Annotated in this window: 54 protein-coding genes and 1 tRNA gene (1 of these 55 only partly in view); 23 read left to right on the top strand and 32 right to left on the bottom strand. The window is 27.9% G+C overall.

Features of this window, described 5'->3' with window-relative positions; translation table 11 throughout:
* Nucleotides 1-3042: 3042 nt before the first annotated feature.
* The 11 genes from Q0T35_RS03380 to Q0T35_RS03330 all read right to left on the bottom strand — a co-directional run bounded on the left by Q0T35_RS03380 (nt 3043) and on the right by Q0T35_RS03330 (nt 12652).
* Nucleotides 3043-3591 carry a DUF4352 domain-containing protein gene (locus tag Q0T35_RS03380; protein WP_295840963.1) on the bottom strand — a complete coding sequence of 183 codons (549 nt, stop codon included), beginning with the start codon at nt 3589-3591 and terminating at the stop codon, nt 3043-3045.
* A 4-nt stretch (nt 3592-3595) separates the two neighbouring features.
* Nucleotides 3596-4066, bottom strand: a complete 471-nt coding sequence (locus tag Q0T35_RS03375; protein WP_295809232.1) for a hypothetical protein — start codon at nt 4064-4066, stop codon at nt 3596-3598.
* Nucleotides 4067-4507: 441 nt separating this feature from the next.
* Nucleotides 4508-4581, bottom strand: a tRNA-Met gene (locus Q0T35_RS03370).
* A gap of 76 nt (nt 4582-4657) precedes the next feature.
* Nucleotides 4658-5596 (bottom strand): citrulline utilization hydrolase CtlX, encoded by a 939-nt coding sequence (gene ctlX / locus Q0T35_RS03365; protein WP_295840962.1) that lies wholly within the window; start codon nt 5594-5596, stop codon nt 4658-4660.
* Nucleotides 5589-6509, bottom strand: coding sequence for an amidinotransferase (locus tag Q0T35_RS03360; protein WP_295840961.1), 921 nt, complete (start codon nt 6507-6509; stop codon nt 5589-5591). Before Q0T35_RS03360 ends, ctlX begins: the two co-directional genes overlap by 8 nt.
* Nucleotides 6510-6623: 114 nt before the next feature.
* The gene (locus Q0T35_RS03355) at nt 6624-7694 is read right to left on the bottom strand and encodes a glycosyltransferase (RefSeq protein ID WP_293918384.1); all 1071 of its coding nucleotides are present in this window, start codon (nt 7692-7694) and stop codon (nt 6624-6626) included.
* Nucleotides 7695-8243, bottom strand: a complete 549-nt coding sequence (locus Q0T35_RS03350; RefSeq protein WP_295840959.1) for a serine acetyltransferase — start codon at nt 8241-8243, stop codon at nt 7695-7697.
* Nucleotides 8244-8247: 4 nt separating this feature from the next.
* Nucleotides 8248-9423 (bottom strand): glycosyltransferase, encoded by a 1176-nt coding sequence (locus tag Q0T35_RS03345; protein WP_295840957.1) that lies wholly within the window; start codon nt 9421-9423, stop codon nt 8248-8250.
* On the bottom strand, nt 9399-10532 hold the full coding sequence (locus tag Q0T35_RS03340; RefSeq protein ID WP_295840956.1) for a glycosyltransferase: 1134 nt from the start codon (nt 10530-10532) through the stop codon (nt 9399-9401). The genes Q0T35_RS03345 and Q0T35_RS03340 overlap by 25 nt, the downstream gene beginning before the upstream one ends.
* Nucleotides 10533-10540: 8 nt before the next feature.
* Nucleotides 10541-11470 carry a glycosyltransferase family 2 protein gene (locus tag Q0T35_RS03335; protein WP_293918392.1) on the bottom strand — a complete coding sequence of 310 codons (930 nt, stop codon included), beginning with the start codon at nt 11468-11470 and terminating at the stop codon, nt 10541-10543.
* A gap of 15 nt (nt 11471-11485) precedes the next feature.
* Nucleotides 11486-12652: a glycosyltransferase gene (locus Q0T35_RS03330; protein WP_293918394.1), complete on the bottom strand. Its 1167-nt coding sequence runs from the start codon at nt 12650-12652 to the stop codon at nt 11486-11488.
* 317 nt (nt 12653-12969) lie between these two features.
* Here Q0T35_RS03330 and Q0T35_RS03325 point away from each other — a divergent pair, with 317 nt between their 5' ends.
* From Q0T35_RS03325 to Q0T35_RS03310, 4 genes are all read left to right on the top strand, one after another.
* Nucleotides 12970-15198, top strand: coding sequence for a patatin-like phospholipase family protein (locus Q0T35_RS03325; RefSeq protein WP_295840954.1), 2229 nt, complete (start codon nt 12970-12972; stop codon nt 15196-15198).
* A 239-nt stretch (nt 15199-15437) separates the two neighbouring features.
* The gene (gene ybeY / locus Q0T35_RS03320) at nt 15438-15854 is read left to right on the top strand and encodes an rRNA maturation RNase YbeY (RefSeq protein WP_293918398.1); all 417 of its coding nucleotides are present in this window, start codon (nt 15438-15440) and stop codon (nt 15852-15854) included.
* A 44-nt stretch (nt 15855-15898) separates the two neighbouring features.
* Nucleotides 15899-17767 carry a tRNA uridine-5-carboxymethylaminomethyl(34) synthesis enzyme MnmG gene (gene mnmG / locus Q0T35_RS03315; protein WP_295840953.1) on the top strand — a complete coding sequence of 623 codons (1869 nt, stop codon included), beginning with the start codon at nt 15899-15901 and terminating at the stop codon, nt 17765-17767.
* Between the two features lie 94 nt (nt 17768-17861).
* Nucleotides 17862-18674 carry a class I SAM-dependent methyltransferase gene (locus Q0T35_RS03310; protein WP_295809202.1) on the top strand — a complete coding sequence of 271 codons (813 nt, stop codon included), beginning with the start codon at nt 17862-17864 and terminating at the stop codon, nt 18672-18674.
* Nucleotides 18675-20200: 1526 nt separating this feature from the next.
* Here Q0T35_RS03310 and Q0T35_RS03305 read toward each other — a convergent pair.
* From Q0T35_RS03305 to Q0T35_RS03290, 4 genes are all read right to left on the bottom strand, one after another.
* Nucleotides 20201-21394: a phosphoglycerate kinase gene (locus Q0T35_RS03305; RefSeq protein WP_293917972.1), complete on the bottom strand. Its 1194-nt coding sequence runs from the start codon at nt 21392-21394 to the stop codon at nt 20201-20203.
* 1207 nt (nt 21395-22601) lie between these two features.
* A complete protein-coding gene (locus Q0T35_RS03300; RefSeq protein ID WP_295840952.1) occupies nt 22602-24425 on the bottom strand; it encodes a lysophospholipid acyltransferase family protein in 1824 nt (607 codons plus the stop codon).
* A 44-nt stretch (nt 24426-24469) separates the two neighbouring features.
* A complete protein-coding gene (locus Q0T35_RS03295; RefSeq protein ID WP_295840951.1) occupies nt 24470-25330 on the bottom strand; it encodes a hypothetical protein in 861 nt (286 codons plus the stop codon).
* Nucleotides 25331-25378: 48 nt separating this feature from the next.
* Nucleotides 25379-25657, bottom strand: coding sequence for a hypothetical protein (locus tag Q0T35_RS03290; protein WP_293917978.1), 279 nt, complete (start codon nt 25655-25657; stop codon nt 25379-25381).
* Nucleotides 25658-25911: 254 nt separating this feature from the next.
* Between Q0T35_RS03290 and fbp the strand changes: the two genes are divergently transcribed.
* Entirely contained in the window at nt 25912-26922 is a 1011-nt protein-coding gene (fbp, locus tag Q0T35_RS03285) for a class 1 fructose-bisphosphatase (RefSeq protein WP_295840950.1), read from the top strand.
* Complete coding sequence (locus Q0T35_RS03280; protein WP_295840949.1) at nt 26909-27379, top strand: GNAT family N-acetyltransferase; 471 nt, start codon at nt 26909-26911, stop codon at nt 27377-27379. The genes fbp and Q0T35_RS03280 overlap by 14 nt, the downstream gene beginning before the upstream one ends.
* A 71-nt stretch (nt 27380-27450) precedes the next feature.
* Here Q0T35_RS03280 and Q0T35_RS03275 read toward each other — a convergent pair whose 3' ends face one another.
* Nucleotides 27451-29997: a TonB-dependent receptor gene (locus Q0T35_RS03275; protein WP_295840948.1), complete on the bottom strand. Its 2547-nt coding sequence runs from the start codon at nt 29995-29997 to the stop codon at nt 27451-27453.
* A 424-nt stretch (nt 29998-30421) separates the two neighbouring features.
* Nucleotides 30422-30916 carry a metallophosphoesterase family protein gene (locus Q0T35_RS03270; protein WP_295840947.1) on the bottom strand — a complete coding sequence of 165 codons (495 nt, stop codon included), beginning with the start codon at nt 30914-30916 and terminating at the stop codon, nt 30422-30424.
* A 27-nt stretch (nt 30917-30943) separates the two neighbouring features.
* On the opposite strand from Q0T35_RS03270, the gene truA reads away from it, so the two are divergent.
* From truA to Q0T35_RS03250, 4 genes are all read left to right on the top strand, one after another.
* The gene (gene truA, locus Q0T35_RS03265) at nt 30944-31693 is read left to right on the top strand and encodes a tRNA pseudouridine(38-40) synthase TruA (RefSeq protein ID WP_293917988.1); all 750 of its coding nucleotides are present in this window, start codon (nt 30944-30946) and stop codon (nt 31691-31693) included.
* Nucleotides 31683-33452, top strand: a complete 1770-nt coding sequence (locus tag Q0T35_RS03260; protein WP_293917990.1) for an ABC transporter ATP-binding protein — start codon at nt 31683-31685, stop codon at nt 33450-33452. Before truA ends, Q0T35_RS03260 begins: the two co-directional genes overlap by 11 nt.
* 187 nt (nt 33453-33639) lie before the next feature.
* The gene (locus Q0T35_RS03255) at nt 33640-34458 is read left to right on the top strand and encodes a 2,3,4,5-tetrahydropyridine-2,6-dicarboxylate N-succinyltransferase (protein ID WP_293917992.1); all 819 of its coding nucleotides are present in this window, start codon (nt 33640-33642) and stop codon (nt 34456-34458) included.
* A gap of 14 nt (nt 34459-34472) precedes the next feature.
* Nucleotides 34473-35558 carry a glycosyltransferase family 9 protein gene (locus tag Q0T35_RS03250; RefSeq protein ID WP_295840946.1) on the top strand — a complete coding sequence of 362 codons (1086 nt, stop codon included), beginning with the start codon at nt 34473-34475 and terminating at the stop codon, nt 35556-35558.
* Here Q0T35_RS03250 and Q0T35_RS03245 read toward each other — a convergent pair.
* From Q0T35_RS03245 to Q0T35_RS03235, 3 genes are all read right to left on the bottom strand, one after another.
* Entirely contained in the window at nt 35532-35915 is a 384-nt protein-coding gene (locus Q0T35_RS03245; protein WP_295840945.1) for a DUF423 domain-containing protein, read from the bottom strand. The genes Q0T35_RS03250 and Q0T35_RS03245 overlap by 27 nt on opposite strands.
* A 37-nt stretch (nt 35916-35952) precedes the next feature.
* A complete protein-coding gene (gene nth / locus Q0T35_RS03240; protein WP_295840944.1) occupies nt 35953-36576 on the bottom strand; it encodes an endonuclease III in 624 nt (207 codons plus the stop codon).
* Between the two features lie 190 nt (nt 36577-36766).
* Entirely contained in the window at nt 36767-37636 is an 870-nt protein-coding gene (locus Q0T35_RS03235) for an AraC family transcriptional regulator (RefSeq protein ID WP_295840943.1), read from the bottom strand.
* Between the two features lie 171 nt (nt 37637-37807).
* On the opposite strand from Q0T35_RS03235, the gene hemA reads away from it, so the two are divergent.
* Together hemA and hemC are read left to right on the top strand one after the other, a co-directional pair.
* The gene (hemA, locus tag Q0T35_RS03230) at nt 37808-39061 is read left to right on the top strand and encodes a glutamyl-tRNA reductase (protein ID WP_295840942.1); all 1254 of its coding nucleotides are present in this window, start codon (nt 37808-37810) and stop codon (nt 39059-39061) included.
* 9 nt (nt 39062-39070) lie between these two features.
* Complete coding sequence (gene hemC, locus Q0T35_RS03225; protein ID WP_295840941.1) at nt 39071-39988, top strand: hydroxymethylbilane synthase; 918 nt, start codon at nt 39071-39073, stop codon at nt 39986-39988.
* A 12-nt stretch (nt 39989-40000) separates the two neighbouring features.
* Here the strand turns inward: hemC and ribH are convergent, their stop codons facing one another.
* From ribH to Q0T35_RS03200, 5 genes are all read right to left on the bottom strand, one after another.
* A complete protein-coding gene (gene ribH / locus Q0T35_RS03220; protein ID WP_295809157.1) occupies nt 40001-40483 on the bottom strand; it encodes a 6,7-dimethyl-8-ribityllumazine synthase in 483 nt (160 codons plus the stop codon).
* Nucleotides 40483-41190 (bottom strand): tetratricopeptide repeat protein, encoded by a 708-nt coding sequence (locus tag Q0T35_RS03215; protein ID WP_293916870.1) that lies wholly within the window; start codon nt 41188-41190, stop codon nt 40483-40485. Before Q0T35_RS03215 ends, ribH begins: the two co-directional genes overlap by 1 nt.
* A 38-nt stretch (nt 41191-41228) precedes the next feature.
* Nucleotides 41229-41891, bottom strand: coding sequence for a leucyl/phenylalanyl-tRNA--protein transferase (aat, locus tag Q0T35_RS03210; RefSeq protein ID WP_293916868.1), 663 nt, complete (start codon nt 41889-41891; stop codon nt 41229-41231).
* 278 nt (nt 41892-42169) lie between these two features.
* Complete coding sequence (locus Q0T35_RS03205) at nt 42170-42301, bottom strand: hypothetical protein (protein WP_293916867.1); 132 nt, start codon at nt 42299-42301, stop codon at nt 42170-42172.
* A 16-nt stretch (nt 42302-42317) separates the two neighbouring features.
* Entirely contained in the window at nt 42318-42722 is a 405-nt protein-coding gene (locus Q0T35_RS03200; RefSeq protein ID WP_295840940.1) for a helix-turn-helix transcriptional regulator, read from the bottom strand.
* Nucleotides 42723-43125: 403 nt separating this feature from the next.
* Between Q0T35_RS03200 and Q0T35_RS03195 the strand changes: the two genes are divergently transcribed.
* Together Q0T35_RS03195 and Q0T35_RS03190 are read left to right on the top strand one after the other, a co-directional pair.
* Entirely contained in the window at nt 43126-43371 is a 246-nt protein-coding gene (locus Q0T35_RS03195) for a hypothetical protein (protein ID WP_293916865.1), read from the top strand.
* 204 nt (nt 43372-43575) lie between these two features.
* Complete coding sequence (locus Q0T35_RS03190) at nt 43576-43815, top strand: hypothetical protein (RefSeq protein ID WP_293916864.1); 240 nt, start codon at nt 43576-43578, stop codon at nt 43813-43815.
* Nucleotides 43816-44113: 298 nt separating this feature from the next.
* On the opposite strand, the gene Q0T35_RS03185 is transcribed toward Q0T35_RS03190, so the two are convergent.
* Together Q0T35_RS03185 and Q0T35_RS03180 are read right to left on the bottom strand one after the other, a co-directional pair.
* On the bottom strand, nt 44114-44500 hold the full coding sequence (locus Q0T35_RS03185; protein WP_293916862.1) for a DUF3127 domain-containing protein: 387 nt from the start codon (nt 44498-44500) through the stop codon (nt 44114-44116).
* A 131-nt stretch (nt 44501-44631) separates the two neighbouring features.
* Entirely contained in the window at nt 44632-45468 is an 837-nt protein-coding gene (locus Q0T35_RS03180; RefSeq protein ID WP_293916860.1) for a flagellar motor protein MotB, read from the bottom strand.
* A 207-nt stretch (nt 45469-45675) separates the two neighbouring features.
* Here Q0T35_RS03180 and Q0T35_RS03175 point away from each other — a divergent pair, with 207 nt between their 5' ends.
* Nucleotides 45676-46443, top strand: coding sequence for an alpha/beta hydrolase (locus Q0T35_RS03175; protein ID WP_295840939.1), 768 nt, complete (start codon nt 45676-45678; stop codon nt 46441-46443).
* Between the two features lie 92 nt (nt 46444-46535).
* Nucleotides 46536-46865, top strand: a complete 330-nt coding sequence (locus tag Q0T35_RS03170; protein ID WP_293916857.1) for an iron-sulfur cluster assembly accessory protein — start codon at nt 46536-46538, stop codon at nt 46863-46865.
* 53 nt (nt 46866-46918) lie between these two features.
* On the opposite strand, the gene Q0T35_RS03165 is transcribed toward Q0T35_RS03170, so the two are convergent.
* Nucleotides 46919-47344 (bottom strand): hypothetical protein, encoded by a 426-nt coding sequence (locus Q0T35_RS03165; RefSeq protein ID WP_293916854.1) that lies wholly within the window; start codon nt 47342-47344, stop codon nt 46919-46921.
* A gap of 355 nt (nt 47345-47699) precedes the next feature.
* Between Q0T35_RS03165 and sufB the strand changes: the two genes are divergently transcribed.
* Complete coding sequence (sufB, locus tag Q0T35_RS03160) at nt 47700-49154, top strand: Fe-S cluster assembly protein SufB (RefSeq protein WP_293916852.1); 1455 nt, start codon at nt 47700-47702, stop codon at nt 49152-49154.
* Between the two features lie 74 nt (nt 49155-49228).
* Here the strand turns inward: sufB and Q0T35_RS03155 are convergent, their stop codons facing one another.
* The 3 genes from Q0T35_RS03155 to Q0T35_RS03145 are packed head-to-tail and all read right to left on the bottom strand — an operon-like array spanning nt 49229 to nt 51244.
* Nucleotides 49229-50137: a ferric siderophore ABC transporter substrate-binding protein gene (locus Q0T35_RS03155; protein ID WP_295840937.1), complete on the bottom strand. Its 909-nt coding sequence runs from the start codon at nt 50135-50137 to the stop codon at nt 49229-49231.
* A 3-nt stretch (nt 50138-50140) separates the two neighbouring features.
* Complete coding sequence (locus Q0T35_RS03150) at nt 50141-50545, bottom strand: biopolymer transporter ExbD (RefSeq protein ID WP_293916846.1); 405 nt, start codon at nt 50543-50545, stop codon at nt 50141-50143.
* Nucleotides 50546-50548: 3 nt separating this feature from the next.
* Nucleotides 50549-51244 (bottom strand): MotA/TolQ/ExbB proton channel family protein, encoded by a 696-nt coding sequence (locus Q0T35_RS03145; protein WP_295809141.1) that lies wholly within the window; start codon nt 51242-51244, stop codon nt 50549-50551.
* Between the two features lie 134 nt (nt 51245-51378).
* Between Q0T35_RS03145 and hisE the strand changes: the two genes are divergently transcribed.
* On the top strand, nt 51379-51948 hold the full coding sequence (gene hisE / locus Q0T35_RS03140) for a phosphoribosyl-ATP diphosphatase (protein ID WP_293916844.1): 570 nt from the start codon (nt 51379-51381) through the stop codon (nt 51946-51948).
* A 19-nt stretch (nt 51949-51967) separates the two neighbouring features.
* Here hisE and Q0T35_RS03135 read toward each other — a convergent pair whose 3' ends face one another.
* Nucleotides 51968-52387, bottom strand: coding sequence for a dCMP deaminase family protein (locus tag Q0T35_RS03135; protein WP_293916842.1), 420 nt, complete (start codon nt 52385-52387; stop codon nt 51968-51970).
* A 209-nt stretch (nt 52388-52596) separates the two neighbouring features.
* Here Q0T35_RS03135 and Q0T35_RS03130 point away from each other — a divergent pair, with 209 nt between their 5' ends.
* The 5 genes from Q0T35_RS03130 to Q0T35_RS03110 all read left to right on the top strand — a co-directional run.
* Nucleotides 52597-53925 (top strand): DUF937 domain-containing protein, encoded by a 1329-nt coding sequence (locus tag Q0T35_RS03130; protein WP_295840934.1) that lies wholly within the window; start codon nt 52597-52599, stop codon nt 53923-53925.
* Nucleotides 53926-54411: 486 nt separating this feature from the next.
* On the top strand, nt 54412-55605 hold the full coding sequence (gene trpB, locus Q0T35_RS03125) for a tryptophan synthase subunit beta (RefSeq protein WP_295840933.1): 1194 nt from the start codon (nt 54412-54414) through the stop codon (nt 55603-55605).
* Between the two features lie 3 nt (nt 55606-55608).
* Nucleotides 55609-57000: an anthranilate synthase component I family protein gene (locus Q0T35_RS03120; protein WP_295840932.1), complete on the top strand. Its 1392-nt coding sequence runs from the start codon at nt 55609-55611 to the stop codon at nt 56998-57000.
* Nucleotides 57001-57005: 5 nt separating this feature from the next.
* The gene (locus tag Q0T35_RS03115; RefSeq protein WP_293916837.1) at nt 57006-57545 is read left to right on the top strand and encodes a cysteine hydrolase family protein; all 540 of its coding nucleotides are present in this window, start codon (nt 57006-57008) and stop codon (nt 57543-57545) included.
* 11 nt (nt 57546-57556) lie between these two features.
* Nucleotides 57557-57671: the start of an aminodeoxychorismate/anthranilate synthase component II gene (locus Q0T35_RS03110; protein WP_293916835.1), read on the top strand. It continues 452 nt past the right edge of the window; 115 of the gene's 567 nt are visible here — the first part of the coding sequence; the start codon lies at nt 57557-57559; the stop codon falls past the right edge of the window.

The raw sequence follows: 57671 nt of genomic DNA, 5'->3' as shown, positions 1-57671 counted from the left end.
GGAATTGGATATAACTTTATAAAAATAAAATCTATTGCTATATCTTAATATATTTAACTTCATTAATTCTTTTTATAAAGTATGTGTTCATTAATTTATTATAATTTTCTAATACTTTTTTCATATGATAATTTATCTATTTTGAATATTCCTTTTTTAATTTTCGTCCTATCTTTTCTTGCTAAAAACGTCCATGGATAAAGATGATTATTCTATATTTAGAATACGATATATGGCTACTAAAGATATAGATGAGTATAAAATTTACACTCTTATTTAAAAAATTCAAATTTTCTAACACTTACTTTAATCTAATATGTTGAGGAGAAAAGCCATAACGTTTTTTAAAAGCGATAGAGAAATGAGAAACATTTTTGCTCCTAACTTCTGCACTAACATCTACAACTTTATTACCTATAGTCTTTATTAGATCATAGGCAACTTCTAATCTCTTCTTAATAAATCATTTTTATGGAGACAAATTACTTATTTTTTAAATCATGTTTAGTACGTCCGGTATAGTTTGCAAACCCTTTCATCGAAAATTCTTACACATAGTTATCATTTATAAACTCAAGAATATCTACTTCCCAAGGTTCAGTAAAATCGAACAGAGTTGATGTTAATTGTTAGTCAATATTTAATAATGAAATAATACCCTCTTGCATTTTGAGTTCCATAAATTCTTTGAGCAGTTCAACAGATTTATCAAAAAATGAATATATAGAATTGGAAGTACATTCTATTTCACGATTTTTGGACAGCTTTATAATGCTACAAGAAAATTTTGGTATATCATCTGTTAATATTTTATTCTGTTTTTAGTTTCTTGTATATATTATGGATACAATATTAACCCGTCTACTTTCCTTTTTATTTTTTAAAATTTGAGCCTATCAGATCCTCTGTATTAATAGATAATGAAGTGGCGTATATGTAATGACCTTTAACAAAAAAACTGAGTTAAAACACGGTATTCTAGACTTATTCCTATTAATGAAAGTTTCTATATTGGAAATAATCTCAAAGAAAACGGAAAGAAAGATTTCATATTAATCTTTCATGAACAGCAAATTCATATCATTCATTTTTTTTATATAAAAATCGCTACCCAAGAAGGAAGACTGATTTTGGAATTGAACTAAGAGAATATTTCAAATACTTAAAATTATTATGAAAAGAAAAGACAAATCTTCATTTACAGAAATGTAAGACAATATTTTACCTAAGAATATAAATATTGTAATCTATTTAATCATTGTATTTTGGAATTAATAAGACGAGGACTAAAGACGTCTCTAATACTTTTGAATTAAATAATAAATCAACTACCGAATTCCTACAAGCTTCCAAAAGCATTATTACTCATCATATTAAAAATTTAACTAAAGTAAAACTGATAAAGAAACTGGTTCGGGAATAATCATAACTAAAGATTATATGTCTTCCAATTTTAAAATTGACAAAAACATCGGAGGTTTTACTATTCTTGATTTTGATATTTGGGAAGAAATAAATAATAAATTCGGAAGACTTACTTTAGAACAATTTGCTGCTTAACATTTAATTTTTTCATCACTAATAACAAAATTGAGATATATCAGCAAATCTAGTATAAGCAGACTACTTATAATTAAAGCTAAATACTGTTAAAACTTCCATAAAAATATTAGAAAAAAGAAGTTAATGAAATGTTCATATAGAGGAATTCATTTTAAATTTGATATTTTACTCCTATCTGCGTCAATAATTTTAAACATTTAAAAAAGTCAAATATTTGAAAATGGGAGAAAATATGATCAAACAAGAAGTTCAAAAATTGTAGAAAATATAAAAGATCAATACAGAAAAGAAATTGGTTTTAAAGAAGATAAATTAGAATAGTATAAGCATGAATTTAAAAATAATTCTTTTATGCAAAAATATTAATACTAATAATTCAAAGTTTAATATGTAAAAATTAATATTCTGGTTTAAAGTTTAACAGTTTGTATTTAAAGATTTACTAACAGTATTAATATAATATAAGTTATAATATATATTTAAATACATTATATAGCTAAAAGTATCATATATATAAAATTTACATATAATTATAATAAATTTATCAACATCAATAATAACTCCAGTAAAAGAGGGAGCAAAATAAAAAGTTTTAATTAATTCTCTAAAGAATCTAAAGAGACATCATCAAATATATTCAGAAACGAATTTAATCATATAAAAAAACACTTTAGCTATAAATTCCTACGGATTGAAAAATTCAAAAATTTAAAACCTATTGCTAAAATTCTCTGTTCAGGAAATGAAGAGATGAGTGTAAAAACTAAAAAATTAATTAGCTTCCCATTGATAAAAAGGAGCGGTAGAATTAAGAGAATAATTATTTTTCCTTAAAAAAGAATAGATTGAAGATATTTTTACTAATGTCTTAAAGTAGGTATAAGTTGGAAAAACTATATTTCTGAATAATAAAATTCTTTAGATTATCTTATTAATTTATTATATAATAAAATATTGATATTAAGTAATTTTCTAATTTTTAGAGATGGTAGGAGTATCCCCCTACCATTAAAACATGATACACTTAAGTCTTCTCACCTGATAACAAATAGTCGTGAAACTAAATTTTAAAGATTTGAAAAAATGATATTTTTTACAACTATTTTTATTCTCTAAATTTTATGTCAGATTCGCATGTAGTGAAATACATATCTTATTTGCTTCATTTTTTCTTAGTGCAATAAATATGTAATCCGCAGAATTTTTCCAATCTGTAAAATACCTTTTATCGTTTTTTGCACTTCCAGTCCAAGTAGTAATTTTAACTATCCCGTCAGCCTCACTCTTATTACTAGTAATATAACATTTATAGTCTACCTTATTTCTATTATATGTTATATAAATAAATTTAGGAAAAACAAAAAATTTTATACAGTAAAAAATAATGATAAAAGAATAAATCTGTACATAATATTTATGTAATTAAACTCATAAGAAACACAAATATTTCTATTTGTATTTCTTACTCTTTCATTTTTTCTATTCAATAACTCCCAACTCAATCAAATCTTTCTTACCAGAACGTCCAGGTCTGTAATAAGCCTCTCCTTTAATTTCTGCTGGAATTTTATATACTAAATTAGTGGTTTTCGTAGTTAATGGATTAATCTGTCCAAGTAACCCCCAACCATCTGATAGTATGGTTTCTGAGTGATCAAAATTATATTCTTTTCCATTATAATTAATCAATACTTCTCCATCCATTAACATTCTACTTTCATCACTTATATTTTTGAAAGTTGTGTTTAAAATTAAATAACGGATTCCCTCTTCTTTTTTAAGTTCTGTAAATTGATTCCCAGTTTTTACCTTATCTTCTATACTTATTTTTTTCACTGTTACTTCAAAATACTCTGTCTGTAGAGGCTCTCCTATTTTTACCAAATTAGAAGAATTCTCTGTAATAGAAGTTTTAGAAGTTGAAGAAGATACAGAATCTTTTTTATCTTTCCCCAGACTTCCATAAGCAATAAATGCAAAGAATACAACGGTTAAAGCTGAAACTAAGTTTTTAAAATGTTTGTTCATAGTATTAAATTTTAAATTTATATATAATTGATTTTTTGAAAAATATAAAAGGAAGGAGAAACCCTAATAAATAAAATAACAAATCTATTATATCAAAAGTTCCATCAAGTAATTGAAATAATTGTAGTAATTCAGACCCGATTGCTATAAAAGGAATTATTATAAACCAAATTACATTTTCCACAGATATTATATTTTTCCAAGTGTAAAGTGTAAAACAGACATAAGAAAAAACATATAGCCCATCTGGCAGAGAAAATAATATCCAATCAGGGATATATCTGATAAAAGAAATGGAATATTCTCTTAATTCCTGTAAAAATTCTTGTATACCTACTAGTTCACTCCATGAAAAAATTCTTAAAGAAAAAGCCCTAAAAAATACATATATTAGACTGCCTATCAATAAACTACTGCTACCCCCAATTATTAGGTATTTTTTTTGTTTAGTAAAAGAATTATTGATTGTTTCCAAATAAAATTCTAATTTTAATTTATGCCTCCAATTCCAAAAAGCAGAATTAATTTAAACGATAAAAGCGTGGATATTGAACTTATTAACACAAGAGGTTCGCCTGAATCCATATACGCAATAAAAACATCCCACGCCATTTTGACGCAAATGTTAATATTTAGCTAGTGTGTGAAATATTTGAAAACTGGCGATTTTCTGGTTATCACTAAAGCTAACGCTTATATTTTTTTATTCTAAAATTTTTAATTTCATATAAATTCTGATATTTTAAAAAATCTACTTTACAAAAATAAAATATATTATTAATATAATATCAAAATAAAATTTATTTTAAATAAAATTTTTCTTTATATACATAATCATAATATTAATTTTTCCGAATTATTTTAACAAAAAAACCCATAAAACATTATTAATTAATGCATTATGGGTTAAATTTAGTAGCGAGGAGCAGACTTGAACTGCCGACCTTTGGGTTATGAATCCAACGCTCTAACCACCTGAGCTACCTCGCCGATTAATTCGAGGTGCAAATATAACGGGATTTCATTAAATTACAAAATATTTAATCTTAAAAGTTGATTTTTAACTTTATGCTTTAGGTAAAAATATTTCAGCTAACATACATCGTACACTTCCCCCTCCATATTTTTCAATAGTAGGTATGTTAAATACCAATATTTGAGTGTATTTGTTTATTACATTAATTTGACCAGCGTCTAATGATTGATAAGCCGTATTGGACATGACAAGAAATTTATCTTTTTTATCATTTTCCAGCTGTAAAGAATTGCCTAAAAAAAGATTCATTTGTTCTTCTGAAATGCTTATTACTTCTTTTTTCGTAGTATGTAAAAAATCTAATACTAATTTTCTTTCTTTAATGTTCTGAATGGAATCTTTACATATTATTGCGAAATCTTCAGTTACGCTCATCATCACATTGGTATGATAAACCGGATATCTTTTATCCTCTTTTACTTGAGTGGAATGAAAGACTATGGGTGAAAATTCCAAATCTTCACAAAATTCAATAAAAAGTTCTTCATCAGTTCTTTCTGAAATGGCAGCGTAAGCGATTTGATTACTACGGTCTAATACCATACTTCCGGTTCCTTCTAAAAAAATATTTTCTTCTTCCGCTTTACTGTAATCTATTATTTCATTTATAATAAATCCTTCTTGCTCTATACTATCCAAGATGTCTTCTCTCCTTTCAAACCTTCTATTCTTGGCATACATAGGATAGAGTATAACTTTACCATCAGAATGGAAAGAAATCCAGTTATTAGGAAAGATAGAATCTGGCTTATGAGGTTGATCGGTGTCTTTTATAACAATTACGTTAATTCCGAATTTTCTTAGTTTTTCAACCATATTCCTAAATTCTTCCAAGGCTCTTTCATGAACTGATTCCGCTGAAAGTGAATCGTTTTGTTGAAAAAAATTATTTACTGCTGTTTGCTGATTGAACCCAAATGCAACAGGTTCTATCATTAGCACAGTATCGGTTATTTGCTTACTAATCATTTTTTCGTATTAAAGGTAAGGTGGAACATCTTAGAAGGCCTCCCATTTTTGATACTTCATGATAAGGAACTGTTTCTACTTTAATATTCCAATCGTTTTCTAAAAAATTATTGAGCCTTACAAATTTCTCCTCAGATATAACTACATCGGGTGATATGGAAAATACATTTGTATTCATGTAATATAATTCTTCTTCTGTCACTTCAAAAACATTATTTGTGCCAAAAAAATCAAGTAGGAAGTGATAATCTTTTTCATTAACAAATCCTCCTTTATATAGAACAGCTTTATTATTTCCTAAGGGCATAAATGTACAGTCTAAATGTAGAATTCCTTTTCTAGGATTTTTATCATCTTTTTTTAACGGTAAATTTATAAATGTTTTTGACGGATATAATTCTTTTAAATAATCAAGAGCATATTTATTTGTTCTTGCTGTTTTTATACGGTCAAAATCATTTCCCTCATAAGCGCTACAAAAAATAACATCGTCATGAAGTATTATATCTCCCCCTTCTACATTTGCTTTTTTGGGGAGGTTATAAATATTTTGAAAATATATGGATTGAAATATTTCTTTATAAGCTTGTTGCTCTTCTGCTCTATCTGATATCATGTTGGAGACAATAATACTATCTTCTATGACAAAAGCTACATCTCTTGCAAAAACTTGATTATAATCCTTTAAAATTTCGGGAGATAAAACTTCAACATCATATTTTAAAAGAACTTTTTCAAATTCTTTCATTTCATGGATTACCGCTGCTTCTATCGGATAGGTATTATTTTTTACATTTTCATACGATTTCGCATCATAGGTTTCACTTAATTTAGGAGTTTTGCCCATCGAATAGGGCTGACCTAAAACAACAACTTTCAGCTTTGATGTTTCATTCTTTATATTTAGATGCATAACATTCATATAGTTAATTGATTAAAAAATCAAAATTAGTCCAAAATTACAGAAAATTTATTTTCTACATACTCATACTTTCCTTCAATTTTCAATAAAATGTTTTTATCTAATTTATTTGCTCTCAGTCTCAAAAATTTTTTCATATTGCTTTATAATATTGTCTTTTGAAAATCTGTTTTTGATTGAATTTTTAATATTATCTTTATTGTATTTCTGGCCTAGGGATTGTTTTATTTGTTTTGCAAAGCTTTCATGGTCTTCAATAGCTAAAATTTTTCCATTAATATCTTCTTCTATGATTTCATTTATTCCTCCTTTACAATTATTTGCTAAAGAAAATGTTCCGGTAGCTCCAGCTTCGAGCAATACATTTGGAAATCCTTCATATCTAGAGGAAAGGATAAATAAATCGGCATTTTTCAAATACGGATAAGGATTAGTAATTTTACCTAAAAAATTGACATTTTTTAATTGTAAATTTTCTTTTAATTGGAATAATTTATCTTTATCATTTCCTTCTCCTATTATATGTAAGAATATAGGATCATCTTTAAGATGCGAAAAAACTTTTAAAAGGTTATCAAAGCCTTTACGATAAGAAAGGTTTCCTATGGCTACTACATTTTTGTATTGATCAGAAAATGGAAAAATCATATTTCCAGTAGATTTTTCATTTATTAAATCAATATCAACGGGGTTGTTGATTTTTTTAATTTTACTTTCACGAATTTTAATATTTTTTACCAGATCATTTTTCATGTCATCACTCTGTGCGATGATGGTACGAAAATTATTATAAAAACGATAAAAAAATTTAATTTCCGGACGGATTACGTGTTGGGAAACTATATTTGTTTCCCTGGCAATAAAATGGATGTTTGGAAAAAAGGGAATTATTGGTGCTAAATATGCTGAAATTTCTCCCCATCCGCCAAAAACTATATCGGGTTTTAATTTTCTTAATACAGAGAGAATGGGAAAAAATGCATTTCTTATTCTTGTTGTTTTTATATCTATAATTTCAATATTTTTATCTAAAACCTCAAGATAATATCCTTCTTTTCTCATTAATAAGAGCTTAGGAATAAACTTATTTTTGTCTAAATTATTTATCAGTAAAGTTATAATCCTCTCTGCTCCTCCCATATTTAAATCCGGAAGTATAAATAGTATTGTTTTCATTTACACTTTATTATTTATATATCCTTCGGTAGCATTTTCATTAGACTTAATCTGTGCAATATTTCCTATAACAACTGAATTGTCCGGCACATCTTCAGTAACGTAAGCATTTGGGGCTATCAAAACATTATTTCCTATAGTAATTTTCCCAATTAATACAGCATTAGAACCAATCCATACCTCGTCTCCTATAATAGGAACACCTGCTTTTTTTCCTCTATTTGCTCTACCTATGGTAACTCCTGGAGCAATGTTACAGTTTTTACCAATCTTTACTTCGGGATTGATGATAACCGTACCCCAATGTCCTAGGTAAAAACCTTCACCTATTTGTGTTTCGGGGTATATTTGAAAGCCGTATTTGGTTTGATAATGATAAAGAATAATGCGATACAGCATTCCCAAAATTGAATTTTTTTTATATTTTGAAGCTTTTCTTAGAAAATATATATATCGAAAATTAGGATTTAGAAGTGATTTTCCTACAAATCTTCCCGGCCATCTCCCATGAATTCTGTAATAATCTTTTTGTATAAGTGTTTGTGACATTTTTTTATAAGCTATCTAAAATATTAGTTAATTTAGCTACTGCATTTCCTAAAGTAAAAGGCAATTCTTTGCTGTTCATCTCTTTAACATATCTTTCAGGAATATCTGAATGAGACAAAAATTCTTTCATTCCTTCATATATGCCTTCTTCGGAATTTTCAACAATTTTTCCAAATTTTCCATTTTCTAATATTTCGTTAACACCGGAAACATCTGTAGCTATTATTGGTTTTTTCAAGGTTAATGCTTCAAATAATACGGTAGGATATCCTTCATACCGTGAGGATAAAATGAAATAATCTGCATTTATAAAAAAAGGATACGGATTTTCCTGATATCCCGTCATAATAACGGTATCGTCAACTTTTAGGTCCTTTATAAGGCTAGTAATATTTTTAAAGTCATATCCGTCTCCCACTATATAAATTTTATGCTTAAATCCTTCTTTCAAAAGTTTTTTATGCATTTTAATGAGCCTATCAAACCCTTTTTGAGGAAAAACAGTTCCTACTGTAACAAAAGTCTTTACTTCTCTAGATTTAATGAAAGTAAAATTAATTTTTTCTTTTGATTTATTTATGATCTCTTCTGAATCTATGGGATTATAAATTCTAATTAATTTTTCTTTTTCTTCTTCTATTGTGGCTAATTTTTCAAACTCTGATTTTATTTTTTCTGATATAACCCAAATTTTATCCGACTTAAAAAATTTTTTTAGTTTACGGGTAGTGTATTCAGGAATGCTAAATAAATCGTTATGTACCCATACTATTTTCTTAGATGTTTTGACCGGACTTTTGAGAACTTCTTCCAAGAGCCTATGATTGGCTATTAGTTCTATATCATAATTTCGTTTTTTTAGAATAAACTTATAGAGTAGCTTAGGAAATAATTTTAATAATTCTTCATAAGATCTGCGATAAACTTTTACAGGTATTTCCCAGGGTTTATTTGTAGGAATCATATTTCCTTTATGAAGATGATAAATCTTGATCCAACTTGGTACCTCTTCTAAATATTTACCTGATTTAAGATTTAATAATAAATCTATTTCGTACTTATTTTCAGGTATATTTTTCAAAAAAGTTACTAATACTTTCTCTGCTCCTCCATGTCTTAAGGAACCGATTCTAATAAGTATTTTCTTTTTTTTATTTATTCTTTCAAGAGATTTTCCCATAAGTTTAAAAAATTATCTTTTTTCCACTTTTTAGATTCTTCGAAAGAAGATTTATTTAACTTTTTTAATAAATCTTCATCATCTACTAATATTTGGAATTTTTTTCTAAAATCTTTTTCATCATGATGTTTAACAAGAAAACCGTTTTTTTCGTTGATTATTGAGGAAGGACCGAATTCACAATCATAAGATAATAGAGCATTGCTACAAAACATAGATTCTACCAATACTAATCCAAATGCTTCTGTTTCCGAAGCTAATACCAATATTTTACTTTTTTTCATGTATTTACAAACTTCTTCTTTATTTTTATTACCGATAAGTACTATATTGTTAACTGAATTTTTATGTATAAATTCATCCAAATATTTTTTTTCGGGTCCATCTCCTATTATCACTAATTTCCATAAATTAGTATTTGATAAGCTAGAATACATTTCTACAATTTGTCTTATATTTTTTTCAGGATGTAATCTACCAACGAACAAAACTATATTTTCCTTTTTTTCTAAAGGTATGAAAGGCACACTTTCAAAAGGTTCCCCTATAATATTATGTATAAGTATACTATGGGGATTTATTCTTTTATAATGTTTTTCCGATTCTTTATTTATATAAATTATTCCTTTCAAATTTTTATAATAGGGACGCATAATTGTATACCAAAATAATCCTCCCATTCTGTAATTAACATGCTCCCATGCCCATGTTTTCTTATTTATTATTTTCATAGTGGACAACATGCTGGAAAGAGTATATCTACAAGAAATTATCGTATCATAGTTTTGATGATTTTTTATTAGCCATTTTTTTAACAATCGGTATACACCATATTGATAAATATAATTTTTTAAATTTTGTTTTTTGGGCAGCCATGAAAAGTATTTATTTATAAATACCATCGCTCGGAATGATTTTGTATTTCCAAAAGAATTTAAAATCATGGTCTTAATATTGGAATTTAGATCGTATATAAATTTTTCGTTACCATCAAGACATAAGACAGTTATATCAAATTTATTGCATAATTCATTCATTAAATTAGCCAAAACTGATTGAACTCCTCCCGGCTTACCAAGCGAATAAGTTATAAACAATAATTTTTTCATATATTTTATCAGCTATTTTTATTTTTTAAATAGTATATGTAGCTAAAAGGTAAAGCAAATACACTTATAATTTTAATTATAGGATTTTTTATGCTTGTTATATTGGATGTTAACGTTTTATTATTTAAAAAAGAATAAAATTGAAAACCTATTAAGTTTCTTACTAATGTTTTCGGATATGCAAATAGCTGATAGTTATAATTGTTTAGCATAGCTTTATAACCTTCTCTTAATCCAAAGATATTCTTACCTTTCCAACGGGTATTAGAAATAGATTTGGAATCATTATCATCTTTATGATATATACGAATTACTTTATTGATAAATTTTGTTTTTAATCCCTGGGAATCGTAAGTAGTAAAAAAAACGCTTTGTGGAATATATCCTTTGTTTTCATAAATGGAATAATCATATTTATCTAGCTCTTTTAGATAGCTTTTAGTTATAAAAATACCACTTTTATCTCCTCTTACTTTATATTTATAGCGCATTTCCAGAATGGAACCTGTAAAACCATCTCCCGGAAATAAATTTCCTACTAAATTACCTTCAGTATCTGCAGAATGACCAATAACGCCTATAAACTGATCTTGATTCTTAATTTTTGAAACTTCTTTGTATAAAATTTCGAATGAATCTTGTGGCCAACTATCATCTGAATCAATAATTACAAAATAAGGTGTTTTTACTTTTTTTATACCTTCAAAAACAGTAATGAATTTATGTCTGTTTTTACCTTGAAAATATTTTATTTCTATAAGATTTTCATTACTAAATTTATTCGCTAATTCTTGCGTATTGTCCGTAGATCCATCATCCATTATAATCCATACAAAATTTTTAAATACTTGTTTTTTAAGAGATTCATATAATCTATTTAAAGTATGTGCTCTATTATAAGTAGGTGTAATTACTGTTATTTTAGAATCTGTATTCATTAAATTCTTGTTATTTTACTCTAAAAGAAGATTTTCAATTTTTTTATATATTTTTTCTGGAGAAAAATTATCTTTACATTTTTTATTATTTTCAACAAAAAATTCTGATTTTTCCTGATCTTGCAACAAAGTTTTCATTCCATCATATAAGGCTTGTTCATTGTTACTAGGTATAAATATACCATTTTCCTGATCAACCATCATTTCTCTTATTCCTCCTACATCTGTCGTAATAATTGGTTTTGATAGTATAAGACTTTCTGCAATAACTAACGGATAGGCTTCTGAAAAAGAAGGAAGTATAAAATAATCTGCCTCTTTAATGAAAGGATATGGATTTTTATATTCTCCTAAAAAAATAAATGTTTCTTCTATATTAAGTTCTTTTATTCTATTTTTTAATTCATTTTTATATTCTCCGTCTCCTACTATATATATTTTATGATATAATCCATTATTTATAAGTTTTTTATGAGCTTCTATCAAAAGTTGGTAACCTTTTCCAGGTTTTATTCTTCCAACTGAAATAAATGATTTTATTGAATCGTTTTTACTGGAGCTGATGTTTACTTGTGCTTGATGTTTAGATTTGGCTATAATATTGTTAACATCAATAGGATTATAAATTACTTTGGCATTTTTTTCTATTTTTTGATTAAAGCTTTTTGCACTTTCCATGGTTTGACGTGAAACATAGACCATTGTATCAAATTTTAAAAATTTTGCAACAAAACTTTGTTTATCTCCATGTATGGTAATATTTTTTATATCACCATGCATCCACCCTATTTTTTTTGATTTTCGATTGGGACTATTCAACACATCATTATAATTATAATGAAAAAATCCTATTTCTACTTGATGTTCGTACAATTTTAGTTTTTTATATAATAAATGTGGAAATTGATTATAAAACTTTAACTTACAGGATCTTATTACTAATTGAATTTTTTTAAGTAATGAGTTTGAACTCATAAACTCTTTTCCTATTCCAATATATTGAACATTTATATCTTTTGAGATATCTTTTATTAATTTTCCTTGATAAAGATTTAATAATAAGGTTACTTCAAATTTATTTTTATCCAAATGATTTAAAATATTTAATAAAACTTTTTGGACACCTCCAGTTTCCATGGAACGAATTCTAAAAAGCACTTTAATTTTTTTATTTTCTTTCATTGAAAATTAATCCTGATTTTTAACTGCTTAAATTTTTTAAGTAATGTTTTTATAACAAATATAATTTATATTTTTAAATCAAAATTTACCCAATTTTTACATTTTTTAATTTTATTGTACTTATTTAATTCTTTTATTATAATCAAATGACCTCAATTATTCTTTAAAGTATTCTAATTTTAAACTTGTAAAATAGAATAATTATTTTATTATATTAAAATGGGACTTTTTTTTATGCTAGTCTTAAAAATAACATAAATCTATTATTATAACATTAATATTTATTTAAATTTTAGGTTTTTAATATATTTGCTATTATGAAATTTTATAAAAATTACTTACTATTTTATATTTTAATAATAGGAAATTTATTTTACGGCCGAAATAGTGATTCTACTTTTATTCCAATTTATGATACTATTAAAAAACCAAAAGTGGGATTGGTTTTAAGTGGTGGTGGTGCTAAAGGATTTGCTCATGTTGAAGTTATTGAAGCTATAGAAAAGGCAGGAATTAAAATTGACTATATAAGTGGTACCAGCATGGGTGCAATTGTTGGTTCTTTATATGCTGCTGGATATTCTCCCAAAGAAATGAAGAATATTATTAACAGCATTGACTTTAATGAACTTTTTTTACAAGATAGAAATCGAAATTTTATTCCTTTTTTTGATAAATCTTATAGGGAAAAATATATTCTAACCTTACCTATTTCTAATTTTAAGGTTGTTCTTCCCTCTGCATTAAGCAGAGGTCAGGGTCCTTTAATGTTATTAACCAATCTTCTTTACAATGTTCATGATGTACATGATTATTCTAAGCTTCCCATACCTTTTCTATGTATAGCAACTAATTTAGAAACCGGAGATGAAGAGCAATTAGAAAACGGTTTTCTACCATTAAGTGTGTTGGCCAGTGGAGCTTATCCTTCTCTTATTGAACCGGTTAAGATTGATGATAAAATTTTAATTGACGGAGGAATTGTTAATAATTTTCCTTCCAGAGCCTTACGAAATAAAGGAATGGACATTATTATCGGGGTTGATTTGGGTAGCGGATTACAAAAAGCTAATGAAATCAATTCCATACTCAATATAATTAATCAAATTATAAGTTATCGCATAAATATTAAAACAGATTTTGAAAGAAGTTACGTAGATTTATTAATTAAGCCCGATTTAAAAGATTATAATGTAACAGATTTTGACAAAAAAGATTCTATTTTTAATAAAGGAAAATTAGCTGGAGAAAAAGCTTTTCCAGAATTATTAAAAATTGCAAAAATTCAAGGTAAATCGAAGGATGTTAGGCCTAGAATAAATGAATTGCCTTCTGATAAAAATTTATTTATTACAAAGCTTTCCATTATTGGTGAATCTTCCAAAGATTCTATTTATATTAAGAGAAAATTAGGTTTAACTTTACCTCAAAATACATCTATTACTAAATTAGATAAAGGTATTTCTGCCTTATATTCTACAGGAAATTATAAAAGAGTTTATTATGAGCTTACTTCTGATAATTTCTTAGAAAGTCAACATGTAAATTTATATTTAGATAAAAAAGATAACAATTCAATTAGGTTCGGACTTCATTATGATGATGTTTATAAAACCTCTCTTTTAACAAACATCACTCTTAATAAACTACTCCTTGACAATTCAAATTTGTCCATAGATGTAATTTTTGGAAATAATTTCAGAGCTAATATCAATTATTTTATTGATAATGGAATTTTACCGAGCATTGGATCTAATACAACATTTAATTCGTTTAATTTTAATTATTCTGATATGAAAAAAAGCGAATACTCATTTAATCGTATTCGTTATTTCAATCAACAAATATATCTACAATCAACTTTAAAAGAAAAATACGCAATCGGTACAGGTATAGAGTATAATTTTATGCGTATCTCTCCTTTTTCATACAATTATAAAGATGATTCAAAAAGTTTCAAAAAGGATGAAAGCTTTTTCTATAATCCTTATTTTTATATAAAAGCAGATACTAGAGATAATTCAAATTTTCCATTTAAAGGTTTCAAATTAGACGCCTCTGCTAAATATATATTCTATTCAAATGCTTCTAATTTTAATAAATTTTCAATAATTAAAAGTCAATTGAATTACTCTATTCCTATTGGTCGTAGATTAGCTTTGGAAAATCAGCATTATTTAGGTGTTTCATTTAACGCACTTCCATTACAATACAAATATTCCATGGGAGGATATTTTGAACAAGAATTTTTAAATTTTACTAAATTTTTAGGATTACCTTTTGCTTATAAGACCGGTGACCAATATTTTTCTTTATATTCTTCATTAAATTACAAAGTACTTAAAAATCATTATCTTAAAGTATACTCTAATTTAGCTAATATAAAAGACGAATTTAAAGATATAAGATTTTTTAAATACAAATATTTCAGCTATGGAATGGGTTACGGATATGATAGTCCCTTTGGACCTATAAACCTACTTTATTCCTACTCTACTAATCAAAACAAAGGAGTATTTAGTGTAGCCTTAGGCTACTGGTTTTAAATTCATTTTTCTACATTTTGATATATGTTGATAAATATTATGAAATAATTTATCAACATTTTTTTTTTCTATTCTTAGTTTGTATATTCCAATTCTTTTAAAAAAAATATAATACACCTTTAAAAAATTAATAATTTTAAAAATATTAAAATAAATTTCAAAATTATATACATTTTTATTAATTATTATTTCGAATTTTATTTACTAATTTTAATTTTGTTACTCATAAATTAACAAATATGATAAATTACTTTTCTAAAAATGATTTTATTTTAAAAAATAAATTAAAAAGAAAGAAATGGTTAAAAGAGACTATTGAAAATGAAGGTTTTCGTTTAGGAAATATCAATTATATTTTTTGTTCAGATGAACAATTATTAGATATTAACATTCAATATTTAAATCACGATTATTATACAGATATAATTACTTTTGATTATAAAGAAAATCATATTATTTCAGGTGATATATTTATTTCAACTGATAGGGTTAAAGAAAATGCAATTATTAATAATGAAGAGTTTGATGATGAACTTAACCGAGTGTTAGTTCATGGAATTTTACATATAATAGGATACAAGGACAAAATGGATGAGGATATAAAACTTATGAGAGAAAAGGAAAATACATATATAAACTTATTTAAAAATAATTAAAATTAATACTTTAAAAATTTGTTTCACGTGAAACATATATAAATATGATATTAGAAAAATACGATGTAATTGTTGTTGGCGGTGGTCATGCTGGTTCAGAAGCAGCAGCTGCTGCTGCTAATTTAGGTTCAAAAACCCTTTTAATAACTATGAATCTACAAACCATTGGTCAAATGTCTTGTAACCCAGCTATGGGAGGTATAGCTAAAGGCCAAATTGTTAGAGAAATTGATGCATTAGGGGGATTATCCGGAATTGTTACAGATAAATCGATGATTCAATTCAAGATGCTTAATCTTTCTAAAGGTCCAGCTATGTGGAGCCCCAGAGCACAATCTGATAGAATGAGATTTTCAGAAGAATGGAGATTACAGTTGGAAAATATATCTAATTTAGATTTTTTTCAAGATATGGTTATTGGTTTATTAACTGAAAATAATAAAGTAATTGGAGTTAAAACCTATATGGGAGCAAAAATATATGCTAAATCTGTAATATTAACCAATGGAACGTTTTTGAATGGATTAATTCATATTGGAATTAAACAATTTGGTGGGGGCAGAATGGGTGAAAAAGCTGCATTTGGCATTACAGAAAATTTAATTGAATTAGGATTTGAAGCTGGAAGAATGAAAACAGGTACACCCCCTCGAGTAGACGGCAGAAGTATAGATTTTTCTAAAATGGAAGAACAAAAAGGAGATGCAAATCCTCAAAAATTTTCTTATACAAATACACCTACACTTCATAAACAAAAAAGTTGTTATATTACTTATACTAATACAAAGGTTCATGAAGTTTTACGTGAAGGTTTTGAAAGATCTCCTCTATTTAATGGTACGATTAAGAGTACAGGACCTAGATATTGTCCATCTATAGAAGATAAAATTAACAGATTTGCTGATAGAGAAAGACATCAAATATTTGCAGAACCTGAAGGATGGCAAACTATAGAATATTATATAAATGGTTTTAGCACATCATTACCTGATGATATACAAATAAAAGCTATACAATTAATTCCAGGTTTAGAAAAAGCTAAATTTTTTAGACCAGGTTATGCTATTGAATATGATTATTTTCCTCCTACTCAATTGAAAAATACTTTAGAAACAAAAAATATTGATAATTTATATTTTGCAGGACAAATAAATGGTACAACCGGTTATGAAGAAGCTGCTGCTCAAGGACTCATAGCAGGTATCAATGCTTCATTAAAAAATAAAAACAAAGAACCTTTTATTCTTAAGAGAAATGAAGCTTATATTGGTGTTCTAATAGATGATCTAGTAACAAAAGGCACTGAAGAACCTTATAGGATGTTTACTTCTAGAGCTGAATATAGGATGAGTTTAAGACAAGATAATGCTGATGAAAGATTAACTCCACTAAGTTATAAAATAGGTTTAGCATCTGAAGAAAGAATGAAAAATTTAGAAATTAAAAATAGAGAAACTTCCTCTTGTATAGAATTTATCAAATCTTTATCTATAACTAAAGATGATACAAATCCTATTTTAATTCAAAAAAAATCTACTCCTATATCTCAAACTGTTAAGGCTGATTCAATTTTGGTTAGACCTAATATATATTTACAAGATTTAAAAGAAATTCCATCCATTAATAATTTTTTAAATACAAATAATTTTTCAGAAGAAGTTCTTGAACAAGTTGAAATAAAAATTAAGTACAAAGGTTATATAGACAAAGAACTTGAAAATGTTGAAAAATTAAATAGACTAGAAAATATTAAAATTCCTTTAAACTTTGATTACAATAAATTAAATAGTATATCAACAGAAGCAAAACAAAAGTTAATAAAATTTAAACCTGAAACAATAGGACAGGCAAGTAGAATTAGTGGTGTTTCTCCTTCTGATATAAATGTTTTATTAATTTACATGGGAAGATAAATACACTGATATACACTTCTAATTTATTTATATGTTCCACGTGGAACATATAAATAAATTAATAATTATATAATGAAAATTTATAAAAAACATAATGAAAATTAAAGATCATTTCTTGACTAATGAAACTTTTGAAGTAAAAGAAAGTGAATATAATGATATTTTAAAAACATATGATTTACCTTATGATATAGCTAAATATTATGATAGCGATAAATATTTATCTCATAATAAAGACAATTCATTAAAAGCTAAAATATATTCTCTTATTCAAAAGTTGAATGAAAAATATAAATTAAAAATTATTAAAAAATATAAATCATCCGGAAAAATATTAGATTATGGTTGCGGAGACGGATCATTTTTACAATTTATGCAAAGTAAAAATTTTTCAGTAATTGGATTTGAACCTAATAAAAAAGCAGCTAAACAAACTGAATTAAAAATAGGTATAAAACATATAACTTCTTCTCTTGAAACTATTGATGATAATTCTTTGGATATAATTACTCTTTGGCATGTGTTAGAACACATACCAAATCCAGAAGAAATTTTATTACAACTAAAATCAAAATTAAAAAATAATGGATATCTACTGATAGCAGTACCTAATCATAAATCTTATGATGCAAAATTTTATAAAGAACATTGGGCAGCCTGGGATGTACCCAGACATATATTTCATTATGGAAAAAATGGAGCAATAAACTTTTTTACTCAAAATAAATTTAAAGTAATTAAAACTTATCCTCTACCCTTTGATAGTTTTTACATTTCATTAATAAGTGAAAATTATGCTCAAAATTCACTAGGAATACTAAGATTTCCTTTTATAGGAACAATATCAAATTTAAAAGGTTTAAAAGATGGAAATTATTCTTCAGTTATATATATATTAAATAAATAATTTACTTAAACTATTAAAAATAATATACTAATAAATCATTTTTAATTTACTAAAAAAGTAAATAAAATTAGATAAAGTAATAACATTATAATAAATATTTATTAACTCTGAATGAATTAACAATTAACCTAATTAATATTAAAAAAAATAAATAAACAATTTTAGATTAACATAAATTGATATTCAGTTTAAAATACTTGGACTAACAACTATAAATAAATCAAAAAATACAATTACACTAAAAATTATATATATTAAAAAAAATAGATTATAAATATTATGGAACTAAAAATTACAAAATAAATTAGATTTTTTATAGAAAATATTATGAAAGGTATAAAATATTACCACCACAAAACTCCTAATTTTTTCAATGGCATCATGGCTAAAACTAAAAATATTAAGAAATAAATATCATTGCTGAAATTTTTATCAATTATTTTCCTTTCATTTATATAATCTTTATTAGTTACTAAAATACATAGTAAGAATATGTAAAGAGAAATACACATATTAGAAAACCATCTAAGAGCATCACACCCTAAAAAAAACATTATAAAAGTTAAAACTGAAGGTAAATAGATAATTCTATATTTTTTTAAATTAATACATAATAATCTGCAAAAAATCACTATTATATATCCAATTGAAAGAAAATTAATTACCCCTAAAAACCAAAATTTAATATGCGTAAAATTTAAAATTATTGAAGAAAATATCTGTTTAAATATATTTTTTCCTCCTGTAATAGTTGAATAATCAAAATTATTAATATCATTAGACTTAGATTTAAGATAACTTTGAAATATTAAAAAAGATATATTTAATTTTCCGAAATGGTTAACAAGAAAAAGAATTAGAATAGAAAAAATTATAAAAGAAATTAATATAATTTTATAGCTTTTAATTAATACATTATTTTTTCTAATAAACCAACAAACAAAATAAGTAGGAAGCCAAAGCAGAAAAAAACCTTTATGAACCAATAAAATTAATGGAGATAAAAGAAGAAATATATTTAAAAATAAATTTTTAAGTGGATACAAAAAAAATAAACAGTATAAAATTCCAAAAATATCTAATCTTCCCAAATCATACCATAAATTTTTAAGAAGAGCAGGACAAATAACTAGTAAAGATACCAAAAAATAACCATAAAATTTATTTTTAAAATTGATAGAATCTATAATTTTAACGATACCAATTCCTAATATGATTAAAATAATTGTAGCAATTGCTACAAAAGTAGATTCACTAACTTTTGAAAATAATAAACTACAAATTGAACCTATTAAACCACGTTTTATAAAACCAAAATTATAATCATATAAATAGTATTGATAATTAAAATTCAAACTTATATGATTATCATATTATCATATAATACAAAAATATAATATATAAATCCAAAAAATAATAATAAAAAATATTCAGGATTATTAATCTTAATAAAATTTTTCATTATTTTAATATAAAAAAGGGATAGTTAATAATTAAATAATTATCCCTTTTTTATTTTAAATATATTAATCTTTTAAAACAGCGGCAACACCAGGAAGTTCTTTTCCCTCAAGAGACTCAAGCATAGCACCTCCACCAGTTGAAACATAACTTACTTTATCTGTATAATTATTTTGCTTTACAAAAGCAACGCTATCACCACCACCAACTAAAGAAAAAGCACCATTTTTGGTAGCTTCACCAATAGCATCTCCGATAGATTTAGTACCTTTAGCAAAATTAGGCATTTCAAACACACCTAAAGGACCATTCCATAAAATGGTTTTGGAAGTTTTAATTACTTCAGAAAAAGTTTTAACAGTTTTAGGTCCAACATCCAGACCTTCCCACCCATCTGGAATAGATTTTGTATCAACTATCTGAATATCAGCATCATTAGAAAAATCATTCGCAACTACTGAATCTTCAGGGAGATACACTTTTACTCCTTGTTCCTTAGCTTTTTTTAGAATATCTAAAGCTAAATCTTGTTTATCATCTTCACATATAGACTTTCCAATTTTACCACCTTGAGCTTTAACAAATGTATAAGTCATTCCACCTCCAATAATTAAATTATCAACCACAGGAAGTATGTTTTCAATAATTGTTATTTTAGAAGAAACTTTAGATCCTCCTAATATCGCAGTTATAGGTTTTTCACCAGTTTTTAACACTTTTTGAATGGCATCTAACTCTTTTGCCATTAAAAGTCCAAAACACTTATTGGAAGGAAAAAATTTTGCTATTATCGCAGTCGAAGCATGTGCTCTATGGGCTGTACCGAAAGCATCATTTACATAAATATCACCAAGTTTTGCTAATTGTTTTGCAAACTCTTCATCTCCTTTTTCTTCTTCATTGTGAAAACGTAAATTTTCTAATAATAAAACTTCTCCAGGCTTTAAATCGGCTGCTGCTTTTTCGGCTTTCGGACCTACACATTCATCTACAAATTTTACAGAAACACCTAATACTTTAGATACTTCATCAACAATATGTTTTAATGAAAATTTATCTGTAACTTGTCCTTTTGGTCTGCCAAGATGAGTCATTAAGATAGCAGAACCACCGTCTTTCAATATTTTATCTATAGTTGGTTTAGCAGAAACAATTCGCGTATTATCAGTAACTTTAAGATTTTCATCTTGAGGAACATTAAAATCAACTCTAATTAATGCTTTTTTTCCATTAAAATTGAAATCATTAACTGTCTTCATAATTTTACTTATTTTCTTACAAATATACCGTCATAAAAACTAAAACAGAAATTTTGCTACCTGAAATTTTCCACATTTAATTATTATTTATATATATCTTTTTTTAAATTAAATAAAATATGAAGTAATAGTAATAATAGTCCTGTTAATATGTTGATAACTTTAAAATTATTTTTTATTAATACAATTTAACCCTATTATCAACATATTTGATTAATAATAAATAAATAATTATCAATTATATATATGAGTTATTAACAAATTTAGGAAAGTTATTAATAACTCTACTGTTTAAAAAGTAGTTGTTATTAAAGTAATAAAAAAGTAGGTAGAATTCACAAGTAAAAATTTAATAGAAAATTTGGAAAAAAGTCAAAAGTTTTTAATGGAAGATTAAGAATGTTAAAACAAATTTTTTTGTTTAAAAATGTTAACAATTACTTATATTCAAATGTTAATATTATTGTAATAGTTTGATAATTTGATAGTTAAAATATATTTTATATAAAAATAAATTTATAAAGCATTTGATTTACTGTATTTTATAAAAATTTGATTTATTGAAAAATAAATCAAGTTATTAACAAGTTTTTATCTACTTTAAAATGAGTATTTTATAAAATTATTATCTTGTAAAATATTGATAGTGAATACATTTACTAAGACAATTAATAATAAGTTATTAATACAAAAAATATTTAATTTAAAAGTTGTTTATAGATTTTAAATTATTGTAATTTAATACTATACAAGTTATTATCAAGTTTATGAGATTTATTTATTTTACAATGTATAAATATTATTGTTTCAGTTAATTTTATTAACTATAATAGTTTTAATGATTAAAAACATAAGTACTCTTGAAATTTATAATATATTAAATTTCAATACAATGGTGATAATATATTATTACTTTATAAGCAATAAAAGTATATAGTAAAAGCTTACACTCATAAAATTAAAAATATATATGTAATAGGAGAAATATATTTAGATATAGGAAAATTTTACTCATAAAATAAAAAAAGGTAAATATTATTTATTTACCTTAAAAATATTAGATTAAATTTTTAAATAAGTTGAACTATAATGACAATAGATCATTTAAAACAAGTGTTAAATTTTTAATTATAGTATAATTATATACTTTTTATATAAAGTATTAAATATAATTTTTTTATTTTATTATTGAAAATTAAAAAATTTATTAATATTCTTTATGATTTTTTTTATCCATAGCGTATAATTCTTCTAAAACAGGATTAATAGTGCTATCCGGTATATCACTTATTCTAATGTACATGAGACCGTCGATAGCATCATTAAATTTAGGATCCACATTAAAAGCAATAACGCGCGCATTTTGTTTTAAATATTTTTTTATCAGTACGGGAAGTCTTAGATCAGGCTCTAATTCATCAATTAGCTTATCAAACTTATTTAGATCGTTATCAGCAGCATCAAAGAATAAGTCCTTTTCATTAGATTTTAAATGAACTTTAAATTCATTTTTAGAATGAACATACTGAGCCACATAAGAATCAAAATAATGAGAACGCATAAATTCAACCATTATAGATTTTGAAAAGTTTGAGAATTGATTACTAATACTAACTCCTCCTACTAAATATTTATAATGAGAATTCCTTAAACAAACGTGTACAATACCTCTCCATAATAATAATAGTGGCATAGGTTTCTTTTGGTATTCAGTAGAAATAAATGCTCTACCCATCTCAATGATTTTCTTGAAAAAAGGATGTACTTCCGAATCATATTCAAAAAGAGAAGCAGTATAAAATCCTTTAATTCCATATTTTTCATAAATTTCTTTACCCATTCCCATACGATATGCTCCAGCAATAACCTTATTTTCATTATCCCATAAAAACATATGATGATAAATCTGGTCGAACTCGTCCAGATCAAAAGGTTCATTGGTCCCCTCTCCCACTTCTCTAAAAGAAATTTCTCTCAATCGGCCGATTTCTTTTAAAATATTAGGTATTTTTTCGGGTTTAGCAAAATATATTTCATATTGGGAAGTTGAAAAAAGTTCACAATCTATCTCTTTTAAAAGTTCCAATTCTTTTATAATTAATTCTTTAGGAGTTTCTTTAATAATAGGTTTTACTTCATTGGAATTAGCCGATTTAGTCATGGCTGATACTGAAAGAAACTTTATGTTTTTAAAAGGATCCTTAGCAGTAGTATAAAATGACTTAAGCATATACACCTTATTTCTTAAGAAATTACCATAGGATTTAATATCCGGAAATTCATCTTGCTGTTTTACAGAGATAGGTTTTCCTATGCGTATTTTAATAGGACTTTTTCTTCTTTTAACCAATTCCCTTGGTAACATTGCAGTTTGTAAATCGGGGTGAATATTAGATATTCTGTAAAATAACTTACTATTTTTAGCATGAAAATAGACCGGAATTACCGGAACTCTGGCTTTTTTAATGAGTTTTAAAGCACTTTCCACCCATTCTCTGTCTTCGTATTTTTTAGTCTTTGGATAATAATGAGAAACTTCTCCCGCAGGGAAAACGATAATACAATGATTATCTTTTAAAACGCGTAAAGTTTCAATGAAACCTATTTTACTATCAAAGGTATCTTTTCTAGTTTCAAAAGGATTAACAGGTATACTTATATTCTTTAATGGTTCAATTTTTTTTAGTAAAAAATTAGTCATTATTTTAAAATCCGGGCGAATTTCTGAAACTATTTTCATTAGTATAATCCCATCCAAACCTCCTAAAGGATGATTAGAAACAATTATAAAAGGCCCTTTTTCAGGAATTCTTTTTAGATCTTCTTCATGAATTTCGTAGTTTATTTTAAGGTGTTTTAAAACTTCTATTAGAAATTCATAGGTAGGAAGATCTTTATTTTCTGTACAAAATTTATTAATATGACCAAGTTTTAAAACTTTCATAATGGTCCATGCTATGCTTTTACCTAAAAAACCATATTTTTTTAAGTTTAAGGCATTTTGTATATCCTCTAAGGTAATTAAGCTCATATTGTTATTCTTTTACAATTGCTTGGTAAGTTTTTTACCAATTTTTATAATAAAATTGTTTTTCCTTTTCTAAAATTATTTCTTATTTCGGCTGTACGTAAACATACGTTATCTTTTAACGTCACATTAAAAGATTTTGTAAGAGTATTCAGTAAAATATTAATTGAATTAAATTTATCTTCAAAAACTAGTGAAACTGAAAAAGCAGAAATTTTGATGATGCTTATTCTAACATACAGTTCAGAAAGTTGTTTAAAAATTACATAAAGATTATCTTCCAGCTTGTATGAAAAAGCAAGGGAAGAAATGGTTAGCAAATGTACATTTAATTTTTGTATGATACAAGAAACATACAAATCTACTTTTATCCAATTTTTAATAGTAGTTCCTTGTTTTACAGAATATAAAAAGGAACGTATAGTTAAAGGAATTTCATTTTTTTGTAGAATAAAAATAGTTTTAGGATGAATTACAGATGCACCATACAACTTCATTTTCATAACATATTCATAAGAAAGAAATTCTATAAGTTTTGGCTGATTAAAATAAGCAGGATCTCCGGTCATTATTCCGGTAACATCTTTACAAACTGTTACTTCTTCAGATTTTAGGTAATAAGTAATAATAGCAGTAGAATAATCAGTTCCTTCTCTACCAAGGGTTACCGTTAAATTATTTGAGTTTGATGTTATAAATTCTAGAGTAACGTAGGTTTTAGATATATCAAAATTTTCAAATTGTTTTTTCTTATATTCCCAATCAACATTACCTTCTCTATAATTAGAATCTGTTTTTATAAAATTGCTTATATCTATCCAGGTATTTATGATACCATAAGAATTTAAATATGTACTGGGAATTTTGGAAGAAGTAATTTCTCCAAAGCTTACGATCTGATCGTACATAAAATTAAAATTATAGGATGTATTATTCATATAACAAAGAACATATATTTATAAAAATATTTTTAATATCATTAATAACATCTGCAGAATTAAAAAAAGATTTTCTATAATATCAAGATACTCTTCTTCAATCCTATCTACAATTTGTAAATAATTATCATTTTGAAAGTATTCAGTCACTACATTTTCTAAAGAGTTGATAGTTTTTTCCATTGCAAAAACAACTAAAATAGTTGAACTATATCTGGTTTGGATAAAAGCTTTTATAACATTTCGTACATTTTCTACATTTTGTATAGAAGCACCTCCAAATTTATAAACTTTCATAAATGATAGTCATCTATATTTTCAATATTTAAAAAGCATATTTTTCCAAAATTTTTATAGCAAGAATACCTTTTTTGCAACTTGGAGATTTACCTATTTATCGACTAAAAAATTATATAGTATTGGTAAACAGTAAAATAGTATTTTAAATATTAAAAGATCGTCAACAAATATATGACAAATCTATATATTACTTATAAAGTACATACAAAAATCAATATATTTGGAACATTCAAAAACTAAATTTATAAAACATGAAATCGATGAGCTCACAGACTTTAGGCGAATTTATAATTGATAAACAAGCAGATTTTAAATATTCTTCAGGAGAGTTATCACGTCTTTTAGGAGCCATAAGGTTAGCTAGTAAAGTTGTTAATCAACAAGTTAATAAAGCTGGGCTCGTTGATATTATAGGGGCTATTGGAAATCAGAATATACAAGGAGAGGAACAGCAAAAATTAGACGTATTTGCTAATGATGTATTTATTGGAGCTTTAAAAAATCGTGAAGTAGTTTGCGGAATTGCCTCCGAAGAAAATGAAGATTTTATAAGTATAAATTTAGAAAATAACTTAAATAATAGTAAATATGTAGTTTTGATTGATCCTTTAGACGGATCTTCAAATATAGATGTAAACGTAAATGTGGGTACTATTTTTTCAATTTACAGAAGGATATCAGAAGACGGACCCGTTACTTTGGAAGATTTTTTACAATCTGGGAATAGACAAGTGGCAGCAGGATACATAGTTTATGGTTCTTCAACCATGCTAGTATATACTACCGGTAATGGAGTCAATGGATTTACTTTAGATCCTGCATTAGGGGTATTTTATCTTTCTCACCCTAATATAAAAATTCCTGAGGATGGTAAAATATATTCTGTTAATGAAGGAAATTATCTTAAATTTCCTCAAGGTATAAAAAATTATATAAAATATTGTCAAGAAGAAAAAGATAATAGACCCTATACTTCCCGATATATCGGTTCGTTAGTTTCAGATTTTCATAGAAATTTATTGAAAGGAGGTATATATCTATATCCATCCTATTCACAAGCACCGAAAGGAAAATTACGTTTATTATACGAATGCAATCCTATGGCATTCCTTGTTGAGCAAGCCGGTGGAAGTGCGAGCGATGGATTTACGCGTATATTAGATTTAAATCCGGTAGAGTTGCATGAAAGAACTCCTTTTGTATGCGGCTCTAAAAAAATGGTTGAAAAAGTAGAAAAATTTATGAAAGATGCCCAAGAGTAGTTTGAATTCATATAACATTATATTTAAAAAATTTGATCAGCTTTCTGTATATGAATTGTATGACTTATTACAATTGAGAACTGAGGTTTTTATAGTGGAACAAAATTGTGTTTTTCAAGATTTGGATGATAAAGATCATAAAGCACATCATTTTCTTATTTATAAAGGAAAAAAGTTGGTTGCCTATTCGAGGATTTTTCCTGAAAAAATTAAATATAATGAAGCTTCAATAGGAAGGGTAATTATTTGTAAAGAATTGCGTTCCACAGGACTTGGGAAAATTTTAATGGAAAAATCCATTGAATCATTATTTGCAGTTTATGGAGAACAAACTATAAGAATCGGAGCTCAATGTTATGCAGTTCCTTTTTATGAAAAATTTGGATTTAAAACTGACGGAAATATTTATTTAGAGGATCATATTGAACATGTAGAAATGATAAAAAAAGTAGAATAACATTTTTATATAAAAATAATAAAGGCTGAAAATATATTTTCAGCCTTTATTATTATATGTAAATAGAGTATTTATTTTAATGGAGCGGAAGGAAACAATTTATTATCATTCATATTTTCATCTTCAATAATAGTATTTACCTTTTTTATTTTACGGTTCTTATCAAAACTGTAAGATAATTTAATATAAAACAATTGATCACTTTCTCTACTGTAATAATTAGTTTTTAAATTAAAGTTATTAATATCTGAATTAAATTTTGTAGGACCTAATATATTTTGAACACCTAAAGATGCTTTAAAAGTTTTATCAGCAAAATATCTGGACAATTCTATGTTAGAATATCGAAATGGTTTATAAGACTTATATATCTCAAAATATCCTTTATCTGTACTAGATAAGAAAAAGGTTGTTAATTTAATATCTTTAGGAAGAATTAATTGAGCATATATTACATAGAACCACATAGGTTTTACTTTATCTAAATAAGGATAATCGCTTACTTTATAATAGTTGTACATTCCATATAGATAAATAAAATTCATTTTATCCATATTCATAGGCTGCTCAAAGAATTTTTTACCTCTGGTAACTAATTGAAAAGGTATTGGAATACCTACCCATACATTATAATTTTTCATACCGGTAAAAGTACGAGTGGTCTGATTTACGGTCAGTGAGTTATCTTCTGTTTCATAATACAACATATTTATATTTTTAGAATATGTATAGTTGAATGAGATCTTAAGATAACGCCATGCACTTAAAGAAACTTCATAATTATCGTAATAATCTGGTTTAAGATGTAAATTTCCTTCGGAAGTATTAAATTCATCATAATAATTGGTTAAATTAGGATCCATGTTAGAATATGAAGGAGGTAACATACTTTTTCTATAAGTAGCATTAAAATCCAATGTAGAATTAAATTTGTATAGCAAACTGAATGATGGAAAAAATTTTTCAAAAGTATATTTCAAGTTTTGATCTGTTCCCTTCACTTTATTTTTGAATTCCAGATTTTCATAGCGAAGCCCCGCATTGAGATCCAATTTATCAAATTTTTTACTCAGTTCTCCATATAAAGCATACTGATTTTCATCGTAGGTAAAATCTTTAAATGAATTGTAATTAGGATTATCAAATATTGAGGAAGAGGTATTTAAAAGATTATACTTTCCATTACTATTATACTTCGTTTGGGAATATTTACCTCCCATATTCAGTTTTACATCTAATTTATTAAAAGAAAATTCGAAATTAGGACTAATTTGAAAATAATCAGATTTATAATCTATATCGTTTACAGAGTATTTATCAACACCTTCATTATTTTGGGTACTATTATTATTTGAGCTTTTATCATAGTGCTTATAAGAAGCTGTTATATCAAATAAATTTCCTAATGTATCCAACTTAATCTTATACTTTGTAGTTAATTCATGATTAGTATTATCTTCTGAATATTTTGAGTTATTTAAAAGGTTAATAGGTTCTATGTTATTATTACTTAGAGATTCACCTGTATAATAATTATTATTGGAAGTATAGCTCAAATTATAATTAATCAATAAATTACTATTTTTATTAAGTCGAATATTAGAAGAAGGTCTAAAATAATAAAAACGGTTAAATCTATTTTCAATATTTTTTTGATTAAAAATGATAGAAGGGGAGAAAGAAGTAAATTCTCTTTTATAGTACGTAGTTTTATCGTTTTCTCTATAATTAAATCCACTATTCAATTGTAAGGAAACGTTTTTTAAACGGCTATTTAAACTTATAGAAGGAGATACCCGATTGTTTTTGTTGAATTGATAATTCAAGGAAACAGATCCGTTTATTCCTCGTAACGCTCGACCATTGGTTATAATGTTTATAATTCCTCCTCCTGTTTTTGCATCATAAGAGGCACCGGGATTAGAAATAATTTCAATTTTTTCTATAGCAGTTGATGGTAAACTTTGTAATAAATTTTCCAAATCACTTCCCGATAAGCCTGTAGGTACATCATCAATATAAATAGACATTGATTTACCATTTACAGTAAGATTGCCTCCATATCCTTTAATAACTCCAGGAAGTTTTGTTAACGTTTCTTGGGCGCTTCCTCCGGAAAGCAAATCATTATCTTTTATCGTATAGGTAGTCTTATTAGCATCTAATTTTATAAATCTCTTGCGAGTTCCGGTAACTACTATACCGTCAATTTCTTTTTCTTTTCCGGAAGATTTGGAAGTATTTTTATCATTACTAATTATATCAGAATTAATATGTTTAAGATAAACTTCTCCTAAATATAGAGTATCTTTACTTTGTTGCGTAATATTAAAATTCAGATATTGAGATTCGTATTCAGGAGCTAAAATTTGAATTCGAAAGTTTCCTAATATTTTAGTTATTGTATAACTGTTATAACACTTCAAAGATGTTAATCCTTTTATGTCTTTATATCCTGAGCTATATTCATATTGAAATATAAAGTTTTTAGGTGCGTCGGCATCTAAGCAGGAATTTTTTTCTTTATCCATAACTTTAAAAGTTATTACAACTTTCGATTGAGCATAGCCCAATATGGGAAGAGCTAATAAAGATAAATAAACAATAGATCTTATCATAAATTGAATTTGGCAGAATAATTTTTTACCATTAGTATATTTTGATATTAAAAATGTTACGATTAATGATATAAAATATTTTCAATCACAATCTAAAAATTTGTCTAAAAGTAAAACAAATTTTGCAAATTTAATTAAAGATATATAATGTTGATAATTTATAACTATTTAGAAAAATAATATTAATATTAAATTATTCTTAAAAATTTAGTATTAATTTGTTTAAAAATAAATTTATTATAAAAAATATTTTACATAAGTATAATAGAATTTATAATTAAAAAAATTTATATTATATGTTTTAAAAAGTTTGATATTCTAACTTAAAATGAAATATTTTAATAATAATTTTTCATTATTGATTGCTGTAAATATGATTTAAAAACGTCTTAAACATTCATTATCCAAAAGATCATAAATAATTTTATCTTGAAAATTCGATAACCTCCAGGTTTTGTATATTTTCATAATTTATTTCAAATCGAAGCATAGTTCTGACTTTATGAAAACCGTATATACCTGCAGCCCCGGGATTCATATGAATCAAGTGAAGTTTTTGATCATTCATTACTTTTAAAATATGCGAGTGTCCGCAAATAAAGAGCTTAGGGGGATTCTTTTTTATTTCTTCTCGTAGTGTAGGAGCATATTTTCCCGGATAACCACCAATGTGTGTCATCCATACATCTACTTTTTCACAAAAAAAACGCTGAGTAAGAGGAAATTCTTTCCGTATTTCCACTCCGTCAATATTTCCATAAACAGCTTTAAATAAAGGAGCAACCTTTTTCAAAGCATCCGATACTTTGATATCTCCAATATCTCCTGCATGCCAAACCTCATCTGCTTGAGAAGCGTATTCTAACATTCGATCATCGATATACGAATGAGTATCGGAAAGCAATAATATTTTTCTCACTATTTTTGTAGTAAATTTATAATAAAATTGCGTTATTTCATACAATTTTCATACGATGGTACTCATTATTATGGGTATCAAAGACAACCCGGACATATATCAGTACAAGAAAAATTAGAATCAGCCTTAAGCAAATTGCTTAGAAAAGAAATTAAAACGGTTGGAGCAGGAAGAACCGATACTGGTGTGCATGCATCGGAAATGTATGCTCATTTCAATTGGGAGGAAGAATTACCGGATCAGTTGGTAAGAAAATTAAATTCTTTTTTACCTTCGGATATTTCCATACACGCCCTATTTCGTGTTAAAGATTCTGCCCATGCTCGTTTTGACGCAAGGGAAAGGGTTTATAAATATAGAATTTCTACTAAAAAAAATCCCTTTAAACAACGATACCATGCCCAATTTCTTTTTTATCAATTTGATGTAGATAAAATGAATAGAGCGGCGAAAATATTACTCGAATATAAAGACTTTACCAGTTTTTCCAAGCTTCATTCGGATAATAAAACGAATGATTGCTATATTTACCAAGCAGAATGGAAACAATACGAAGATGAATTAGTTTTTACTATTTCTGCCAACAGATTTTTAAGAAATATGGTTAGAGCGATAGTAGGAACCTTAATGGATATAGGAAGAGGAAAAATAGAAGAGAATGAGTTTAGAAACATCATCGAAAAGAAAAACAGAAAATTTGCTTCCACTTCAGCTCCTGCTAAAGGTCTCACTTTAGAGAAAGTTATATATCCAAAGGAGATAAATTATGAAACATAAAAAAAATAAAAACATAAAAGCAAGTCAGGCACTTTCTCGTCTAATGGAGTTGGGAAGTAAATATCCCGGATGGTTTTATTCTACAATTTTTATAGCACTGGCTTTGGCATATGTTTCCTCTTATCGCCCTGTGTTAATAAGTCATGCAATAGATGTTGATATTATTAAAAACCGAAATTTTTCAGGTTTATATCATTCACTATTGCTTATATTGTTGTTAATGCTGATGGAAGTTGTCTTACAATTCTTTTTAGTCTATGCTTCTAACTTTGTAGCTCAAAATGTAATTCGAAGTTTACGAATAAAATTGTACAAAAAGCTTATTTATTTTAAATCTTCATTTTTCGATAAAACTCCTTTAGGAGTGCTAGTTACTCGATCTGTTTCAGATATTGAAACTATTTCCACTATATATACCGATGGAATACTGATGGTTTTAGGAGATATCCTTCGTATTATTTTTGTTATAGTTACCATGTATTGGATAAATTGGGAGTTGGCAACCATCGCATTATTTATCTTTCCGGTTATGATTGTCATTACAAGGATATTTCAAAAAGCTATAAAAAAAGCCTTTTCCGAGGAAAGGAATCAAACAGCCAATCAAAATAGCTTTGTGCAGGAAAGACTTTCAGGAATGACGATCGTCCAAGTTTTTAATCAACAAAAAAAAGAATATAACAAATTTTTTCATATTAATCAAAAATTAGAAAAAGCCTATCTCAAAACGGTTTTTTATTTTTCATTATTCTTTCCTGCCGTAGATATTATAACTGGCATTGCCATTGGAGTCATGATATGGTATGCAGGACATAATGCTTTAACATCTCATAACATCTCACCCGGTGTAGTCATAGCATTTACCACTTCTTATGTAAATATGCTTGTGAGACCGATGAGACAAATTGCAGATCGTTTTAATACCATTCAACGAGGAATTGTAGGAGCTGAAAGAGTATTTACTGTATTAGATTCCGATCATGAAATATCAAATAAGGGAACGGTAGTAAAAGATAGTATTCAAGGAAATATTATTTTTGATCACGTATCATTTTCATATATAAAAGGGGAAAACGTTTTAAAAGATCTTTCTTTTACAGTTTCGAGTGGAGAAAAAGTAGCTATAGTAGGTGCTACTGGAGCAGGTAAATCAACGATTATAAATTTGTTAAGCCGGTTTTATGATATATCTGGAGGATATATTTATATTGACGGAACTGATATTAAATCGTACGAATTACATAATTTACGATCTCACATTGCGGTAGTGCTACAAGATGTTTTTTTATTTAATGACACTATTCTGGAAAATATTACATTTGGTAATAAAGAAATAACGCTTGAGGAAGTAAGAAATGCAGCTAAAGAAATACAAATTGATGATTTTATAATGAGCCTTCCTAATGGATATGGGTATGAAGTAAGTGAACGAGGAGCTTCTATTTCTTTGGGACAACGACAGCTTATTTCCTTTTTACGTGCATATTTATACAATCCATCAATTTTGGTGTTAGATGAAGCTACTTCATCCATTGATACGAATTCGGAAGAACTAATTCAAAAAGCGACTGATAAGATTACACAAAATCGAACTTCTATTATTATTGCCCATCGTCTGGCTACCATACAGAATGCAGATAAGATTATTGTGCTAGATCATGGTCAAATAGTAGAAATAGGAAATCATAATACATTGCTTCAAAAAAAAGGATACTACAGTAAATTATTCGAAGCTCAGTTTTTCAGTACAATACAATAATCACTATAGGAAACAAAATTTTGTCCTATAAATATTTGAAATATATAGGAATGCGTTTTGATTAAAAAATCAAAAGTTACAATGAGAAATTTGTAATATCTCCCATAAGTATAAAAAATGTTTATATAAATGAAATATACGTAAAAACAACTATAAAATTGTTAAATTTGTTGTATAAACAAATCATATGAAAGATCTACAACAAACCATTGAAAAAGTTTGGGATGACCGTGCATTATTATCGGATAAAGAATATCAAAAAGCAATTCGAGAGGTAATCGAACTGTTAGATTCAGGTAAACTAAGAGTAGCACAGCCTTTAGAAGATGGAAAATGGCAAGTAAATGAGTGGGTTAAAAAAGCCGTAGTTTTATATTTTCCTATTCAGAAAATGGAAACTTATGAAATAGGTATTTTTGAATATCATGATAAAATTCCATTAAAAACAGGATATGCAGAAAAAGGTGTTCGTGTAGTGCCTCATGCAGTAGCAAGAAAAGGAGCATACATTTCTAGCGGAGCAATTTTAATGCCTTCCTATGTTAATATTGGTGCTTACGTAGATGAAGGTACAATGGTTGATACATGGGCAACAGTAGGTAGCTGTGCACAAGTTGGTAAAAATGTACATTTAAGCGGAGGAGTCGGAATTGGAGGAGTATTAGAACCCTTACAAGCAGCCCCCGTTATTATTGGAAATAATTGTTTTATAGGATCACGATGTATTGTAGTAGAAGGAGTACATGTTGACGATGAAGCCGTATTAGGAGCAAATGTAACCTTGACTTCTTCAACCAAAATTATTGATGTTTCTGGCAGCGAACCTAAAGAATACAGAGGATATGTACCGCCACGTTCAGTAGTTATTCCAGGATCCATTACCAAAAAATTTCCTGCTGGAGAATATAATGTAAATTGTGCATTAATTATAGGGACAAGAAAAGAAAGTACAGATAAAAAGACATCATTAAATGATGCTCTTAGAGAGCACAATGTATCTGTATAGATATACTAAATATAGTGAAAGCGCTATTAATACAATATAATAATGTTGGAGATGTATTACTCTCCAGTGTAATTCCTAATAATCTAAAGAAAATCTATCCGGATATTAAGATAGATTTTCTTTGTTATAAAAAATGCATGGGTGTTATTCAAAGAAATCCTAACATTGATCGTATTATAGCAACTATAGATGCTGAACCTATACGTTCGTTGCTTTTCATATATAAATACATAAGGTTAGTAAGAAGTGAAAAATATGATATACTTATTGATATGTCACAAAATTTCAATAGCATTTTACTAACTCTTTTTTCAAAAGCAAAGATAAAATATAGCTATTATAACTCCTTTCTCACAAAGATCTATGATAAAACGGTATCTAAGGTAGATGAGCCGATAACACAAACATGTACCTTATTGGAAGATCGTTTAATTATCTTAAAAGAATTTTTGAAAGATAACCCTGTTCCGGTTGACCCATTAGCCAAAATATTTCTTGCTGAGGATGAAATTCAAGACGCTAAAGAAAAAATGATGAATGCCGGGATCTTTTTTAAACGACCGGTTATTATGTTAGGCGTTTTGGGATCTAATATACATAATACCTGGACAATAGGTAATATGGCTAAACTAATTGATTTCATTTGGGCAAATTATAGAGCAGATTTATTGTTTACTTATTTACCTTCTCAATATAAACAAGTAAATGAGCTTCTCTCTTTATTAAATTCTAATACAAAAGTATTTGTACAACCGGTAGGAAAATCAATACGTGAATTTGCTGCTTTTATGCATAATAGTACTCTATTCATAGGGAATAATAGCAGGTTTGTTATGGCAACAAAAGCTTTACAAAAGCCAACATTTACTATCTATCCCCCTTATATTAGTAGAAAAGATGTTGCTTGTTATGAAAACACTAATTTACACCAAAGCGTTCACCTTCACGACTTTTCACCGAGACTCTATGAAGATTTTTACCAAAATGAATTAAAAAATGATTCTTCAAAATTTTACTTGATGCTTTCTAATGAATTTGTGATTGCGAAAGTAAAATCTTTTTTGAAAGAACATTTAATTACTTTTAATAAAATAAAATAATAAACAAGCCCAACCTATAATCATACAGATACCTCCCATAGGTGTTATAGGCCCTAAAATTCGTAAGTTGACATTCCAATATTCGGAAAAAGCTAGTAAATAAATACTAAAAGAAAATAGAAACGTACCTATAATCATTCCACAAGCTGCACACTTTTCCAAATTCGAGGTAAAGGATAATGAAAATCCAAGAAGTAAAAGTGCTAATGCATGATACATTTGATATTTTACACCCGTTTCAAAACTCAACAATTTATCAACAGAAAGAATCTTTTTAAAAGCATGGGCACCTAATGCGCCTAAAATAATAGAAATTAATCCGTAAAATGCTCCCGCTATAAGAACAATGTTTTTCATATTTTAATTATTACTAAGTGGTATATAAAATAAATTTTTAATTTTCTAATAAATATTTGGTTATAAAATCTTTTTCCAAGCTCCACCCTCTGGTCGGTGAATACTCACGCCCATATAAGATAATTTGGATGTGTAATCGATTCCATGAATCTTTAGGAAACAAACGTTTAGCATCTTTCTCTGTTTGTTCAACATTTTTACCGTTTGATAATTTCCATAGCTTCATAAGTCTGTGAATGTGAGTGTCAACAGGAAATGTTGGATGGCCGAAACCTTGGCTCATAACAACGGAAGCAGTTTTATGACCAACTCCAGGCAAAGCTTCTAATTCCTCAAAACTTTCGGGTACTTGTCCATTATATTTTTCCACCAAAATTGTAGATAACTTATGTATATTTCTGGATTTGGTATTAGATAAACCTATTTCTTTAATATATTCCTTAATTTCCCATTCCGGTAGTTCCGCCATTTTAAATGCATCAGGAGCAATTTTATAAAGTGAAGGAGTTACCTCATTAACTTTCTTATCTGTAGTTTGAGCCGAAAGTAGGACCGAAATTAATAAAGTAAACACATCCTGATAGACTAAAGGAGCTATAGGATTAGGATAGAGACGGTTTAATTCCGTGATAATATACTCTACTTTTTCCTTTTGTTTCATTCAATCAAATAATTGTAGTTAAATGTAATCAATTATATAAATTATTTAATACGTTAATCATAATAAATTCATACAATCTAAATCAAAAATATTTATAAGTACTATTTGCAAAAGTTAGAAAAAAATGACATTAGTATTTAATAATTTAGCTATAGGGATTTATTATCAATCTTGTTTTAAAGAATAAACATTATTTCATCATCCATTGTTTCGGTGTAATACCGTATTTCTTTTTAAAAGCTTCTATAAAATGACTAGGATTCTCGTATCCTAAATCATAAGCGATCTCTTGCACTTGTTTGACTCTCAAATTTAATTTTTCTTTACCGATTTCAAGTTTTGTATCTAAGATGAAATGAGATATGGATTTTCCATATATTTTTTTAAATCCTTCTTTGATTTTGTATTCACTTAAATTTGAAATTTCCGATAATGTTCGTAAAGTAGGAGGAGATGCGATATTTTCCAACAAAATTTCTTTTATTTTATAAATCTCACGGATGAATTTTTCATCTTTTATTGATAAAATATGAGGAGAATCTGAGCTTTTTGAAGAAAAATAATAGAGTAAGAATTCATGCAACTTTAAAGTTAAATAATGATTTTCGAAATCTTGATCTAAATTAAAATCCTCCAATTGAGATATAATAAGTTTTTCCTCTATACTTAAAGGCTTTTCATGGTACAATTTAGTATGTCCATCCTGATAAAATAACGAAAGTTTATTTTTATGTGTAGCAAATATTTCTTCTAGTTTCTGAATAGCAATTACAAAAATTATCAATTTTGATTTTTTTGATAGGCTGATATTAATAGGAATATCAATTTCAGGATGAAATAGAAGTAAAGAATTTCCCTCGTTTATTAATCTTAAAGATTCACTTTTAAAATGAAAAGTCGCTCTTCCTTTAGTGCAAAGATAAAATTGTACAAACCTTTTCCCAACAGGTTTAGAAATCGTATCGGTAAAGTTAGTATAATTATCGATCTGAGCCATATAAATATCAGATCCTATTTTATTTTCTCTTATTCTACTTTTAAAGGTATTTTTTAAATCCATTAATAATTTCTTTATATATCAAATTTAATCTTCAAAATAATGATATTTATCATATTAAAAAACTATTTAGACTATTTCTAAAATTGTAAAAATTAACTTTTACGGGTATTTTTTTATAAATATAGGTATTTTCTATATAGATGTACTCATAAATTTGCTGGAACAAAAAACATGAAAAAGTTTCAGCCTAAAAATATTGAAAAATTTTTTGCAATAAGTTTGAGCTATGAAAAGGCAGATATTAAAACTAGAGGAAGATATAGCTTTTTCCCTGAAATGGTAGAAGGATTTACTAAAACTATTAATGCCCTTTCAAATACTACTATTTTTGTGTTATCTACTTGTAACAGAACAGAAATATATACACAAACAGAATGCTTAGAAAAAGTGGTGGATGCATTTTGTAAACAGATAAACGTAGTTACAACCGAGTTTAAGAAATATATAACCGTACATAAAGGAAAAAACGCAATCAATCATTTTTTAAGAGTTTCCTCTGGTTTAGAAAGTCAAATAATAGGTGATTTCGAAATTATATCGCAAATAAAAACATGGTTTAAAAGATTTAAAAAATATAAAAGCACTAATGCTTTTCTAGAAAGATTAATTAATACCGGAATTCAAACCTCAAAAAAAATTAAATATACAACAACATTAAGCAATGGAGCAACATCCATGTCATATGCTGCGGTACATTATATTTTAAAAAATTTTACTCAACTTTCAGACAAAAAGATCACTATAATAGGTACAGGAAAAATAGGAAAAAATACCTGTGAGAATCTAGTAAAACACGTAAATGACCCGGATATTACTTTACTTAATAGAACTATTTCAAAAGCAGAAGAAATAGCGTATACTTTTGATCTTAAAGTTGATAATTTTAATAATTTAACTAAACAAGTTAATAAGTCAGATATAGTAATTGTAACTACAGGAGCTTCAGAACCCATAATTACTGAAAAAAATTTGGATGTTAAAAGACCAATTACATTTATAGATTTATCCATACCATCCAATGTTTGTGTATCACTTAAAGAGCACGATCAGGTGACACTTTTAAATATTGATGATTTATCCAAAATAGTAAACGAAACTTTTGAGAAGAGAAATAAAGAAATTCCGAAAGCAGAAAGTATAATTAACGAAATGATGCAAGAATTTATAATCTGGTCGGAAAATAGAAAATATGTCCCAATAATCCTTGCATTCAAATCAGATTTGGAGAGAATAAAAGACCATCAAATTAAAACATTAAAAAAAGATCAAGTAATAATATCTGAAGAACAAATAGAATTATCTGATCGTTTAGTGCAAAAAATCACAAACAAACTAGCTAATTATCTTATTACTAATCCCGAAAAAGCAGATGACACCATAAGTTTATTTAAGGAGATGTTTCAACTGCAAGTATCTAAAATGTAAAATATTTTTATGAACCCTATTCGTATTGGAACACGAAACAGCCCTTTAGCCATGTGGCAGGCAGTAGAAGTACAAAAAAAAATAAAAGATTTGGGCTTTAAAGCTGAAATTATTCCCATTACCTCTCTTGGAGATAAAAATCTCACTCAACCTTTATATCAAATGGATATCATAGGAGTATTTACAAGAGATTTGGATGTTGCGCTTTTAAATAATCAAATTGATATTGCTGTACATAGCCTTAAGGATGTTCCAACTTTGTTACCGGAAGGCATACTTTTATCGGCAGTTTTAGAAAGAGATTATGAAGCAGATGTTTTAGTAAGAAATCCGAAGAAAAATCAAAAAGCTGGATCTTACACTAATTTATATTTAGGTACCGGAAGTTTGAGAAGAAGAGCTTTTTGGAAATCTAAATATCCTGAAGTTACCTTTGGTAATATAAGAGGAAATGTTCAAACACGCTTATCAAAATTGGATTCCGAAGGTTTTGATGGAACTATTTTCTCATTAGCCGGAATAAAAAGATTAGGATTACCTTTAGATTACGAAATGCTGGATTTTATTATACCAGCTCCTGCACAAGGCGTAGTAGGTATTACTTCTTTAGAAAAAAACAAAGAATTAACAGAATTATTAAAAATGATCAATCATATCGATACACAGATTTGTGTAAATATAGAAAGAGATTTTTTAAATATGATTGAAGGAGGATGTACTGCACCTATAGGAGCTTTTGCTAAAATTAAAAATAATCTCGTACATTTTAAAGCGGGAATAGTATCTTTAGAAGGAACTAAAAAGGTTTTGCTGGAAGAATCATTTCCTATTGTCGAATCTTCTACAAAAGGAAAAAAGCTCGCCTTGAAAGCAAAAAGATTAGGCGCAGAAGAAATAATAAGAGAAATAAAAGCCTATAGGGAATAAGAATAAGTTTTTTTACTTATTCTTATTAAGTTCAGCCATTCTCACCGCCACAACTCCGGCCTCAACGCCTTTATTTCCTAATTTTCCTCCACTACGGTCTAAAGATTGTTGTACATGGTCGTCCGTAAGAACACAAAATACCACCGGAGTATCCATATGAGTGTTTAAATAAGTAACTCCATCAGTAACCGTTTTGCAAACATAGTCAAAGTGAGCCGTTTCGCCTCTAATAACACATCCTATAATTATTATAGCATCATAGATCTCCTTTTTACAAAGTTGTGTTGCTGCATATACTAATTCCACAGAACCGGGAACAAATACTGAATCTATTTGAGATTCTTTTGCTCCTAAATCCAGTAAAGTATCAATAGCGCCTTGGTGTAAATTATAAGTAACTTCAGAATTCCATTCTGAAATAACAATACCGAAACGATAGGCTTCGGCATTGGGTAAATTTTCCTTATTGTAGATAGATAAGTTTGTTGTTGCCATTATTGTTTTCCTGTTGCGTATGTAAGTCTTTCAATATATGCATCTACTTCTCCGGAAGTATCGATATCAGGATATTTATCTTTAATATTTTTGAAAAACTCTAAGGCTTTTTCATTCTGATTTAAAGACATAGCTAATATACCGGCTTTTTTATTAAATTGATAAGCGGTAGCAGCGGTGGAACTTTCATTAGCAGCCTTAGTCATAAAATTTAATGCTTCATCTGTGTTATTTAGCTCTACATAAGTGTCTGCGATTGCTCCGTATTTTACAGCTTTTAAATCTTTGTCTGAAGTATCGAATTTATTAAAATGTTCCAGTGCATTTTGATAATTTCCTTTTTTATATTCAGCAATTCCTGCATATAAATGAGCAAATTTTCCCGTTTTAGTAGAACCGTATTCTTCAGCGATATCTATAAATCCTGAAATACCGCTTGATTTTCCTCCTAATGCTTGATCTGTCTTTCCTTCATTATATAAATTTTCAGCATCAACCATAAGATTAGAAGCTTCAATATTTTTTGGAGTTATAACATAATTATCATAAATTACATAGCCTAAAACAGCGATAATTACTATTCCAAAAAAGATACCAATAGGTTTGGCATACTTTTGTAAAAATTTCTCTCCATCAATGGCGGAAGTATTTAAAGAATCTAAAATTTCTTTAGTTGCGTAATTGTGCTTTCCTGTATGTTTTGACATGAGCCGTAATGTGTTTTTTAGTGCGCTAAAATAGGCAATTATAAATTGAAATGCAAATTTTTAATTTCCCTACACTCTAAGAAGGTTTTGAATTTTTCACGAGATATTTCTTCTGCGCCTAGTTGTTCTAGATAAGAAGAATGAATTTGACAATCAATCAGTTTGTACTGATGGGAATGTTTTTGTACGAAATAGGTAAAACCACATTTAGAAGAATTACTTACTTTTGAAAACATACTTTCGCCGCAGAAAACTATATGTAAATCGATCCCATAAAATCCTCCTACCAAATCATTGTTTTTCCAAACCTCAACGCTTTTTGCTAATCCCAATTCATGTAAAGTACAATAAGCATTAAACATCTCATCGGTTATCCATGTTCCTCTTTGTCCGGGTCTTTTAATAGAGGCACATTGAGAAATTACTTCAGAAAAGCATTGATTTTCCGTAAAATGAAAATATTCCTGATTTAAAATTTTCTGTGTTGATTTAGAAATCTTTAATTTATTCGGATAGAGTACAAACCTAGGATTCGGAGACCACCATTGTATGATTTCATTGGGATTATACCAAGGAAAAATACCGGATTTATAAGCCAGAAGCAACCGTTCAGGAGAAAGGTCTCCACCGATAGCAAGAAGACCACTTTCATCAGCTTTATGAATATCCGGGAATTCTAATTTTTTTGTTAACCAAATCATATTATTAAAAAAGAATTTAATTAAAGCGAATAATATTACAAATTAGCAACTTTAAATTTTGAAGTTATTCAAGTTCTATCTTTAAGCATCTTTTTTATATGCTCCACTTCAGCTTCTAAATCATTAACCTTATCATATATTATAGCAGGATCGGGTAATATAAAAAAAGATACATTTTAACATTTCAAATTTCAATAATCTCTTGGGGGGCTATGTTTAAATTAGGATATTCACGTTGATTATCGCTTTTTAAAAGTAGATTATTATACTTCTTTATTCTATTGATAACTCTTTTTACTACTCCCATCATTGGTAATTATTATATATACTTTATTATCTTTTACATCTCTTTCCCAGTTTCCTAGCCATTCACCAACTACATACGAACCACTTTGTAGTGTAGGATACATAGAATGACCATCAAACTTAAATATGCGAAAAATTATGTAGATTAGGCAAATGAAAACTAGGTAATTCGCTGATAAAAACAGGATCATTACAAGATAAAAGATATACTGTTGCAGCTTTGGTTGGCACTAATACTATGTTGTCATTTTGCAAACTATCTACTGTTACTATTTTAGGTAAATGCTCTGATATGGCAAATTTCTTTATGTCCTTTAAAGGATTATCTTCTACTCCGTCAATTAACCAAGAATAAGAAATATTAAATTCACGTATAATATTTGATATAGTATCTATTGATGGAAATATTTTACCACTCTCCATTTGAGACAAAGGGGACTGTTTAATTCCAATTTTATTGGCAAAATCAATCTGACCAAGCCCTATACTCAATTTCAACTCTTTTATTCTCAATCCTATAGACATGTATTATTAAATAATTTTAATAATTTAATATAGAACAATATTAAATATAAGTATATTTTTATTGTGTTACATATACAAAAGTAATGTAATTATTAAATAACAAGAATATTAAATGATATTAATATGAAAACAAAACAGAAAAAGAAACCCAAATATTTAGGAGTAATGTATCTCAAGCAATCCTCTGATTATATAAACAACAAAGATGATTTTTTAGTTATGACAATCGCATAACTTTTGGAGGAAACTATTATGAAATGAAAGCAATTATTGATTGTTACAAATTAGTTTCAAAAGATCAGAATAGAAGCACTTTTTAATAAATAATACTTTATACAATATAATATTTAACCAACCGGGTGAATTTTCTCTACATACTGACACTTTAGAAAGCAGGTAAAAGATGTACCGCTCATTTATTAATAGATATTGGCAATATATAGTAGAAAATAATACTAACGAGGTGTTAAGTTATGAACAATTAGAATCCTTTTACCCTGATTTTAATGCCGGGTTTAAATACGTAGAAAAGCAAAGAGGTTGTGAGTATGTTGTAAGGAAATTAGAACCTAAAAAACTGCAATTTAAAGGTACGTTACTATTTTCTAACATTACCTCCCCCACATTAGATGAAATATCTAGGGTGTAAAAAATAGTTATAACTGAGATAGATAAACTGAATTCAAGATTTAAGTGTGATATAAGGGATATATCTCTGATTAAAATCCAAGGAGTAAACGGGCAATCTTGGTTTATTGCTTAAGGAAATGAAGCTAGTTGTTACTGTGAAATAGTAGATGCTGATAATGATGGATGGATATATTATTCTACCGTATCGGTAGGAAATATGAATATGAATTTAGGTGAATCTGTCAAATTTTTCAATCCATTCACCAAATACGAAATATTAAACAATGAATGCCCTACATCAGCGACTGAAAGATTTAACAACAACAATTTTCAAGGATATCCAAAATCGTTGAATGGAAAATCTTTTAAATATTTAATTTATGGAGAGTTATTAAAAAAAGAAAATAGAAATTGTATATGCGCTGTAAGAAGTGGAGAGACTCTTGTAGCAGAAAAATACTGAAATAAATGGTAATCTTAAATTTCTTTTAAGATAAAGTAAAAAATATGAATTAAAAAAATGAATATATCGTAAAAATATCATGGAAGGATAATTTAATCCTTTTTTAAATTAGATATATAGTAAGCCTCATTTTTTTTGAGGCTTACTGTAGTTTTTAACGTATGGATGGATGAAATTTTATCCAAAAATTATAATTTTAAATGTAAACTAAAATTCCAAATGTTAAATTAGTACTTTTGTTTGAAATTTTAGTTTACTATTCTGATTAGGTGCTTAAATGCTCCTTTTAATACTACTTTTAAAAAGGTAAATCGTCATCCTCTTCTTCTTGCATAATAGGGTTTGAAGGTGCAGAAGATACATGAGCGGATGGCTGAGCCATAGGATTTTCTTGTCCCATACCGGATACAGGCATTAGTTTTTCAATTCTCCATCCTGTAATACTGTTAAAATATTTAGTTTCACCTTGTGGGTTAACCCATTCACGCCCTCTTATATTAATAGATACTCTTACATCATCGCCTACATTAAAAGAATTAATAATATCTACTCGATCACCCAAAAGTTCAATTAGTATATGTTGAGGGTATTGTTCTTCAGTAGTTACCACCACTTCCCTTTTTCTAAATCCACTATCAAATGTCTGAATATCTGATATTAATTTTATTCTTCCTGCTATTTCCATAACTTCTGTTTTTTGTTTAAAATACAAAAATAAAAAATTATTTTCAGCGAAAAAAGACATTACAGAGTTTTGATAAAAGAAAGGGTCTCACTAAAGAGACCCTTGTATATATGATATAAAAAAGATATTTTTTATTTTATCTTTTGATCCATTAATTGCATAAATTGATCTAATTTCGGAAGAATTACAATTTCAGTTCTTCTATTAACAGCTTTATTTTCAGGGTTTGTATTAGGAACTTTTGGTTGATATTCTCCATGGCCTCCGGCAAGTAACCTTGCAGGATCAACACCGAATTTAGATTGTAAAAGCTTAACCACTGAAGTTGCTCTCATAGCGCTTAAATCCCAATTATCTCTTATGCAGCCAGCAGTTGAGCTTCTGAATTGGTCATTGTCAGTATATCCTTGAACTTGTACATCATAATCCTTATAGTCATTAATGATTTTAGCTACTTTTTCTAATACGTTTTCTGCCGTAGGAAGTACATCATAGCTTCCGGATTTATATAACATTTTGTCAGATAAGGAGATGAATACAACGCCTTTTTGTACCTGAACATCTACATCACTATCGTTTAAGTTATCTAAAGATCGTTTTAGTTTATTAGATAAGGCAAGATTTAAAGAATCATTTTTTGCACGTGCTTCTGTCAAACGTTTAATGTATGCGTTAGATGCATTAATTTGTCCGATAAGCTTATCAATATTATCAGTTCCAGCTTTACCTGTAGCCATACAATCAGCTAAATTTTGCTGTAATACATCGTTTTGTTTTCTTATCAAATTCATTTGCTCTTCCAAAGAGTTATTTCTCTCTTTTAATGAAGTAATTGTACGATCTTTATCAACGTTTCTTTCTAAACAAGATTCATAATTAGCTTTTGCCTGTTCAAATTCTTTTCTACTTACACATGACATTGCTAAAAAGCCGATAGAAGATAGCAATGCTAATTTAATAATTTTCATATTCTCTTTATATTTATATATATTTTAGTTAAAATAATTAATCAAAAGTAAGCTATTTAAAGCTTCTCTGACAAATTATAACTGTAAAAATAATAAATTAAATTTAAAAATGGTATAAATATCAGTATAAATATTATTAGCTGTTACAGATTCGAGAGTTACTTAGTAAAAAGTTGTACTTTTGTATTATTAATTACTTATAACAGTATGCTATATTACAGAGATAAAGGTAAAGGCAAAACAATAGTTTTTTTACACGGTTTTTTGGAAAATTCAAGAATGTGGAGATTTTTTCAAAATAAATTATCTAAAAAATATAGAGTGATATCCATAGATTTACCCGGACATGGAAGGTCTTCTAAAAAAACAAATGAAGTAAATAGAATGGAAGATATGGCTAAAAAGGTAAATAAAGTTTTAGAACATTTGAAAATAGATGAAGTAATTATTAGCGGCCATTCTATGGGAGGGTATGTAGCATTAGCTTTTGCAGAGCAATACAAATATAAGGTGTCCGGATTAGGATTGTTCTATTCAACTACATTACCGGACGATGATATAAAAAAAGAACAACGGTTAAAAGCAGCAGAAGTGGTAGTTAAAAATCCTAAAGAATTTTTTCGCCTATCAATACCTAACTTATTTGCCCCTCAAAATGTACCTAAATTACAATCGGAAATAAAAACCGCTATCAAATGGGCTAAACACGCTTCATTGACAGGAATATCTGCGGCTTTAAAAGGGATGAGACTTCGTAAGGATAGAACAGATGTGGTAAGGGATTTAGGAAAGCCAATTTTCATTATCATTGGAAAATATGATAATGCAATTAAAAATTCCGAATTAATAAAAAAAATGGAAGGCGTTAAAAAACTTTCAATTTATGAATTAGAAACCGGTCATATGGGAGCTCTAGAGGCACCAGAAGAATGTTTAGAAATTTTACAAACTTGGCTAAAACAAAATTATAAGTAATTAAATTATTAGTAATACTTATAATAGGTATGTATTAAAAATAGTATTTATTTGTAATTTTGTATGTATATAAATCTATTTGTTGTAAATATATGATAAAGGTATCTCAAGAAGCTGAAAAAAAAATCATTGAATTAATGAAAGAAAGTGGTTTTGATAATTCTAAAGATTTCGTACGTGTAGGGGTAGTGAGTGGTGGATGTTCTGGGTTATCATACAAGTTAAAATTTGATCATATTCAAAACCCTGAAGATAAATTATTTGAAGATAGAGGAATTAAAATATTGGTGGATAAAAAATCATTCCTTTATCTAGTTGGAACTACATTAGAATATTCAGGGGGCTTGAACGGTAAAGGTTTTATATTTAATAATCCCAATGCCCAAAGGACTTGCGGATGTGGAGAAAGTTTTGCAATATAAAAAATATTAAAAAAACTTTCTCTATAAAGAAGGTTTTTTTAATATTTTCATTTTTATTTAGTCATCACTTCAGCAACCATACTATCCAGTTTTTCTATATAATCTTTATACTTTTGAAATTCTTTAGGATTAGAAGACAATTCTTCAAGAATGGTTTTTCGTATAATAATCCATTTTTGATTTTTTTTAGTAAGTTCAGTTAGCTTATTTATATCTTTTGCTTTGGCAGCATCTATATATTCATCTATATAATCCTTGTATTCAGCCAAATATTTTTGAATTTTAGGATCATCAAACGTAGGAATTTTATGTTTTAAAATTTCGTTGGATTGAACTTTTGAAATTTCATTTTTCTGGTTTTCTTCATGTTGAGAGTCGGGGTCTATTATTTCTTGTATCTCAGAAGCTTTCTTATCATCTTTACAAGATATGAAAGTAAGTAAATTAAAAATCACAAAGGGTAAAACTATTTTCTTCATATAAAAATTTATTTTCGGCTAATGTATAAAAAAAATGATTTAAATATTGCAATAAAGATATAATGCTAATTATCAATTATATATTTATTTCAATAGTAATCTATTAATACATCTTTTAAAAATAAGAAAAAAGGCAATATCGCATTTATAGGAATTATAATACAAATAGTAAAAATTTTTAATATATTTATTTTAGTTAAACATTCAATAAGTTTACATAAAATTTGAAATCTCATTATTTAAAAAATCTATTAATGAGCTTTCGTAATGTATAATAATCTAAGTATTTTTGTACCAAGAACCAACTATGTTTAATTTAATAAGGTAACATGGGTTACCTTTGAATCAAGTAATAATGAGCAAAGCAAAATATACAGAAGAAGAATTACGGTTAGACCTTGAGCAAAAAGACTATGAGTACGGTTGGACCACAGATTTAGAATATGAAGATTTTCCCACAGGATTAAATGAAGAGATAGTTCGAGAAATCTCTAAAAGAAAAAATGAGCCTGAATGGATGTTGGAATGGAGATTAGATTCTTTTAGATTGTGGAAAGAAATGGAAGCCCCTAATTGGCCGAACGTTACATTTAAAGAAACTGATTTCAATAGTATAAAATATTATGCCGCACCCAAAAAGAAAAAAGAATTAAAGAGTTTAGAGGAGGTAGATCCAGAACTAATTAATACTTTTGAGAAATTAGGCATTCCTTTAGAGGAACAAAAAAGATTGACAGGAGTAGCAGTAGATGCTGTGATTGATAGTGTTTCAGTTAAAACCACCTTTTCGGAAACCTTAGCGGAAAAAGGAATTATTTTTTGTTCAATTAGTGAGGCCATTCAAAAACATCCGGATTTAGTAAGAAAATATTTAGGTACAGTAGTTCCAAAAGACGATAACTTTTATTCGGCCTTAAATTCAGCAGTATTTTCTGATGGTTCGTTTTGCTATATTCCTAAAGGAATAAAATGTCCGATGGAATTATCTACCTATTTTAGAATTAACCAATCAGGAACAGGTCAATTTGAAAGGACTCTTTTAATCGCAGATGAAGGAAGTTATGTTTCCTATTTGGAAGGATGTACGGCACCACAAAGAGACGAAAATCAATTACATGCAGCCGTGGTCGAGCTCATCGCATTAGAAGGAGCAGAAATAAAATATTCAACAGTTCAAAATTGGTTTCCTGGAGATAAAGAAGGAAAAGGAGGGGTCTATAATTTTGTGACTAAAAGGGCCCTTTGTGAAAGGAATGCTAAAGCATCTTGGACACAAGTAGAAACAGGCTCTGCAGTAACATGGAAATATCCTTCCTGTATCTTAAAAGGAGATAACTCTATTGGTGAATTTTATTCTATAGCAGTAACCAATAACTTTCAGCAGGCGGATACCGGAACAAAAATGATTCATATTGGAAAAAATACACGATCCACAATAATTTCTAAAGGAATATCTGCAGGAAAATCACAAAATAGCTATAGAGGATTAGTAAAAATTTTACCTCAAGCAGATAATGCAAGAAATTTCTCCCAATGTGATTCTCTACTCATGGGAAATAATTGTGGAGCCCATACATTTCCATATATAGAAATTAAAAATAAAACCGCGCAGATGGAGCATGAAGCAACCACTTCTAAAATAGGTGAAGATCAGATTTTTTATTGCAATCAACGAGGAATCGATACAGAAACAGCGATTGCATTAATTGTAAACGGCTTTAGTAGAGAAGTGTTAGATAAACTTCCCATGGAATTTGCAGTAGAAGCAAAGAAATTACTAGAAATTTCATTAGAAGGAAGCGTAGGATAATTTATTTGTTCAGGAAAAAACTTTCTATCAAATAGGAAGTTTTTTTATTTTTTTAAGAATTATTTCTGCTAATTTTAAAAATTAATTTTATACGTACCGGTTACAGATCTAGTACCGGAGTTACCTTTAACATATTGTTTAATCCACTTTATTCCTGTATTAAGCAAACAAGTATTATTTATTCCCGACTTTCGACTTACGGAAATAACATTTCCGTTTTTATCAAGAGTATAAGAGAAGATAATAGTTCCTGAACCAGCACAATTATGCTCGGGAACCTTACCCCCTCTTCCCATAGTTCCGGGGATAAAACTAATTAATTTTCTCCCATTGCCAATACCTTCGCCGCCATTTCCATTTCCTCCGGTTTCAACTCCTTGATTCTGTCCAGGCCTTCCTCCCGTTCCTTCGCCGGTTGAAGAAGTACTGGTTCCTTTTCCTTTAATTAGATTTCCAAGAGCAGCATTTCCTTTGGGATTACCACCTATTGTAGAATTTTCTGTTCCCACTCCGGCAACAGTATTAGTTTTGGACTTTTTGATAGGTAAATTATTGGTATTTTTAGAAGAGTTTTTGGTTTTACTATTTTTTTTAGTTTCAGTTTTTTTTACAGGTTCAGGTATATTTTCCTTGGAATCGTTTTGATGGGCAAGAATAGTTTTATTTTCTTCTTGCATTAAATCATTCGTAGATATATTATTTTCTGAATTTTCAGCTCTTGCATTATTCCCTTCTCCACGTAAAACTTCCTGGTCAGCCGGTTCTTCTTCTCCAAGCCCTACTTCATCGGTCCCAAAATTAGCACCCAAATCATCTATATCGAAGTTAATATCTATATAAACCGGTGGAGTAACTGTTATAAATACGGTTTTATAAGTTAAAATAAATAATAATAAAGCTCCCGAAATTAAAATGGTAAGAGTACCACTAATTAACTTTTGCTTTTTATTATCATAATATTTAATTCTATAACTTTCACTCATAACCTATTTATCGTCTGAAATGTGCGGGTTTGTGGCAATTAAAACCTTATACTTATTTCTGTTTGCTATATCCATCAAAAAAACAACATCTTTATGTAAAGCCTCTTCATCCGCCGCAATGACGAATGTTGGAGAGGAATTAGTACTAAATAAGGTTTTTAAAGTAGTCTCAATTTCGTTTTTAGCTATCTCTTTTTTATTTAAAAAGTATTTTCCATCCATAGATACCCCAATATAAACTCTTTCAGTAGGCATTTCCTGCCCTTTTGCATTAGGCAATTTTATATTTAAAGCAGATTGGTTTGCCGATGCGGTAAGCATAAAAAAAGTAAGTAATAAAAATATTACATCAGTGATGGAGGCCATACTGAATTCCGGAGAAACTCTATTTCTACTTCGTAATTTCATAAATTAATGAGTAACGGGTTTATTTAAAATGTCCAGAAAATCAATAACAGTAAGTTGTAAAGAATATACGCTTCGATCAATACGAATAACCAAGATGTTATAAAATAAATAGGCTAATAAACCGACAATTAATCCAGCTGCAGTATTTGCCATTGCTGAATAAATACCTCCTGCTAACATTTGAGCACTTGCCTGATCTTGAGCACTGGTAGCAAAAAAAGCAATGATCATCCCGATTACCGTACCTAGAAAACCTAACATAGGAGCAGCACCTGAAATAGTTCCTAATACACCCACGTTTTTTTCTAGTTCAAAAATTTCTAATTGAGCAGTGTTTTCAATAGCATCACTGATATCACGGGTGGGTTTACCGATTCTCATCAGTCCTTTATAAAGAATTCTTCCTTCAGGGGTACGGGTTCTCTTACAAAGATCCAAAGCAGCGTTAATATTTCCTTGATGAATAAGATCTTTAATATCGTTTAATATAGAAGAATTTTTATTTGAAAATCTTTTTATAGTTAAAAAACGTTCAAAAAAAATGTAAAGGGAAAACATAAATAATAAAAATAGACAAATCATTACAAATATGCCGATAGGTCCTCCGTGCGTTAACATTTCTAAGAGAGAAAATTGTTTTTCACTAATTTCTTCACCTTGTGCAAGTACCTTTTGTACGGTTTTTAAAGAATCGTTCATATAAATCCTTTTTTGTATAAGAGTTTTTTAAAATATTTGTGCAAAGGTAGGAATTATTGTTAGTCTTTTATTAAATATAATCATATAAGATTAGAAGTAAAATAGTAACTTCGTGTTATTAATTCTTAAAAAGAATGAAAGATACTAATTTTAGTAAAGAAAAAGGAATTATTACTATTATTCAGGATAATAAAACAGGTAAAGTTTTAGCATCAGGAATAAGTACTGATACTTTAATTAAGAAATCACAATTAGAAAGAAAGATTTATTTAAATGATGTATCCTACGATGATTTATATATTTGGGAAGAATGCTTTTGGAATAAAGATAAATCGGTCATATTAATAAAAGTAAAAGCCAATAAAGATTCGGAAAAATATATAATAACCACGGATTTTGCTGAAGAAAATAAAAATTCATATTCCTATTTAAGTTCTTTAGAGAAAAAGATAGGGAAAAGCATTAAAGGAGAAAAGCAGAACACTCATATTACAACAGTTTTAAAAAAAGGAAAGTCAAAAATTGCCCAAAAATTTGGAGAAGAAGCAGTTGAGCTTGTAATAGAAGCAGCCAGAGAAAACGATAAATTATTTAAAGATGAAGCAGCAGATGTATTTTATTATTATTTAATATTGTTACAAGAAAGAGGATTTCTATTGGATGATATTTTAAAGCAATTAAAATTACAAAAGAGGAAAATTTAATAAGGATATTTTTAAAAACTTAAACAACTGCCTCCTTAATTTGCTCAATCTCAATTCCAGCCTCTTTTAAAAAGTCAATTCCACTTGTATCCGAATATTCATTAATATAAACTACACGTGTAATACCGGCTTGATGAATAAGTTTACTACATTCTCGACAAGGGGATAAAGTAACATACAATGTTGCACCTATACACGATTGGGTAGAAGCGGCAACCTTAAGGATAGCATTAGCTTCTGCATGAAGAACATACCATTTAGTAAACCCATTGTCATCTTCACATACATTTTCAAATCCCGTTGGAGTTCCATTATATCCATCCGAAATAATCATACGGTCCTTTACAATTAATGCACCTACTTTTTTTCTTTCACAATATGATAACTTGCCCCATTCCAGAGCCATGCGCAAATAGGCTATATCGTATTTCGTTTTCATGAGATGAAATTACATTTTTTTTACTAAAATGTTTTACAAAATATTTATACTTTTTAAAATTTAGCTTACTATTATAAAAGAGAAATATTATCCTTAAATAATTTTTTTTATAAATAATAAAAATTATTTGGAATAATTATTGTCATAAATGAAAGATAAAATATCTCAAAATTAAATAATAGTATAATTAACACCGAAAAAATTTTGTTATGGAAAATCTAATAGATTCATTAAAGAAAATAATTACCCCCGATGCTGTTTCTGGCATATCTTCAGAATTAGGTGAAGATATAGGAAAAGTAACTTCAGCCATAAGAACAGCAGTTTCCAGCTTATTCGGAGCAGTTCTAGAAAAAGGAGATGATAACAAATTAGAAAATATATTAAAACAAGCAGGAAATATCCCTTCCCTAACTAATGTAAAAGGATTATTTTCGGGAAAAATGGATTCTGAAACGCAAAACATAAGTTCAGGCTTTTTGCATACTCTTTTTGGAGATAAATTAGGAAACTTTTCTTCCTTGATTTCTTCTTCATCCGGCTTAAAGAATGAAAGCACCAGTAAGCTTATGGGCGTACTATCTCCATTGGTTGCTGGATTTTTAGGGCAGAAATTAATTTCAGGAGGAAATTTTAAAGGATTATTAGGACAGATAAATTCAGAAAAAAAAGGTTTTTTATCATCTATACCGTCAGGCTTAGCCGGAATATTGGGAGTGTCTTCCATTTCCAATCTAGGAGATTCATTTTTTAATAAAGTCGCCACTCAGACGAAAGAGACTGCTGAAAAAGTTAAAGATAAAGTAGAAGATACTTATCACGAATATAAAGATAAGATGGAAAAACATTCCGGAGGCGGTTGGTTAAAATGGCTTATAATATTTTTACTTGCAGGTATATTAATAATATGGTTATTCTCTAAAAATGGATGCTCTAAAGGAAAAGGAACCGCAACCCCAGTGAATGATTCCATACAGAAAGTAGAACCTAAAAAGACTGACCAGGATACATTAGCAGAAACTAGTACGGATAATCTAGGCAACACAACAGATCAAAAGATAAAAGAATTATTACCCATCACATTACCTAGTGGAGCAGTTATTAATGCATTTCCGGGAGGAACAGAAGATAAAATGGTAAATTTTTTAAAATCCGATGAATATAAAAATGCATCTAATGAAGATTTAAAAAATAAGTGGTTTGACTTTGATGGAATCAATTTTGAATTCGGAAGTGGAACGCAATTAACTCCGGAATCTGAAACTCAAGCAAAAAATATTGGAATTATACTTAAAGAATTTCCTAATGTTAAAATAAAAATTGGTGCTTATACAGATAAAAAAGGAAATGATCAAGATAATTTAAAATTATCACAACAAAGAGCAAATACAGTAAGAGATATTTTTGTTAAAAATGGTTATGGAGATAGAGTAGATGGAGCAGAAGGATATGGGTCTAAATTTGCAAAAGTAGATGCAAATGCTTCTGATAAAGAAAGAGCTAAAGATAGAAGAATTTCTTTGCGTTTTGAAAAATAAAATTTTGATGAGAATGTAATATAGCAAATGAATCAAAACTTCAATTAAGATAAAAACCTTAAAAACTCTCAACAAGGCTCATTCTTTATTTTAAAGAGTGGGCTTTTTTATTTCATACTGAATCATAACATTGTTATTAAGAATATAATAATTTCCTACAATGATATAAGTTAAAATAATGAAACTTTGGGGAATGATAAGCAAAGAGCATCAAATACTCTTAATTTATGAAAATTAAAAAAAAATATAAAAACATAATTTAGTTTTTGGATAATAAAAAGATAATTATTATTTTTGTTGAATTAATCAGGAAAAGTGAAAACAATATTTTTTAATAATAGATCTTGGTGGTGCTCTCAGCTTCGATAGCCGTGGGCATTAAGGTATATTATTTTAAATAAACTATTAAAAATAAAGAAAAACCTACCGTGTTCGCGGTAGGTTTTTTTGTTTTTTAAATATTTAATTACTAAAATGAAAAAAAAGATGCATACGTATAATGTTGATCAAGAAGGTTATTATGGGGAATTTGGAGGAGCCTATATTCCGGAAATTCTTTATCAAAATGTAGAGTTGTTAAAAAACAGCTACCTAAAAGTTTTAGAAGATCCTAAATTTCAAAAAGAATATCATGATTTACTAAGAGATTATGTGGGTAGACCCTCTCCTTTATATCTAACAAAAAGGTTGTCTCAAAAATATGGATGTAAAATTTACCTCAAAAGAGAAGATTTAAACCATACGGGGGCTCATAAAATTAATAATACAATCGGGCAAATACTTTTGGCGCGAAGAATGGGTAAAACTCGTATAATTGCCGAAACCGGAGCAGGTCAACATGGAGTTGCCACTGCCACCGTATGTGCCTTAATGAATATGCAATGCTTTATTTACATGGGAAAAGTAGATGTTGAAAGACAAAAATTGAATGTAGAGAAAATGCAAATGCTCGGCGCACAAGTTATTCCAGTTACTAGCGGAAATATGACATTAAAAGATGCTACTAACGAGGCAATTCGAGATTGGTGCTCTAATCCCTCCAATACTTATTATATCATCGGTTCAACTGTAGGTCCTCATCCGTATCCTGATATGGTAGCTCGATTACAGTCTGTAATCAGTGAAGAAATTCGAAAACAACTATTAGAAAAAGAAAACAGGAAAAATCCCGATTATTTAATAGCTTGTGTAGGTGGAGGAAGTAATGCTGCCGGAACAATCTATCATTTTTTAAATGAACCATCCGTATCAATTGTATTGGCAGAAGCAGCAGGAAAAGGACTAAACTCCGGAGAATCTGCTGCTACTATACATTTGGGAAAATTAGGTATAATTCATGGAAGCAAAACATTGCTAATGCAATCAGAAGATGGGCAAATAGAAGAACCATATTCCATATCGGCAGGATTGGATTATCCGGGAATAGGTCCTCTACATGCATATCTAGCTAAGACCGGACGATCAGAAGTGTTGGCGATAACTGACGAAGAAGCTATTGAAGCAGCTTTTGAATTAACAAGATTAGAAGGTATTATTCCTGCTATTGAATCAGCACACGCGTTGGGAGTATTGAGTAAAAAGAATTTTAAAGAGGATGATGTGGTTGTCATATGTCTTTCAGGAAGAGGAGATAAAGATATGTATACCTACATAAAAGAACAGAAAAAACGAAATGGATAGAGCATGGAAATACAGGTTAAAACAAAAAAATTATTAGCAGATCTACAAACTCCCGTAGGAATTTATTTAAAAATTCGAGATGCCTTTCCTGAATCAGCGTTATTGGAGAGTTCTGATTTTCATGCTGGAGAAGATAGTTCGTCTTTTATAGCGATGGATCCACTGGCTAAATTTAAAGTTAAAGATCATTTTATCACAACTAAGGTCAATGGGCATGCAATGGAGAAAAAATTAATAAATCCTTTGGAAACAGAATTTGATGATTTTATAAAAAGTTTTCATTTGAAAGGAGAAAATCCAACGAAAATTAATGGATTTTTTGGATACACTTCCTACGATAGTATTCGATATTTTGAGGCTGTTGATCCTGAAAATAATAAATATGAAAATGCAAATATACCGGAACTGTATTATATATTTTACCGATTTATCTTAGTAATCAACCATTTAAAGAACGAATTGGTTATAGTCGAAAATATACCTGAAGGAGAAAATTCCACAATTCATACTCTTGAAGCCTTATTACAAAATAATAATTTTGCTTCTTACAATTTTAAAACAAAAGGGAACGAGATAAGTTTTATCACAGATGAAGAATATAAAGAATATGTAAAAAAAGGGATTGCACATTGCAAAAGAGGCGATGTGTTTCAAATAGTACCTTCCCGTTGCTATTCACAAGCATTTACAGGAGACGATTTTAAAGTATATAGAGCTTTGCGCTCCATTAACCCTTCGCCTTATCTTTTTTATTTTGATTTTGGCTCTTATCGTATTTTCGGTTCTTCACCTGAAACCCATTGTAAAATCAATAAAGGATATGCATATATAGATCCTATAGCGGGGACTTATAAAAGAACAGGCAACGATGAAAAAGATAGAGAATTATCGGAAAGGCTTCTACAAGATGAAAAAGAAAATGCTGAACATGTAATGTTAGTAGACTTGGCACGCAATGATTTGAGTAGAAATTGCCATGAGGTAAAATTAGATTTTTATAAACGTGTCCAATATTTTTCACACGTTATTCATTTAGTATCAAGGGTAAGCGGAATAGTTGATAAAGATAAGAACAGTATATCCGTATTTGCCGATACGTTTCCCGCAGGGACCTTATCAGGAGCACCAAAGGTAAGAGCTATGCAGCTTTTGCGTGATATTGAAAAACATATGAGAGGAATTTATGGAGGATGTATCGGATATATTGGTTTAGAAGGAGATTTAAATCAGGCAATCACCATACGATCATTTTTGAGCAAAAACAATATTTTGTATTATCAAGCTGGCGCCGGGGTAGTATCCAAATCAAATCCTGAAGAGGAGCTAAAAGAAGCGAACAACAAATTAAAAGCATTAAAAAAGGCTATCAATTTAGCGGAAGAGTTAAAAAATTAAAAAATATGAAAGCATTACTTATCATTGATATCCAAAATGATTACTTTGAAGGAGGGAAAAATACTTTAAAAAATTCTTTAGAAGCAAGTGAACGAGCTAAAAAAATATTAGAAAAATTTAGAAATGAAAAGCTACCGGTAATTCATATTCAACATGTTTCTTCAAGACCGAATGCAACCTTTTTCCTTCCCAATACTCAAGGAGTTAAAATACATCCGAATGTTCAACCCCTGGAAGGCGAAGCAATCATAACAAAAAATGTTCCTAATAGTTTTATCAATACGGATCTTCAAGACACATTAAAAAAACTCAAAGTCGATGAATTAATCATTTGCGGAATGATGACCCATATGTGTGTAGATGCAACGACAAGAGCAGCAAAAGACTTTGGCTATACTTGTATCTTAATAGGAGATGCCTGTGCTACATGCGATCTTGAAATTAATGGAGAGAAAATACAAGCTAAAGAAGTGCAAAATTCGTTTTTAGCAGCTTTAAGCTATTATTATGCAACTGTAATCACAGCTAAAGAATTTGTAATTTAAATAGTAAAAAAGTGAAGATACTTGTTTTTGATAATTATGATTCTTTTACCTATAATTTAGTTCACCTGATAAAGGAATTAAACTATGAAGATGTAGACGTTTTTAGAAATAATCAGATTCAGTTAT

Source organism: uncultured Apibacter sp., from assembly GCF_946479295.1.
Taxonomy (GTDB): Bacteria; Bacteroidota; Bacteroidia; order Flavobacteriales; family Weeksellaceae; genus Apibacter.
Note: the sequence above shows the minus strand (reverse complement) of the source record. Positions and strands in the feature narration are given on the sequence as shown.

Bases quoted from the DNA above. Each gene is read 5' to 3' on its own strand.
- Q0T35_RS03380 (WP_295840963.1), bottom strand. From the start codon at position 3,591: ATGAACAAACATTTTAAAAACTTAGTTTCAGCTTTAACCGTTGTATTC.
- ctlX (WP_295840962.1), bottom strand. From the start codon at position 5,596: ATGATTAGTAAGCAAATAACCGATACTGTGCTAATGATAGAACCTGTT.
- Q0T35_RS03360 (WP_295840961.1), bottom strand. From the start codon at position 6,509: ATGCATCTAAATATAAAGAATGAAACATCAAAGCTGAAAGTTGTTGTT.
- Q0T35_RS03355 (WP_293918384.1), bottom strand. From the start codon at position 7,694: ATGAAAACAATACTATTTATACTTCCGGATTTAAATATGGGAGGAGCA.
- Q0T35_RS03350 (WP_295840959.1), bottom strand. From the start codon at position 8,243: ATGTCACAAACACTTATACAAAAAGATTATTACAGAATTCATGGGAGA.
- Q0T35_RS03345 (WP_295840957.1), bottom strand. From the start codon at position 9,423: ATGGGAAAATCTCTTGAAAGAATAAATAAAAAAAAGAAAATACTTATT.
- Q0T35_RS03340 (WP_295840956.1), bottom strand. From the start codon at position 10,532: ATGAAAAAATTATTGTTTATAACTTATTCGCTTGGTAAGCCGGGAGGA.
- Q0T35_RS03335 (WP_293918392.1), bottom strand. From the start codon at position 11,470: ATGAATACAGATTCTAAAATAACAGTAATTACACCTACTTATAATAGA.
- Q0T35_RS03330 (WP_293918394.1), bottom strand. From the start codon at position 12,652: ATGAAAGAAAATAAAAAAATTAAAGTGCTTTTTAGAATTCGTTCCATG.
- Q0T35_RS03325 (WP_295840954.1), top strand. From the start codon at position 12,970: ATGAAATTTTATAAAAATTACTTACTATTTTATATTTTAATAATAGGA.
- ybeY (WP_293918398.1), top strand. From the start codon at position 15,438: ATGATAAATTACTTTTCTAAAAATGATTTTATTTTAAAAAATAAATTA.
- mnmG (WP_295840953.1), top strand. From the start codon at position 15,899: ATGATATTAGAAAAATACGATGTAATTGTTGTTGGCGGTGGTCATGCT.
- Q0T35_RS03310 (WP_295809202.1), top strand. From the start codon at position 17,862: ATGAAAATTAAAGATCATTTCTTGACTAATGAAACTTTTGAAGTAAAA.
- Q0T35_RS03305 (WP_293917972.1), bottom strand. From the start codon at position 21,394: ATGAAGACAGTTAATGATTTCAATTTTAATGGAAAAAAAGCATTAATT.
- Q0T35_RS03300 (WP_295840952.1), bottom strand. From the start codon at position 24,425: ATGAGCTTAATTACCTTAGAGGATATACAAAATGCCTTAAACTTAAAA.
- Q0T35_RS03295 (WP_295840951.1), bottom strand. From the start codon at position 25,330: ATGTACGATCAGATCGTAAGCTTTGGAGAAATTACTTCTTCCAAAATT.
- Q0T35_RS03290 (WP_293917978.1), bottom strand. From the start codon at position 25,657: ATGAAAGTTTATAAATTTGGAGGTGCTTCTATACAAAATGTAGAAAAT.
- fbp (WP_295840950.1), top strand. From the start codon at position 25,912: ATGAAATCGATGAGCTCACAGACTTTAGGCGAATTTATAATTGATAAA.
- Q0T35_RS03280 (WP_295840949.1), top strand. From the start codon at position 26,909: ATGCCCAAGAGTAGTTTGAATTCATATAACATTATATTTAAAAAATTT.
- Q0T35_RS03275 (WP_295840948.1), bottom strand. From the start codon at position 29,997: ATGATAAGATCTATTGTTTATTTATCTTTATTAGCTCTTCCCATATTG.
- Q0T35_RS03260 (WP_293917990.1), top strand. From the start codon at position 31,683: ATGAAACATAAAAAAAATAAAAACATAAAAGCAAGTCAGGCACTTTCT.
- Q0T35_RS03255 (WP_293917992.1), top strand. From the start codon at position 33,640: ATGAAAGATCTACAACAAACCATTGAAAAAGTTTGGGATGACCGTGCA.
- Q0T35_RS03245 (WP_295840945.1), bottom strand. From the start codon at position 35,915: ATGAAAAACATTGTTCTTATAGCGGGAGCATTTTACGGATTAATTTCT.
- nth (WP_295840944.1), bottom strand. From the start codon at position 36,576: ATGAAACAAAAGGAAAAAGTAGAGTATATTATCACGGAATTAAACCGT.
- Q0T35_RS03235 (WP_295840943.1), bottom strand. From the start codon at position 37,636: ATGGATTTAAAAAATACCTTTAAAAGTAGAATAAGAGAAAATAAAATA.
- hemA (WP_295840942.1), top strand. From the start codon at position 37,808: ATGAAAAAGTTTCAGCCTAAAAATATTGAAAAATTTTTTGCAATAAGT.
- hemC (WP_295840941.1), top strand. From the start codon at position 39,071: ATGAACCCTATTCGTATTGGAACACGAAACAGCCCTTTAGCCATGTGG.
- ribH (WP_295809157.1), bottom strand. From the start codon at position 40,483: ATGGCAACAACAAACTTATCTATCTACAATAAGGAAAATTTACCCAAT.
- Q0T35_RS03215 (WP_293916870.1), bottom strand. From the start codon at position 41,190: ATGTCAAAACATACAGGAAAGCACAATTACGCAACTAAAGAAATTTTA.
- aat (WP_293916868.1), bottom strand. From the start codon at position 41,891: ATGATTTGGTTAACAAAAAAATTAGAATTCCCGGATATTCATAAAGCT.
- Q0T35_RS03205 (WP_293916867.1), bottom strand. From the start codon at position 42,301: ATGTATCCTACACTACAAAGTGGTTCGTATGTAGTTGGTGAATGGCTA.
- Q0T35_RS03200 (WP_295840940.1), bottom strand. From the start codon at position 42,722: ATGTCTATAGGATTGAGAATAAAAGAGTTGAAATTGAGTATAGGGCTT.
- Q0T35_RS03195 (WP_293916865.1), top strand. From the start codon at position 43,126: ATGTACCGCTCATTTATTAATAGATATTGGCAATATATAGTAGAAAAT.
- Q0T35_RS03190 (WP_293916864.1), top strand. From the start codon at position 43,576: ATGAATTTAGGTGAATCTGTCAAATTTTTCAATCCATTCACCAAATAC.
- Q0T35_RS03185 (WP_293916862.1), bottom strand. From the start codon at position 44,500: ATGGAAATAGCAGGAAGAATAAAATTAATATCAGATATTCAGACATTT.
- Q0T35_RS03180 (WP_293916860.1), bottom strand. From the start codon at position 45,468: ATGAAAATTATTAAATTAGCATTGCTATCTTCTATCGGCTTTTTAGCA.
- Q0T35_RS03175 (WP_295840939.1), top strand. From the start codon at position 45,676: ATGCTATATTACAGAGATAAAGGTAAAGGCAAAACAATAGTTTTTTTA.
- Q0T35_RS03170 (WP_293916857.1), top strand. From the start codon at position 46,536: ATGATAAAGGTATCTCAAGAAGCTGAAAAAAAAATCATTGAATTAATG.
- Q0T35_RS03165 (WP_293916854.1), bottom strand. From the start codon at position 47,344: ATGAAGAAAATAGTTTTACCCTTTGTGATTTTTAATTTACTTACTTTC.
- sufB (WP_293916852.1), top strand. From the start codon at position 47,700: ATGAGCAAAGCAAAATATACAGAAGAAGAATTACGGTTAGACCTTGAG.
- Q0T35_RS03155 (WP_295840937.1), bottom strand. From the start codon at position 50,137: ATGAGTGAAAGTTATAGAATTAAATATTATGATAATAAAAAGCAAAAG.
- Q0T35_RS03150 (WP_293916846.1), bottom strand. From the start codon at position 50,545: ATGAAATTACGAAGTAGAAATAGAGTTTCTCCGGAATTCAGTATGGCC.
- Q0T35_RS03145 (WP_295809141.1), bottom strand. From the start codon at position 51,244: ATGAACGATTCTTTAAAAACCGTACAAAAGGTACTTGCACAAGGTGAA.
- hisE (WP_293916844.1), top strand. From the start codon at position 51,379: ATGAAAGATACTAATTTTAGTAAAGAAAAAGGAATTATTACTATTATT.
- Q0T35_RS03135 (WP_293916842.1), bottom strand. From the start codon at position 52,387: ATGAAAACGAAATACGATATAGCCTATTTGCGCATGGCTCTGGAATGG.
- Q0T35_RS03130 (WP_295840934.1), top strand. From the start codon at position 52,597: ATGGAAAATCTAATAGATTCATTAAAGAAAATAATTACCCCCGATGCT.
- trpB (WP_295840933.1), top strand. From the start codon at position 54,412: ATGCATACGTATAATGTTGATCAAGAAGGTTATTATGGGGAATTTGGA.
- Q0T35_RS03120 (WP_295840932.1), top strand. From the start codon at position 55,609: ATGGAAATACAGGTTAAAACAAAAAAATTATTAGCAGATCTACAAACT.
- Q0T35_RS03115 (WP_293916837.1), top strand. From the start codon at position 57,006: ATGAAAGCATTACTTATCATTGATATCCAAAATGATTACTTTGAAGGA.